Origin of the sequence: Flavobacterium piscinae (assembly GCF_004122145.1) — a bacterium.
Lineage (GTDB): Bacteria > Bacteroidota > Bacteroidia > Flavobacteriales > Flavobacteriaceae > Flavobacterium > Flavobacterium piscinae.
In genome coordinates this window covers 1-57671 of sequence record NZ_SBKQ01000014.1, presented here as the reverse complement: position 1 = coordinate 57671, position 57671 = coordinate 1, and the positions used below count along the sequence as shown (strand labels likewise).

The following is a 57671-nucleotide window of genomic DNA, read 5'->3' as shown; positions in this document are numbered from 1 at the left end:
GGAAACATAGCACGTAATATCGGTTAACGAACCGTCTGGAACCGGAACACGTATACCGCTTCCTCCTAATTTGCCCTCTAATTTCGGGAATATTTTAGTCAACGCTTTGGCAGCTCCGGTAGTGGTTGGCACAATGGACTGTGCCGCACCACGTGCTCTTCGTAAGTCTTTGTGAGGTTGATCGTGTAAACTTTGGTCGGTAGTGTAGGAGTGAACAGTAGTGATATAGGCTTGTTCAATGCCACACAGTTCATCTATGATTTTAATCATTGGAGCTGCATTGTTAGTGGTGCAACTCGCATTGGAAATGATTTTTTCTGAGCCATCTAAAATGGATTCATTTACCCCTAAAACGACTGTTTTTATTTTGTCCTCTTCGGGTGGAGCAGAGAGGATTACTTTTTTTGCTCCGCTAGCAATATGTTGATAGGCTTCTTCATAGGTTTTGAATTTTCCGGTACTTTCTATCACAACATCAACAGGTTGCCAATTCAACTCGGAGATATTTTTTTTTCTGAAAAAGGAATATGATTTTCCATCCACAAAAATATGTTCCTCATCAAAAGTAACTTCGTTTGGCAAAACACCATGAATGCTATCGTATTTTAGTAAATGAGCCATTGTTCTCGTGTCAGCAATGTCGTTAATGGCAACTACTTCAATGCTGGGATGATTGAGTAATAATCGGAATAAATTTCGTCCGATTCGACCAAAACCGTTGATAGCTATTTTTGTTTTCAAGATTGAAGTTTCAGGTTTCAGGTTTCAGGTTTCAGGTTTCAGGTTTCAGGTTTCAGGTTTTCGGGAATTAACTTGAAACCTGAAACCTGAAACAAATTTATTAAAGTATATGTTTCTGAGCATGATAAGAAGATCTTACCAAAGCTCCACTTTCCACATGGCGGAAACCTAATTCTTTCCCGATTTCTTCGTATTTTTTGAATTGTTCCGGTGTGATGAATTCTTTTACGGGTAGATGTTTTTTACTGGGTTGAAGGTATTGTCCAATTGTCACAATATCAACATTGACAGAACGAAGGTCTTTCATGGTTTCAATCACTTCTTCCTCTGTTTCGCCTAAACCTAACATAATTCCTGATTTGGTTCTTCGGATTCCTTTTTCTTTTAAGTAGCGTAAAACTTCTAAACTTCGGTCATATTTTGCTTGAATTCGTACTTCACGTGTCAATCTGCGAACGGTTTCCATATTGTGTGAAACCACTTCCGGGTTGGCTTCTATAATTCGGTCAATATTTCTTTCTACTCCTTGAAAATCAGGTATCAATGTTTCTAGGGTAGTATTTGGATTCATTCTTCGGATGGCTAGAATGGTTTCATACCAAATGATTGACCCCATATCTTTTAAGTCATCACGATCCACACTAGTCACAACCGCATGTTTGATGTTCATGATTTTAATGGAGCGAGCCACTTTTTCAGGTTCGTCCCAATCTACTGTTTCCGGACGACCTGTTTTTACTCCACAAAATCCACACGAACGCGTACAAATGTTTCCGAGAATCATAAAGGTTGCCGTGCCTTCTCCCCAACATTCTCCCATATTCGGACAACTTCCGGAGGTGCAAATGGTGTTCAATTTATATTTATCCACCAATCCTCTGAGTTCGGTATATTTTTGTCCCGTTGGCAATTTTACTCTCAGCCATTTTGGTTTTCCAACCGGTGGTTGTACATGGTCTAAAACAGTATTCATATCCTTTTTATTGAAGTACAAAGATAACAAAAAACGAAATGGAAACCCAAGAACTCAAAAATTAGGATTTCTTTATTATTTGTTGAATCAAGTGACCTTAATCAATAAAATCTAAATCGGAATTGTGCGTTTCAGCAATGGTTAATGTGGCATAAATTCCCAGTCCAAAAACAACTGTTCCAACGATTGCAGCGGACCAAATCACTCCGTAATCCACTTTAAAAAAATCAAATCCAATGAGCATTACCGGTAATAATCCTCTCACCATATTGGGAACAGTAGTGGTAGCTGTACTTCGAATATTTGTACCAAATTGTTCTGCTGCAACCGTTACAAACATGGCCCAATATCCTGTACCTAATCCGAGCCAGCGGCAATAGAAATAATACATGTTTTCGGATTTTTGACCACTAAACAAAAGGAGTACTACACCAATAATGGTGAAAAGCATCATATATAGTATGGCTTTTTTTCGTGAATGCAAAGCATGAGAAATAAATCCACTGGCAAAATCTCCGGCAGAAATTCCAATGTAGGCCCACATGATAGCTTTTCCGGGTTGGATGGAATCAATTCCCATCACATCAGCAAATTGATTCGCCATAACAGCTAAAATTCCAATACAAAACCAAGTAGGTAAACCAATGGCAATGCATCGTAAGTATTTAATAAATCTATTTTTATTGGTGAAAAAAGAGATAAAATTCCCTTTGGAAACCTGGTTTTGATGTTGAATGTCTTTATAAATACCACTTTCCACTACACCAATCCGAAGAAGTAAAAGGGCTAAGCCCATGGCTCCACCTATAAAATAGGCAATGGTCCAACTTCCGGCTAGTTCAACTGTAAGTTGAGCGACTACCGCTCCTAACAGACCAAAACCTGCCACAATGGAAGTGCCAATTGCTCGAAGTTCTTTCGGTAAACTTTCGGCAACCAAGGTGATGCCTGCTCCTAATTCACCTGCTAAACCTACTCCGGCAATAAAGCGTAAAACAGCATACAGCATGACTTTGTCTTCTATTGGAAAATGAGGTAAAAATCCACACGCAATATTGGCTAGTGAATACACCAAAATGGAACCAAATAAAACAGAAAGTCTTCCTTTTTTGTCGCCTAGCACTCCCCAAAGAATACCGCCAACCAATAAACCGGTCATCTGAAAATTTAGTATTGTTGTTCCGTCTTGGTCAACATTCATGCCTAATTCAATAAGACTTGGTACTCGAACAATTCCGAAAAGCAATAAATCATAAATATCCACAAAATAGCCTAATGCAGCTACAATAACAGGAAGACTTAAAAGGTGTTTGAGTTTTTCAGTTCGGGTAAAAGTTGTCATTTTTTGTTTGTTGAGAAAAACAAAAATAACAAAATAGTCTTATCGTTGTTGAATGATTTCAGCAAGTAATTTTTTTGCCCGAAGTAGTTTTACTTTAACATTGCTGAGCGGTTCATCTAATTGTTCAGCAATTTCTTGGTAACTCATTTCTTGAAAGTAGCGAAGTTGAATAACTTCCTGATAATGCGGTTTTAATTCCTTGATGTATTCTAACAGGCGAGATAAGTTTTGTTCTGTAATCAATTTGTCTTCGGCAGATGGCGTGGTATCTGCTACATTATACGCTTGATGATCTTCCTCATCATTCATATCGACAAAAAGAGAAATTTTCTTTTTGCGAAGCATATCAATGTGGACGTTTTTTGCGATTGCAATCAGCCACGTATTAAATTGAAATTCAGGATTGTAATGGGCTATTTTATCAAAAGCTTTTGAAAAAGTTTCTATGGTAATATCTTCGGCATCCGTTTCATTTTCTGTTCTTTTGAGCATAAAACCATACACTTCGTTCCAATACATATCCAAAAGGGAAGTAAAGGCAACTTGGTCACCATTCGTGGCTTTTTCTATGATTTTTTTTATTTCCAATGTACCGGTTTTGAAAAAATATTGGTAAAAAATACATTCAAATGTGTAAAAATCAACGCCATTTCCATAATTGGAAACCAATAGATAACGTCTTTTTCGTTTAATTTATTGGCTGCATAACCTAAAGATGTCCAAGTAAATAAATAACGAAACAAAACAATTGGCAATACTATCATCCATTGGTATTGAAAAGCTAACAATATGATTGCCAGTATTAAAAAAGATAATTGTGAAAAGAAAAATAAAGCCAATTGGAATCGATCAAAAAACTTATAATAAGTAGCTGTTGAAACATGCCTTCTTTTTTGATCAAACCATTCTTTGAAGCTGGTTTTGGGCATGGAATAGGTGAAACTTTCTTTAGAAAAACAAACAGTTGTATTTTCGGCATTTGATGCTTGATTCACAAATAAATCATCATCACCGGAACGCAGTTTCATGTGATCAATAAATCCGTTTACACGAAAGAATTCGTCTCTTTTATAAGCCAAATTGCGTCCTACACCCATATACGGTTTACCAATTTTCGCCCATCCAAAAAATTGTGTAGCGGTTAATAACGTTTCAAAACGTATAAGTTTGTTTAAAAATGAACCGGGAATTTTTTCATAGGCACCATAGCCAAGCACAATTGTTTTTTTGAGTGTAAAGTTTGAACTCATTTCTTTGATCCATTCTTTCGAAGTAGGGTAACAATCGGCATCCGTAAACAATAAATAATCGTTTTTTGCGGCCTTAATTCCTAGAGTTAATGCAAATTTTTTGTTGCCCCAAAAAGCTTCGTTGTTTTGTACTTTCACCAATTTGATGTTGGAATACTGTTTTTCAAATTCTTCAAAAAGATCCAAAGTATTATCGGAAGACGAATCATCAATTAACACAATTTCAAATTCCGGATAATTTTGTTCAGCCAATAAGGGGACAAATTTTTTGACTTGTTCAGCTTCATTTTTGGCACAAACAATTACTGAAATAGGAATACGTTTTGGATTGCTTTTTTGAACTTTTGAAAACGAAAATTTTCCAAAAACAAGTACATAATACAGCAACTGAATGACCGTTACACCAATCAAAACATAAAACAATATGTCCAACATAATGTATCTTTAAATTTTAAGAATGAGAGGGTTCTGAACAATCTTTCATTTGTTCAGGTGTTTTGCCACAAAAACTGCAGTTTTCACCATCTTTATTTAAAAACGGACTTTGGCTCGCACACGTTCCGGCAAATTTCCCGTCTTTTTTTGCCCAAATTTTAATGGCTATTCCGGCGAAAGCAATGGCTAGTAATCCGATGCTAAGGAGAATCAATTTCATTGTACAATTGAATTTTTTTTCTACCGCAAAGGTACAAAAAAGAGTTTGTTTAACAGTTTGAATTTGGATAATTTTAAATAATATTCACCTCTGCTTCAATTGCAATTCCGTAGGTATCTAAAATCGTTTTTTGAATGGTTTTGGAAACTTCTAAAATTTCCTGACCGGTTGCATGACCATAATTTACTAAAACCAAGGCTTGATGTTTATGAATTCCGGCATCGCCAAATCGTTTTCCTTTAAATCCGGCTTGTTCAATGAGCCATCCGGCAGGGACTTTCACTTCGGTTTCCGACACAACATAATGAGGAATGTCGGGAAATTTTTGTTGAATTTTTTCAAAATCACTTTTCAAAATCACCGGATTTTTGAAGAAACTTCCACTGTTTCCTAGTTCTTTAGGATTTGGGAGTTTACTTTGTCTAATGGCGATGACAGCGTTACTTACGTCTTTCAAACTTGGGTTTTTGATGTGTTGTTTTTCCAATTCCGCTTCAATCGCTCCGTAGGAAGTGTTGAGTATATGGTTGCGTTTGGTTAGTTTAAAAACAACGGAAGTAATAACAAATTCGTCTTTTATTTCATTTTTAAAAATACTTTCTCGATAACCGAATTTGCATTTTTCATTGGTAAACACCAGCAATTCTTGCGTTTCAATATGAATGGCTTCACATAAAACGAAGGTATCTTTAATTTCTACACCATATGCACCGATATTTTGAATAGGCGTGGTGCCTACATTTCCGGGTATGAGCGAAAGGTTTTCTAAACCACCAAAATTTTGATCAATGGTCCACAATACAAATTCATGCCAGTTTTCGCCGGCTTGACTTTCAACCCAAACAAAATCGTCGTTTTCATCAATAATTTTTTTACCTTTTAAATCCAAATGAATAACCAAAGCATCAATGTCTTGTGTAAGTAACATGTTGCTACCGCCACCTAAAATAAATTTTTTAGAAGTTGGTTTTTGTTGCAGAATTTCAATTAATTCGTCGGAGGAATGAACAGAAACAAATTCTTTAGCTTTGGCTTCAATACCAAAAGTATTATAATTTTTTAACGAAAAATTGGTGTGGATTTGCATGACGGAAAGTTATTCAACTGTTTCTAAAGCTCTGTTTAAAAATTCATTTAAAGGTTTTAAGACAATGAGTTTTTGCGTGATTTTTTTAGCAAAATCTTTATCGGAAAACAACTCATCGTCGATTTTTTGAGTGGCGGTATAGCTTTTCAATTTTAAGAATTCGATGGCGGGATGATTAGGATCGTAATCTTTAGGTGCTTTTTTCAGCATATTGGTTTCATCACGGTCTAAAGCTCCAAATTCTTTTTTGAAAGTGGCATTGGATGTAGTTTTTTCCAAATCTTCGTAAAAAAAAGCAATTTCTTTCCGCACTTTTTTCAACTCTTCGGCTTCCGGACAATACAATCCACCGGCAATAAAACTGCTTCCTTTTTCGTAATGAATATAGTATCCGGGAGAATTTTTAATATTTTTATTGGTTGAAAGCCAGATGCCCATATTACTTTTATATGGCGATTTATCTTTAGAGAAACGAATGTCTCGATTGATTCTGAAGGTGCAGTTTTTTATCTCTAAATTGGCTAATGATGGGTCTAAAGGTTTCATTTCCTGTAGAATTTCAGCAATGATGTTTTGGTATTCTTTTTTAAAAAGTTCGTATCGCTTCTTATTTTCGTGAAACCATTCTTTGTTATTATTGTTTTTTAAATCTTCTATAAATTGGAGTGCTTCTTTTCGTGCCATTTTAGCTCTGTTTGGGTAAAGGTTTTTATCTTTTACAATAGTTTGGTAAAGATATTAATTTACAAATGAAAAAGTTTATAACTCTGATGGGTTGATTTTACAATTTTCTCAGTTCGTTCCGGATGTGTATCTGAAATAAATAATTGCCCGAATTCATCTTCGTTCACCATTTCTACAATTTTTCCGACCCTGGTTTCGTCTAGTTTGTCAAAAATATCATCCAATAATAGAATAGGTTTTTGACCGCTTTGTTTTTTTAGGAATTCAAACTGAGCCAATTTCAAGGCAATTAAAAATGATTTTTGCTGGCCTTGCGAACCAAATTTTTTAATTGGATGACCCGAAATTTCAAAGGACAAATCGTCTTTGTGTATGCCAACGCTCGTGTATTGCAACGCCCTGTCTTTTGCTAAATTTTCGTCTAAAAGTGTTTGTAGGTTTTTTTCGAAAAGATGACTTTCATAAACCAATTGAACTTCTTCAGCCGAATTGGTAATCGTTTGATGATGTTTGTTGAAAATGGGCAGAAATTCTATTATGAATTCTTTTCTTTTTTCAAATATCGACTGACCCAACTCGTTTAATTGTTCGTTGTAAATTTGCAAAGTATCTTTTTCAAAAACCTGATTTAAAGCGAAATATTTTAACAAAGCATTGCGTTGAACAATTATTTTTTGGTAGTGAATTAATTGGTTTAAATAAACCGAATTCAATTGTGAAATTACGCTATCCATGAATTTTCGGCGGGTTTCACTTCCTTCAATAATTAAATCCGTGTCGGCGGGAGAAATAATGACTAGCGGAATAAAACCGAGATGTTCCGAGAATTTGTCATATACTTTACCGTTTCTTTTTAATACTTTTTTTAGTCCTTTTTTTACGCTGCAAACAATTTGTTCGTTACGTTCGTTTTTTTCAAATTCTCCGTCAATTACAAAAAAATCTTCCCCATGCTTGATATTTTGTATTGCCGTGGGGTTAAAATAGCTTTTTCCATAAGCCAAATGGTAGATTGCATCCAATACATTGGTTTTTCCTACGCCGTTTTTTCCCACAAAGCAATTGATTTTGCTGTCGAACTCAAATTGAGTTTCAGAAAAATTTTTATAATTAAAAAGTGAAATGTGTTTTAAAAACAAGGTGAATAGGTTTATACGTTAACGTAAATCATAATTTTAGCACTGCAAAAATAAACTGTTTTAAAGGAATTAATGCGGTTTAAATGTGAAGTGACAAAAATTATTCAAAAATATCCAAAAAAATGACTTTTAAATATGAATAAAAATTTTATTTTTGCGGCTCATTAAATTAAATATAAATGGCAACATACAATAAAAGAGGCTTTAAAGCACCTAAACCAAAAGAAGTAGTAGATGATATTGAAGAGAATGTAGATATTGATGTTCAAGACAGTACTACGGCAGAAGTTTTCAATACGTTAGACGTTGGAGCTTCTAAAGCAGAGGAGTGGGTAGTGAGAAATCAAAAGTATATTTTTGGTATCGTTGGAGCTATCGCTTTGGTTACAGTTGGTTTCCTTTTGTATCAAAAATTTGTTGTTGAACCAAAACAATTAGAAGCAGCAGATGAAATGTTTGTGGCTCAACAAAATTTTCAAAAAGCAATTGACGCCACAACCGGTCAAGATAGTTTATTTAATTTGGCATTAAACGGAGCAGAAGGAAAATACGGTTTTATTAAAATCGCAGAGGAATATTCTGGAACTGATGCCGGAAATCTAGCGAATTACTATGCCGGAATTGCTTATTTAAATACCGGAAAAAATACGGAAGCAATTACTTATTTAGACAAATTTTCTTCGAATGATATGATTTTAAGCACTTTGGCCAAAGGAGCTATAGGTGATGCTTTTGCTCAAAAAAATCAATTGAAAGAAGCGTTGGATTATTACGTAAAAGCAGCTGAAATGAATGAAAACGATCTAACGACTCCTCGATTTTTATTGAAAGCCGGTCAAACGGCCTATACTTTAGGACAAAAAGCGGATGCATTGAACTATTTTACAGAAATTAAAGAAAAATATCAATCGGCTCCAGAAGCCAGAAACATCGATGGTTTAATCGGAATGGCTCAATAAATATGGCAACCGAAAATAAAAATTTATCACAATACGATAAAAATACACTCCCAAACGTTAGTCAACTTTCGTTTGGGATTGTTGTTTCAGAGTGGAATGAAACCATAACAGAAGGTCTTTTTCAAGGAGCATTAGATACACTTTTGGATTGCAAGGTGAGTCCTGAAAACATCATTCGATGGAATGTGCCCGGTAGTTTCGAATTGATTTACGGTTGTAAAAAAATGATGGATAAATTTCCAAATTTAGCCGGAATTATTGCCATAGGAAGTGTGATTCAAGGTGAAACCAAACATTTTGATTTTGTATGTGAAGGCGTCACACACGGCATCAAAGATTTGAATATATTAGGAAAAATACCTGTTATTTTTTGTGTACTCACCGATAATAATATGCAACAATCTCTTGACAGAAGTGGCGGAAAGCATGGTAATAAAGGCGTAGAAGCTGCTGTAGCGGCGATTAAAATGACCGCTTATTAAATCCGGTATACCATTATAATTTGTAACTAACTTCGTTTTATTTTGTTTTTTAGCTAAAAACTAACAAAACTTTCACACGGTTATATTTTCTAGTCTTTTTAGAATTCATTAACTTTGAATGATAATACTGAAACATGCTCAAAAGATCGTTATTCAAGTTGCCTAAAAACAAAAGTTTTAATTATACTCCTCGCTATTATGAAGGAAAGGAGCAGGGTAATCTGTATGATTTTGATTCAAAGTTTCATAAAAATCGCGATACGGTCAATTACAACGACTATCGTTCACATTGGAATGAGGCACGAAGTGAAAGCCGTCATCGCGGAAACAGAGAGATAAATTTCCGACTTATCGCCATCGTTTTAGTATTAGTGTTATTATTTTTATTTGTTATCGATTTCGATTTATCCATATTTAGAAGATAATGTCGAGTGTCATTCAATTACTTCCCGATCACGTAGCTAACCAAATTGCCGCCGGAGAGGTCGTTCAGCGACCTGCTTCTGTGGTCAAAGAATTATTGGAAAATGCCGTGGATGCTAAGGCAACCGATATTAAATTGATTGTGAAAGATGCCGGTCGCTCACTCATTCAAGTAATTGATAACGGTTTGGGTATGAATGTAATTGATGCCCGAATGTGTTTTGAACGGCATGCTACCTCCAAAATTCGACATGCTGAAGATTTATTTTCGCTATACACAAAAGGGTTTAGGGGAGAAGCTTTGGCTTCTATTGCCGCGATTGCTCACGTTGAGTTAAAAACAAAACAAGAGCAAGACGAGTTAGGGACTCACATTATTATTGAAGGAAGTAAGTTTATTTCGCAAGATCCTTCGGTTTTGCCAAAAGGAACTTCTTTTGCGGTTAAGAATTTGTTTTTCAATATTCCTGCCCGACGAAATTTTCTTAAATCGGAAACGGTTGAACATCGACACATTGTTGACGAATTTCAGCGAGTTGCATTAGCACATCCTACTATTCATTTTACGTTTATTCACAATGGTGGCGAATTGTTTAATCTGCCTTCTTCCAATTTACGCCAGCGAATTGTTAATCTTTTTGCAGGTAAAACCAATGAAAAATTAGTCCCTATTTCAGAGGAAACCGAAATCGTGAAAGTGCAAGGATTTGTTTCTAAACCTGAGTTTTCAAAAAAAAATCGCAACGAACAATTCTTTTTTGTCAATAACCGGTATATCAAAAGTGGTTATTTGCATCATGCGGTCATGGCGGCTTATGAAGGTTTACTGAAAGACGGTATGCAACCCGGCTATTTTATCTATTTGGATGTACCACCCAATACCATCGATATCAATATTCATCCTACCAAAACCGAGATTAAATTTGACGATGAGCATTCACTTTATGCGATTTTACGTTCCACTGTGAAACACAGTTTAGGTCAATTTAATGTGGCTCCGGTCTTGGATTTTGAGCGTGATCCAAATTTGGATACTCCGTATCATTATCAAGAAAAAGATGCTTCGGTACCATTGATTCAAGTGGATTCAAATTTTAATCCTTTTGCACAAGATAAACCAACAAAATCTTTTTCAGGTTCAGGTTTTCGAGAGAGAAAAACGGAAACTACTAATTGGGAAAGTTTATATATAGGTTTAAAAAATGACACGCAAGAGATTGAACAAATCACGTTTGAACATGACGCTGTGACGAGTTCGCTATTTAATGACAATGAGATTGAAGATAGCAAAAACAGAACGTATCAAATACACAAAAAATATATTGTCAGTTCAATTAAATCGGGTATGATGGTCATCGATCAGCAGCGGGCTCATCAGCGGATTTTGTATGAACAGTATTTAAAAAATATTACGATTCAACAAGCGTCGAGTCAGCATTTGTTGTTTCCTCTTGAGTTATTTTTTTCGGTGAACGAAATAGAATTAATAAGAGATTTAAAAATGTCTTTGGAAAGCACCGGATTCGTTTTTGATACAATTGAAAATGATAAAATAACTATTTCCGGAATTCCAGTTTCTGTTACAGAAAGTGAAGTCGCTATTGTGTTGGAGGAATTGATGAACGATTTACAAAACGGCATACCGGACAGTAGTTTTAGCTTAAACGACAGTATTGCCAAGTCGATGGGCAGAAGTTTAGCGGTGCGAACCGGAACTTTTTTAACTGAAAAAGAACAGGAAAATATTGTAAATGGTTTATTTGCCTGCAAAGAGCCGGATATTTCGCCTTTTAATAAACCCACTTTCATCACGATTAGCGTGGATGATTTAGATAAAAAATTTGCGATATGATGCGAATGACCGAAACAGTAAAGCAATTAGTGATCATCAATGTACTTTTTTACATTGGTGCAAACACGATTGCACCTGCGGCAAATGATTTGCTATCAATTCATTTTCCTTTAAGTAATGAATTTGGATGGTGGCAACCTATCACGCATATGTTTATGCATGCTGAACTACCCAATTTAATGCATATTTTCTTTAATATGTTTGGTTTGGTTATGTTCGGTTCGGCCTTAGAGCATTTTTGGGGATGGAAAAAGTTTCTTTTCTTTTACATTTCCTGTGGTTTAGGTGCTGCTTTAATTCATATGGGAATGGAGTATTATCAATTTCAAAAAGTTTTAGAATCAGCGGCTGATTTACAGCTTTCTTCCGAAACTATTAATCAAATAATTAATGTTCCGTTTCGAGAAGGAAGTGTATATAAAGGTGAATTATTAGCTGAAAATATTAAACCAATTTTAGATCCACTCGGAAAGTATCAACTGTTGAATGATGTAAACTTTAAAGCACTATTTGATGCTGCTATCATTGCAGATGGGAGAGCGGTAGGAGCTTCCGGTGCATTATATGGAATTTTAGTTGCCTTTGCATTTATGTTTCCTAACGCAGAATTAATGATGATTTTTATTCCAATTCCAATCAAAGCTAAGTATTTTGTACCGGTATTGGTTTTAGGAGATTTGTTTATGGGAATTAGCGGTAACTCTATTTTTGGCGGTGGCGGAATAGCTCATTTTGCTCACGTAGGCGGTGCTGTAACTGGATTTTTGATGATGTGGTTTTGGAAGAAAAATCAGTTTAATCATAAACGGTGGGATTAGTGAAGTAATTGATAAAAGGTGGTAGTATGAGTATCTTAAAAGATTTAAAACAGCAGTATTTGATGGGTGGCGTAACTGAAAAGTTAATCTACTGGAACATTGGTTTATTTGCAATTCCAATGATTTTCAGTGGAATTTTGTTTTTGTTTGGGATAAATTTTAATTATATTCACTATGTTAGTTTATCATCGAATCCAATGGATTTATTGTGGAAGCCATGGTCAATTCTTTTCTATGCTTTTTTTCATGCCGGCATTTTTCATATTTTATTTAATTTAATCATTCTCCATTTTGTCGGGCGTTTGTTTATGACATTTTTTACTCAAAAGCAATTGTTGAGTTTGTATATGACGGGAGCTATATTTGCCGGTTTGATTTACCTGCTAAGTTATTTAATTTTTCCGGCTTTAATAAATCAAAATGCCCAGATGGTAGGTGCATCCGGTGCAATTATGGCTGTTTTATTTGCTGTTGCGGCTTATGCACCTTATATGGAAGTAAGATTATTATTGATTGGAAATGTAAAAATTTGGCATATCGCCTTTTTTTATTTGGTAGTGGATTTAATTAGCCTTCCTTTTTCCAATGTCGGCGGACATATTGCTCATTTGGGTGGTGCTTTGTTTGGCTATTTGTATAGTACACAACTTAAAAATGGAAGCGATATCACAAAACCGTTTACTTCTTTTGTAGATGGTTTAGTAAATATTTTTAGAGGAAGTAAATCTACTCCCTTTAAAAAAGTACATAAAAATGAATCCTATTCCAAACCGAAACCTGCTCCTAAAGATAAAACACAACAACAAATTGATGAGATTTTAGACAAAATCAGTAAATCAGGTTATGATAGTTTGACGAAGGAAGAGAAAGAGTTTTTGTTTAAGGCAGGGAAGCGTTAGAGGGTTGAAAGTTTCAGGTTTCAGGTTTCAGGTTTCAGGTTTCAGGTTTGTTAGTTCTTGAAAGTTTGTTTGAATTCTGCCCCCGATTGCAGCGGAAAGCATTTTGAAGGATTGGTGGACATTTTTCTTGCCAGAAAATTGCGACCTTGGGAGCACATTTTTTGGTTTAGAAAATGCCAACAAGACAAAAAATCTTGGAGTGGAAAGCGGGATAAGGCACATATTTAGTATTGATTTAAGATTGATGATTTTCGATTTTTGAATGGTTAACAGAAGTAAATGAAAAAACTGGGTTGGTTTAATAAAGTCATATTTTTTTTGAATATAGTGCTTACTGTATTGACTTTCGTTGCTTATATTTTACCTTTTTTGGCTCCTAAACTGTTCCCGATACTTTCAGTTTTAACGCTTTTTTTACCATTAATGTTGATTTTAAATTTAATATTTTTTGGTTATTGGGTCATTCAGTTTAAGCGACAAATGTTATTGTCAGGGATTGTTTTGTTGCTCGGAATTACGTTTATTACTAAGTTTTATAAATTATCTGAAACGAATACACCCATTGAAGAAGACGATTTTATTGTAATGAGTTACAATGTTCGGTTGTTTAACTTGTATGATTGGATTGACCGAGACGTGAGTTTGTCTATTTCAGATTTTATAAAGGAACAAACTCCGGATGTTTTGTGTGTTCAGGAATTTTCTAATCAAAATAATGTTGATTTTAGAGTTTACAAACATAAATACGTTTTTATAGAAGGAAAGAACACAAAACTTGGTCAGGCAATATTTTCTAAATATCCGATAGTAAATCAGGGTGTTATTCCGTTTCCAAATTCTACCAACAATGCCATTTATGCGGATATTAAACGCGGAAAAGACACCATTCGAGTGTATAGTATCCACTTACAGTCGATTAAAATCACACCGGATGTTCATGAAATTGATGAAAATATTCAAGGTGTTTCGCAAGATAAATCCAAACGTATGTTTCGTAGAATGAGTAGTTCGTTTACTTCGCAACAGAAGCAAGCAGAAATAATTAAAAAGCACAAATCAGATTGTTCCTATCCACTTATTATTTGTGGAGATTTAAACAATAGTCCGTTTTCCTTTGTTTACCGAAGTGTAAAGGGCGATTTGAATGATGCATTTGAAGAGGCCGGTTCCGGATTTGGATCAACGTATAACTTTAAATATTTTCCTGCACGGATTGATTATATTTTTACCGATAAAAAGTTTGAAGTCAAACAGTTTAGTTCGTTTCCGAATTTTAAAAATTCAGACCATTTTCCGATTGTTGCCCGATTGGCTTTTGAAAAAGAAAAATAGATTATAGTTGTTGATTTCTCAAATAGTCAAGGGCATATCTACCTTCGTTAAAAAGAAGATCTAAAACACTTAAATTATTGATAAAACCGTGTTTTTCTCCGAATACTTGTGTATAGGGTTCACATAGTGTAGTGTCTTTTTTTCCATTGGCAAACAAACGAAAATCCTTGCAATCACTCACTTCGTGAAAATATTCAATTGTTTTTTCAGGTGTTATGGAAATGCCAAGACAATGATTGAGTAGTTCAAAAATTTCTAAATTCAAATCCATTAGAAAAGTATGTTTTTTTTGAAATAGAGGAGCTAAATCGTCTTCAAAATATTCAAAAAAAGGGGAAGTGCGGTAGGCCGCTTCTAACGATTTGAAATGTTGTTTTTGCCAATTGAATTCCGGTTCAATTTTAACGTCTTTGTATTTTTGATGTGCTATTTTATTGTGTTTGATAGGAATGTTAAGGAGTTGAATTCCGTTAGGACTGTAAATATACATCCTATTGCGATTGGTTTGTTTTTGGAAATTGTCCTCCCATTCAAACACAACTTGTTCGGCTTGCACCATCGCAGCATAATGACTAATAGACGGAAAATAGGTTGGATGAATAAGAACTTTCATTTCTAAGAATCAGCATTTTTTTTCTTTCTTTTTCGATAGAAATCAAATCCAAACCATCCGGCAAGAAGAATAGCAAAATAAATGAAATAAGAAACCGGTTCGCCACTTCCACCCACAGTTGTAAACAATCTATTCCAACGTATTTTATCAATTGCTTTGCTCCAAGGAATATTTTGATCTAAACTCATCCAAATAAATACCGGTTTTCCCACGATGTGATCGGCAGGAACATAACCCCAATAACGGCTGTCTTCTGAGTTATGGCGGTTATCACCCATCATCCAGTAATAATCCATTTTGAAGGTATAGTTTTTAACAACTTTTCCATTGATACGAATTTCATCCCCGTTTACTTGTAAATCATTTTTTTCATAATCGGTGATGATCATTTTGTAAAAGGGTAATGTTTCGCTATTTAAAACAACAGTTTTTCCGGCTTGAGGGATGTAAATTGGCCCAAAATTGTCGGTATTCCAATTTGGTTTTGTATGAGGAAACATCAATAAATCACCTTCTTTTTCTTCAATTTTAGTAACTTTTTTAACAATGGGGTTGTTTTTTAATCGTTTAGCATTTTCATCGGTTAATGCTTTAAAATAGTATTCATTTTGAGCAATTTGACCAAAAGGATCCGTGATTTGAAGCTCATGAATTAAATAGTCATTGTTAAAAGTAGAGCCATTCGTTTCAACCGTATAGGAGTATTGTAATTTTTGACGATCATGTAATAAAAGCAATTTTCCATTCACATAAACGTCACCATTTTTAATCTGTAAACTATCCCCCGGAGTTCCTAAGCAGCGTTTTACGTAGTTAGATTTTTTATCTATTGGCTTGTCAACTCTTTTGCCGGATTTATCTCTAAATTTATAAACCGTATCAATGGGCCAGTTAAACACGACAATATCATTTTTTTCAATTGATTCAATACCGGGAAAACGGAAGGAAGGTAGCTGAGGCCAACTTAAATAAGATTTTGTACCAACCAAAGGAATAGAATCATGCACCATTGGTAAACCAACTGCAGTTGTAGGAGTTCTGGCTCCGTAATGAAATTTACTAACAAAAAGAAAATCACCAACTAATAATGATTTTTCTAAGGAAGAGGTTGGAATCACAAACGGTTGCATGACATAAGTGTGAACCGTTGTTGCCACTACAATTGCAAATAGAATTGAACTTATAAAGTCAGCTGTGGCATTTTTTGGGTGTAACGAACGTTCTTTTATGTGCGTTACATCTTGTGTATAATTGACATAATAGATATACAACCCAAAAGTTACAACTCCCAAAATGGTGTCCATTTGCGAATTTTTACCGAAACTTCTCAAGGTTTCAACCCAAATAACAGGAAACATAATTAAGTTGACGATTGGAATAAATAACAAAAAAGTGTACCACCAGGGGCGGTTTATTATTTTCATTAAAACAAAGGCATTATAAACAGGAACAGCAGCTTCCCACGATTTTCTACCTGCTTTTTGATATAATTTCCAAGTTCCTAAATAGTGTACAATTTGTAACACTAAAAAGAATATAAACCACTGATATAATGTCATTTTTATGTTGTATTAATTTCGTTTTTGTTAATATATTAAAGACAGATTCTAAATTAGTTGTCAAAAATATAAAACGTTACCAATTTAACGTTTATTTATGTTGTTTTATCATGCTTATTTTAAATCTAAAACATCTTTCATCGTAAAGACTCCTTTTTTATCTATAATCCATTCGGCGGCAATCACAGCACCAAAAGCAAATCCATCTCGGTTGTGAGCGGTATGTTTAATTTCTATAGTATCAACTTCTGATTGATAGAAAATGCTGTGCGTTCCGGGTACAGCATCAATTCGTTTCACGTCAATAAACACATCATCTGCATTAGGATTTTCGATACTCCAATTGTTTTTGTCGGTATGATTGATGATTGAATTGGCTAAAGAAATTGCTGTTCCACTGGGTTTATCTAATTTTTGTGTATGATGAATTTCTTCCATCGAAACGTTATATTGATTGAATTTTGCCATCATTTTGGCCAAATAATCATTCAATTCAAAAAATATATTTACGCCTAAACTAAAGTTTGAACCATAAATAAAAGCAGCGTTTTTTTCTTTGCAAAGATTCACCATTTTATGATAATCTTGAAGCCATCCGGTTGTTCCTGAAACTACCGGTATTCCGTTTTCCAAACAAGTGGAGATATTGTTTACAGCAGAATCAGGCACACTGAAATCAATTGCAACATCAGCTTTTTCTAAGCCTTCATAGGAATCCGAACTTGTTTTTCGCAACACGATTTCATGATCACGTTGCATAGCAATTTGTTCGATTACCTTACCCATTTTTCCGTATCCTAACAGTGCAATTTTCATTAAAATCTGTAATTCAAGGTTATTCCGATGTTGTATTTGTAATCAATTTCATTTCGACTGAAGTCTGGAGCAAGCGATAAATTATCGTTGACATTAAACTGCATTAGATGGGCATCTACATTGGCATCTATTATATTCAGGACATAAAATCCAATCATGACCGCAGTAGAAATATCCCGATTACGTTCAAAAGTTCGTTGGGCATTTATTAAAACCGCATCAGAATAAACTCCGAAATAACGATCATCTGTATAACCTTCTAAACGTCTTTTGTAGATGTTTCTGAATTCCTTATATTTTTTGTTGTTATCATTATAAAAATAATAACCGATGGCTAAACCGCCATAAACTATAGGCACTTTCCAGTATTTTTTATTGTATACTTGTCCTAAACCCGGAATGACCGCTGAATAAAAAGCCGCTTTAGCTGGAGTTAGCGGGTCAATGGGTTTGTAAGAGGTAGAGTCATTAGCAATTGTAACATCTTCAAACTGAACTTGGGCTAAGGCAGTATTTATTCCTAAAAGGAAAAAAGAAAAAAGTATGATTCTAGCAACCACCACTATCCTTTGATTAAAGCAATAATCCGTTGAAAATCAGCTTCAGATTTAAATGGAATGGTTATTTTCCCCTTTCCTTTGGCATCAATTTTCACGTCAATTTTTGTCCCTAAGGCAGTTCCGATTTCTTTTTTATCTGCATCAGAAATGACAAAAGCAGAAGCCGTTTTTGCCGCTTTTCCGGATTTTGGTTTTAAACCTTCCTGATAATTTTTCACCAAGGTTTCAGTATCCCTAACAGAAAGATTCTGACTAATGATTTTGTGGTAAATGTCTGATTGAGCATCTTCGTCTTCAATATTAATCAACGCACGACCGTGACCCATCGAAATAAATCCATCCCGAATTCCGGTTTGAATAATAGGGTCTAATTTTAATAAACGAAGGTAATTGGCTATAGTCGAACGTTTTTTACCCACTTTTTCGCTCATTTGTTCTTGTGTTAACTGAATTTCATCAATTAAGCGTTGATACGAAAGTGCAATTTCAATTGGGTCTAAATCATGACGTTGAATGTTTTCCACCAACGCCATCACGAGCGACTCGTTATCGTTGGCAATTCTGATATATGAAGGAATAACAGTTAAACCGGCCATTTTAGAAGCACGAAGTCTTCGTTCACCCGAAATTAACTGGTATTTGTTGAATTCTAATTTTCTAACAGTAATCGGTTGAATGACACCCAATTCTTTGATAGACGAAGCTAATTCCTGAAGTGTTTCCTCATTGAAATTACTTCTCGGTTGAAACGGATTTATTTCAATGGCCTCAATGTCAAGCTCAATAATATTCCCAACCACTTTGTCGGCATTTTTATCATTAACCGATTTAATGTCGTTTTCGGGGTCTTTCAATAAAGCCGATAATCCTCTTCCTAAGGCTTGTTTTTTTGTGGCTTGTGTCATAAAATCCTAACTATTTTTTTTGATAATTTCTTCTGCTAAACTCAAATAATTGTTGGCACCTTTGCTGGTTGCATCAAAATTAATGATGCTTTCGCCAAAACTTGGAGCTTCACTCAATTTTACATTTCGTTGAATGATGGTTTTAAAAACCATATCGTTGAAATGTTTTTGTACTTCTTCCACCACTTGGTTCGATAAACGTAAACGGGAATCGTACATGGTTAATAATAAACCTTCAATATCCAAATCCGGATTATGTAATTTTTGAACACTTTTGATGGTGTTCAATAATTTACCTAATCCTTCTAAAGCAAAATATTCGCATTGAATCGGAATGACCACACTGTCAGCGGCGGTTAACGCATTTAACGTCAACAAACCTAATGAAGGAGCACAGTCAATTAAAATATAATCATATTGATCTTTGATAGAAGCCAACGCCTCTTTCAACATGTATTCCCGATTTTCTTTATCTACCAATTCAATTTCAATGGCCACCAAATCAATATGTGCCGGAATAACATCTACGTTAGGTGCAGAACATTTCACAACGGCCTCTTTTGGCGTATTACTGTGTTCCAATACTTGATAGGAGCCAATAGAAACGGTATCCACATCAATGCCTAACCCAGAGCTGGCATTCGCCTGAGGGTCAGCATCAATTAGTAATACTTTTTTTTCTAACACACCTAATGAGGCGGCTAAATTCACTGTAGTAGTGGTTTTTCCAACGCCTCCTTTTTGATTCGCAATTGCAATAATTTTGCCCATTGATTCGATTAAATTTGAGCCGTAAAATTACGATTATTTATGGGTTTTTCAAGTTCAAGTTGTTAACAAATGTTAATAGTTTTAAGCACAATTATTTAGCTTTCAACAAACGATTTACTTACTTTTTTTCGCTTTAATCATGGCTTCCAACATGTCCCACATTTGTTCCGGAATTTCTTCTAACAAATTGAATTGTCCCGCTCCTTTTAGCCATTCACCTCCATCAATGGTAATCACATCTCCATTAATGTAGGCTGAAAAATCAGAAACTAAATAAGCGGCCAAGTTGGCTAATTCCTGATGGTCGCCTACGCGTTTAAGAGGAACTTTTTTTGCCATATCAAATTTTTCGGCTAGATCTCCCGGTAACAACCTATCCCACGCACCTTTGGTTGGGAATGGTCCGGGAGCAATGGCATTACTTCGGATGCCATATTTCGCCCATTCTACAGCTAAACTTCTTGTCATAGCCAAAACGCCTGCTTTTGCGGTGGCACTCGGTACTACATAACCGGAGCCAGTCCAAGCATAAGTCGTCACAATATTTAAAATCACTGAACTTTCTTGTTTGGAATCAATCCAATGTTTTCCGAAAGCTAAAGTGCAGTTTTTGGTTCCTTTTAGTACAATATCAATGATCGTATCGAACGCATTGGCTGATAATCGTTCAGTAGGAGAGATGAAATTTCCGGCTGCATTGTTTAGTAAAACATCTACTTTTCCGAAGGTTTTTATCACTTCATCATGCATGGCTTCTACTTGCTCGTAGTGACGAACATCGCATTGCAATGGTAAACATTTTCCTCCCGTTTCTTTTTCTAATTCGGCTGCGGTGGTTTTTAATTTGTCTAAATCTCTCGAGGTAATGGCGACTTTTGCACCTAACTCTAAAAAGTATTTAGTCATCGCTTTTCCAAGTCCGCTACCGCCACCAGTTACCACAATTACTTTGCCTTCTAAGGCATTATCGCGAAGCATTTTTGCTGAAAAATTCATATTCTTTTGTTATAAGTGTTGTTAATCCAAATTTTAAAAATGGGGTCAATAAATTCTGTTTTTTTTTCAAAAACGTCTATAATTTCTTTTTGAACGAGTGCTTCTTTTGAACGGTTTACGCTTGCGGAAGAACTTAAATTATATTTTTTTATTGTTTTTTTACTACTCAATTCTTTTTCATCTGCCGCCAAGGCTTTCAAAAGATTGAGTTGTAGATTGGAGAGTCCATCAACTTCTCTGCTGAAAAACAGTTCATATTGAAGCAGAAGCTTTGCTAATCCGTTTTCAATATCCTCTTTTGTACAGGTTTTGTTAACTTCTAACCAAACCGCATTTGCTAATTGTTGCACAAAATACGAATGATTTTCCACTTTTTCAGTCAAAAATTCTGCTAATTCTTTTGAAATTTTTTTTTTGGTAGATTTGAATTTTTCAATGATGTATTCTTGCCAGTGGTTCGTCTCTATTTTTGAAAGTAAAATTACCTCACCAAATTTGTAAAATGGCATGGATTTATTTTCAAAAAGTTCAGTCATCATGTGCCGTTTACTACCATACAAAATATAACTGCAATTTTGATGTTTTTGCCAACTTGCTCTTGCTTTTTTCTGAAAACTTAATGGATCATCAAAAAAAGAAAGGTTTTGAAACTCATCTAAACAAATAACCAATTGAATGTTTTTTGTTTTAGAAATAACTTCCGGTAAATCTAAAATTTCTTGTTGATTTTTTGAAATGTTTTCCCAGTCAAATGACAGTGAGAACTCTTGATTTGGGTCTAAACCAAAACTAAATTTAGGGATTATTTGCTTGAAAAATAATTTTGCGTTTTCAACACGCTCATCCCATTTTGAATAACTTGCTTTTAAAATTTCAGTTGCAAAATAGTTGTAAAATTCTTCCTCATTTCTAACGTTGTATAAATCGATAAAGCAAAATTTGATTTTTTTTTCGTCTTTTGCCATGCTTCGGGCAATTTTTGAAACCAACGACGACTTACCCCAACGTCTGGGTGAGATAAGTGTAAGATTAATTTTTGATGTAATGTTTCTCTTTAAAAATTCTATTTCACGGGTTCTGTTGACAAAAAAATCATCATCAATTATTTTTCCGTATTTGAATGGTAAGTTCATTTTTAATGAATTGTATAACAAAAGTACAATTTTTTAATTAACTAACAAAATTGTAACTAACAAAATTGTAACTAACAAAATTGTTATATATTTTGTTGCTTTATTTTTATTAATCTTTCCGCTGCTTGCATTAATAGTTCATCCTCTTTGGCAAAGCAAAAACGAATTCTTTTTAAGTCTGTTTTGTCTTTGTAAAATACGGAAAGTGGAATGGTTGCCACACCGAATTCAGTCACTAATCGTTTCGTGAAATCCAAATCTTTTTCATCTGAAATGTTTTGATAAGAAGCTGTTTGAAAATAGGTTCCCTCACACGGCAACAAATCAAAAGCGGTTTCTTTTAAAAGGTTTTGAAAGAAATTCCTTTTATGAAGGTAAAGTTGAGCTACTTCATGCACATCGAAAATAGTCAAGTATTCATTGATGGAAGCCTGTGCCAAACTATTTACACTGAATACTAAGTATTGATGCACTTTTTTGACTTCTTTCAGCAGATGTTCAGGAGCAATTAAATAACCGATTTTCCAACCGGTAAGGTGTAATGTTTTTCCAAAAGAAGACACAATCAAGCTTCTCTCTTTTAATTTTTCTCGGGTGTTGATGGAAATATGTTTGTTTTCAAATGTAATAAATTCATATACTTCATCTGATAAAATCAATAAATTAGGAAAGTTTTCGATGATTTTTTCCAATTGAATAAAATCATGTTCTGTCCAAATTTTTCCCGAAGGATTGTGTGGATTGTTCAAAATCAGCATTCGAGTTTTTGACGATAAATGCTTCTTAATTAAATCAAAATCGGGTGAATAATCATCTTTCAACGCAATCCGAATGGGTTTGGCATTACTCAAAATGATTGGCATTTCATAGCAATCATAACTTGGGTCGAGAATGATGACTTCATCTTGCGGTTGCACAAATGCCTGAATGGTGGCAAAAATTGCTTCGGTAGCTCCGGCAGTGATTAAAATTTCAGTGGATGGATTGACTTTTCGTTGATAATGTTCCAAAGTCAACTGAGCAATTTTTTCCAACAAAGGTGGATAACCGGCCATCGGAGCATATTGGTGAATATCGGTTTTGGCTAGACGAGTTACAATATCTGTCATTCGAACATCTATTGGGAAATTCGGAAAACCTTGAGAAAGATTAATGGCATGATATTCGTTTGCCATTTTAGACATCACCGTGAAAATACTAATGGATGTATTGGGAAGTTTTAACATGAATTTTATTTTTTTACCATAAAAGCCATATAAGTTTTAAAGTGACTTAACTTATATGACTTGTATGGTTAAATTTAGTAATTTTTCTTTACAAAATTCCGTTTCAAAAGCGAATACACCACAGAATCCCAAAATTTTCCATCCCAATATTCATTTTCCAAAAAGTGAGCTTCTTTGACAAAACCGTTTTTCTCTAACACTTTACAAGAAACATAATTTTCGGGGTCAACTACCGCTTCCACCGAGTGAAAATTCAACACATTGAAACCATAATCCAAAACGATATTAATGGCTTCACTTGTAATTCCTTGGTTTTGATATTCCGGTAACAACATATACCCAATTTCTGAACGGTAATTTTCAGGTTGAATGCGATAATGACCAATGATACCCAATAATTTTGGATTCCCTTTTATTGTAATCGCCCAATTGATTCCGATGTTGTTTTCTATTTTTTCGGAAATCATGGCAATGTGTTCCAATGCCATTTCGGGTGAAGTCACCAACGGTCGTGGAATAAATTTCATCGTTTCCGGGTTGCCTCGAAGCTCCATTACTTCGTTGACATCATCAACAGTTACCGCACGCAATAGCAAACGATTGGATTCGAGGATAGGGAAAGGGGTGAAGGAGAGGGTGAGCATTTTGTTTTTTTGTAAAGGTAAAAAAAACACCAACCTCTCAGCCAGTGTTTTATAAAATTCTATATTTCTGTCAACTGCGACTGAAAACTAATCCTCCAAAAGCACCTCCAAAATACTAATCGCCGCTTCACTAATCTTCGTTCCGGGTCCAAAAACAGCAACCGCTCCGGCATCAAACAAAAATAGGTAGTCTTGAGCTGGAATTACACCACCCACAATCACCATAATGTCCTCGCGACCATATTTTTTAAGTTCTTCAATCACTTGGGGTACCAAGGTTTTGTGTCCGGCAGCCAAGGAAGAAACACCTAAAATATGTACGTCGTTTTCTACGGCTTGTTTGGCGGCTTCGGCAGGTGTTTGAAAAAGTGGGCCAATGTCCACATCAAAACCTACATCGGCATAACCGGTAGCGACAACTTTTGCTCCGCGATCATGACCGTCTTGTCCCATTTTCGCAATCATAATACGAGGGCGACGACCTTCTTTTTTAGCAAAAGCATCGGCTAATTGTTTCGCTTTTTCAAAGCTTTCGTCATTTTTGATTTCTTTACTATACACGCCGCTAAATGTTCTGATTTGTGCTTTATAACGTCCGAAAACGGCTTCTAAGGCATCACTGATTTCACCTAAAGTGGCTCGATTTCGGGCAGCTTCTACGGCTAAAGATAGTAAATTTTCATTTCCAGATTTTGCTGCTTCGGTTAATTTTGCTAAACATTCATTCACTTTAGCATTATCGCGAGTCGATTTAATTTGTTCCAATCGAGCAATTTGTTGTTTACGAACGGTTTGATTATCCACTTCTAAAATCATAAGTGGATCTTCTTTCTCCAAACGGAATTGGTTCACGCCTACAATGATATCCTGTCCACTATCAATTCGGGCTTGCTTTCTTGCGGCCGCTTCTTCAATTCGCAATTTCGGAATGCCGGCTTCAATGGCTTTTGTCATGCCACCTAATTCTTCTACTTCCTCAATTAAAGCCCATGCTTTTTGAGCTATTTCATTTGTCAAACTTTCTACATAATAACTTCCTGCCCACGGGTCAACTGTTTTACAAATTTTAGTTTCTTCCTGTAAAAAGATTTGTGTATTTCGAGCAATTCGAGCAGAGAAATCGGTCGGCAAGGCAATCGCTTCATCCAACGCATTGGTGTGTAATGATTGCGTTCCGCCAAAAGCAGCTGCTGCGGCTTCAATGCATGTTCGAGCCACATTATTAAACGGATCTTGTTCCGTTAAACTCCAACCTGAAGTCTGACAATGGGTACGCAACGCCAATGATTTTTCGTCTTTCGGATTGAATTGTTTGAGCAATTTTGCCCACAACATTCGACCGGCACGCATTTTGGCGATTTCCATAAAATGATTCATCCCAATGGCCCAGAAAAATGAAAGGCGAGGGGCAAAAGTGTCAATATCCATTCCGGCTGCTAATCCGGTTCGGATGTATTCTAAACCATCGGCTAAGGTATAAGCCAATTCAATATCGGCGGTTGCTCCGGCTTCTTGCATGTGGTAACCCGAAATCGAAATCGAATTGAATTTTGGCATATTCTTGCTCGTATATTCAAAAATATCGGCAATAATTTTCATGGAAGGAGTAGGTGGGTAGATGTAGGTATTTCGTACCATAAATTCTTTCAAAATATCATTCTGAATCGTTCCCGAAAGTAAATGAGGAGCTACACCTTGTTCTTCGGCAGCGACAATATAAAACGCCATAATGGGTAAAACCGCTCCGTTCATTGTCATGGAAACCGACATTTCGTCTAACGGAATTTGGTCAAACAAAATCTTCATATCTTCCACCGAATCAATGGCAACACCTGCTTTTCCCACATCACCTACTACACGTTCGTGATCGGAATCGTAACCACGGTGTGTAGCCAAATCAAATGCAACAGAAAGTCCTTTTTGTCCGGCAGCTAAATTTCTTCGGTAAAAGGCATTACTTTCTTCGGCAGTAGAAAATCCGGCATATTGACGAATGGTCCACGGTCGGCGAACATACATCGTTGCATATGGACCACGAAGATTAGGAGCAAATCCGGCAGCAAAACCAAGGTGTTTTAAATCCTTCACATCTTCTTTTGTAAAGAACGATTTGAGTTCGATGTTTTCAGCGGTTTGAAAGTTATCTGTTTGAAGATTTTCGAAACTCTGATTTCTACCTTCTAATTTTATATGTTGGATGTTTTTTCTCATGATAGTTTTTCTGAAGATAAACGTTCCTGTTCCAATTTCTCCGCCAACCTTCTTTCAATAATCGGTGTAATCAATGTTTTTCTCGGATTGGTTTTCACAAAAGGAAACAATTCCAATTCATTCGCCATTTTGTCATTTTTGTTGGGATATTTGTTCGTTCCCAACAAAACCTCTTTTCCGGAATCAAAAAGTTCTTGCTCTTTTTGAGCACTTTCATTAATCTTCCGTTGAATTGTTCCTTCAATTAATTGTGTAATGAAACCGCCATTGGCTTCAATATCTTTGAATAATGCCAATGATTTTTCGGCTAATTGTTCCGTTAAACTTTCAATATAATAGGCACCATCAGCCGGATTATGAACTTGATTAAAATAACTTTCGTGTTTTAAAACCAACAATTGATTGCGAGCAATTCGGTCACCAAATTCATTGTCTTTGTGATAAATGGCATCATAAGCTAAATTAGAAACGGCATCAGCTCCACCCAAAATGGCACTCATGCATTCGGTTGTGGTACGAAGCATATTCACATTATAATCGTATAAGGTTTTATTGCGTTTGGTAGGCGTTGCGATTATATAACAATCAAAATCATGATTGTATTCTTTTGCTAAAGTATTGAAAAGTAAACGTAAAGCTCTCAATTTAGCCATTTCAAAAAAGTAATTCGTGCCAACAGTAATTTCAAAAGTAATTGGTGAAGAAATGTTTTCAATCCGATTGAAATATTCATTTACATGAGCTAAAGAATAAGCCAATTGTTGCACGATATTCGCTCCGGCATTTTGATACAAATCAATTTTGCAACTTAAATACGGGATGTTTAAACCTGAAATTAAATTCAGTTCGCTAAAATCTTTTTCTAATGAGGTAAACCAATTTCCGTCTTTAGCCAATTGTCCCACAGCATCTTGTAAAATGATAATTTTGTATTGATTTTGAATTGAATAAGCAGCAACTTTTTTTGCAAAGTCAATAGAAAGAAATAACAAATTAAAATAATATGTGACATTTTCTTTTGGAAGATTTTCCATCAAATCATTTAAAAAAACAACCTCATTTTCAATAGTAAACCGAACAGATTCCGCTCCTCTATGTAATGAATCAATCGCTCTTTCATTCGATTTTTTTACATCATAAACATAAATATTTTGAACAATTTTAAATCCATTTGAAAGAGGTGTAAGTAATTTGACTTCACTTTCGTCGTTGTGATAAAAAGGTTTCACTTTAATACTTTCCGGACTTTCCCAAACTAGCGTTTCGTTGTAATCTGCCCCTTTCAGTTCAAATTGAATTTGTTGCTTCCATTGTTTCGAAGAAACCGGATCAAACTTGTTGAATAATTCTTTTGCCATAATTTATAGCGATTTATTGTTTTCTTCCTCTAACATTTCCTCTTCAAATTCAATGATATAAATATCTTCGCTGTCGCGTTTCATAAAATATTTTTCGCGTGCGTATTTTTCAATTTGATCAGGATTGTTGAGACGTTTAATATCCAGACAGTCTTTTTTAATTTCGTCTTGGTAGTATTTTTTATTGGTTTCCAATTCATCGAGTTCTTTGTTCAAAACCCGATGCTCTATGTAGGAATAATTATCTAAAAAAAGCATCCAAACCGCAAAAAAAAGAAACACCAGAACGTATCGGTTACCGATATATTTAAACCAAGGATATTTTTCTTTTAAGCGTTGAATAAAGTTCATTTTTATAAAATTCTTTGGTTGATAACAGCTCGAACAACATCAATGGCTACTGTATTGTATTTATCATTCGGAATAATAATATCGGCAAAAGCTTTAGTAGGTTCAATAAATTGTTGATGCATGGGTTTTAACGTGTTTTGATAACGATTTAACACTTCTTCCATGTCTCTTCCACGCTCTGCAATATCGCGTTTTAATCGGCGAATCAATCGTTCATCGGAATCGGCATGGACAAAGATTTTTATGTCAAACATATCGCGAAGTTCAGGATTAGCTAAAATTAGAATTCCTTCTATAATCATAACTTTCCTGGGATGGGTCATAATCGTATCTTCTGTTCGGTTGTGAGTAACAAAAGAATAAACGGGCTGTTCAATGATTTTTCCTGCTTTAAGCTCTTTTAAATGTTGAACTAATAAATCAAAATCAATTGCTCTCGGGTGATCAAAATTTATTTTGGTTCGCTCTTCATAACTTAAATTGTGCGTTTCTTTATAATACGAATCTTGAGAAATGATGCCCACTTCTGTTTCAGGAAGTTCATTCATAATTTGGTGTACAACGGTTGTTTTTCCACTTCCGGTTCCACCTGCGATACCAATAATCAACATGTTTCTTTATCGTTTGTTTAAGAATAACAAAGTTAAAAATTATAAGTGCAGAAAAGTTGTTTTTTTTGGATTAATTTTTAATAAAATTTTAAGGTATAAGCCATGCACCTGAATTGGTGAAATGTTGTTAATCAAAATCCTTTGAGCTTCGCTCGGAGTTATTTTTTGTTTCAAACCTTACAAGCAAGCTTGACGGTTATGAAAACAAAAAATCCCTCCCACAATGTGGAAAGGATTTTGTTGGTCGGGGTGGCAGGATTATTCCATGAACCTGACTATTGGAAATGTTGCTCACCAAAATCCTTTGAGCTTCGCTCTGAGTTATTTTTTTTCAAACCTTACAAGCAAGCTTGACGGATCTGAAAACAAAAAATCCCTCCCACAATGTGGAAAGGATTTTGTTGGTCGGGGTGGCAGGATTCGAACCTGCGGCCTCCTGCTCCCAAAGCAGGCGCGATAACCGGGCTACGCTACACCCCGAATTCATAATTTGAATGAGGGTGCAAATATAGAACTAAAATTAGTTTTACCAAACCAAATAATAAATAAAATTAGGCTATTCAAAAATTATTAAAACTAATCAACAATTAAGTTTTAGTTTTTATTTAAAACTTACATTTGCAATGAAATTTAGAAAACAAAATTATGTCTGATACAATAGAAAAAGTAAAGTGCTTAATTATAGGTTCCGGACCGGCAGGTTATACCGCTGCCATCTATGCGGCTAGAGCCAATATGTTTCCTGTTTTGTACCAAGGAACACAACCCGGTGGACAATTGACTACAACCAATGAAGTGGAAAATTTTCCCGGTTACCCAGATGGTGTTACTGGTCCTGAAATGATGATTCAATTGCAGGAACAGGCCAAGCGTTTTGGAACAGATGTCCGTGATGGTTGGGTAACTAAAGTTGATTTTTCTGGACCAATTCATAAAGTTTGGGTGAATGATACAAAAGAGATTCACTGTGAAACCGTAATTATTTCAACGGGTGCTTCAGCAAAATATTTAGGATTGCCTTCTGAACAGCATTATTTGCAAATGGGTGGCGGAGTTTCGGCATGTGCGGTTTGTGATGGATTTTTCTATAGAGGTCAAGAAGTAGTAATTGTTGGTGCCGGAGATTCTGCTTGTGAAGAGGCTCATTACTTATCAAAATTATGTAAAAAAGTGACGATGTTGGTGCGAAGCGAAAAATTCCGTGCCTCTAAGATTATGGAAGCCAGGGTTCGCAAAACCGAAAACATCGAAATTTTATTAAATACCGAAACCGTTGAGGTAAAAGGTGACGGTCAAGTAGTCAGTTCAATCTTGGTAAAAGAAAGAACATCAGGCAATGAAACCGAAATTCCGGCTACCGGATTTTTCGTAGCCATTGGTCACAAACCAAACACGGACATTTTTGCGGATTATTTGAACCTAGACGAAACCGGCTATATCATCAATGTTCCGGGAAGAGCATTGACTAATGTAGAGGGTGTTTTTGTTGCCGGTGATGCTGCTGATCATGTGTACAGACAGGCGATTACTGCTGCCGGAACCGGTTGTATGGCTGCTTTGGACGCTGAACGTTATTTAGCAAGTAAAGAATAACAAAATACAGTAATGAAAAAAATCCAACTGAAGAAGTTGGATTTTTTTATGCTCTTATTTCAGTAGTTTTTTATTGAGTGATGATTCATCTGCAAATCGTTTGATTTCGATAGTTGCGTTACCATATAAATTTGTTTCGGCTTTTCCCGAAGATTCTAAAACGAGATTGCTGGCTACTTGAATGCTGTTTTTTGCACTTGATTCGGCAATAACAGTAGCCGTTTGAGCAACTAAATTTTTTCCAATAAAATCGGAGTTGTTATCCATTCTTAGTTGTAGATCGTTGATGTCACCTTCAATGTTTGCTGAAGCTTTCTGATACATATCACATTTAAATTTGGAAGAACGAATGAGTGCCTTTAAATTTGAATTTTTACTTAATTCAAAAATGACATCATCCGATTTTAAATTCAGTTCAATTTTAGCTTTATCGTTAGCAATTAAAGTAAAATTGGCACAATCTGCATTTAAAAATAAACGTGAATTGTCATAGCATTTGAAAGTAACTTGACTAAGTTTTACATCGGCTAAGGCGGTTACATTAGCATCACCTTTGGCAATGAGCATTTTAAATTCGTCAGTATAAGTTACACGTACACTTGTTTTTTTTGCTCCGGAAATATTGTGCACTAATCCAATACGAAGCGTTGTTCCGTTTAGTTTGATGTCGAATGACTCGTGTGTGTTGTCATCGGCTTCAATTTCTATGGAAGGTTGGTCTCCTTTTACAATAAAAACATCAATTTCATCTTCTACCTCGAGACTATCGAAATTTCCAATTTCTTTTTGTGAAATGGTTACAATTTTAGAGGCTTTGAGTTTTTCTTTTTTTTGACTCCAGGTTACTGTGGAAATAAGTAGGACTACAAATAGGATAAGATTTTTTTTCATTTCGATCGGGTTTATATAGCAAATATAAAAAAACATCCCGATTTTTAAACGGGATGTTGTAAAGATATGATTTTTGCACACTTTTAGTAACCTACAGTTCACTTTGTAGTCCTGACCGACCGGCATCCTTCGCTTTGGCGTGGATAATACGGAGGGTTGGAACATGGATGGCATAGAAGCCCATGCCATTGCTTCGCCTATTCGCTATCGCTCGGGTAGCTCCGAATTAATTTGAACGCACTGATCCGCCTGACGAAGTAACTTTGGACACCGTTTTGGGCGTGTTGTGGTATTTGATGTCGCTCCCACTTGTAGCTTTAGCGTCTAGACTCAAGATGGGATATACATCGATGGAACTTCCACTGGATGATTTGGCAACGACATCGTTGGTTTGCAATTCATCGGCTTCAATGTCGCTTCCGCTCGAGGATTCCGCTTCTAGTTTTAAGGCTTTTCCTTTGACTTCGATGTCGCTTCCGCTACTCGAATCACAAGTGATTTTTTCGGCTTCTACGGTAAGTTTTATTTCGCTTCCGCTAGATGCTTTTGTTTCAAGGGAACTCACAATAAGTGTGTTTTTACTTTTTAGAGAGGCTCCGCTTGAAGTTCTGAGGGATTCGATGTTGGGCAATGTCACAAAAACGGATTTTGATTTGGTGTTTTTGACACTTTTTTCCAAAGCTATTTTCAGGGTTCCGTCAACAATATCAGTTGTTATTAAGTCAATAATGTTATCATCGGCTTTTACTTCAATTGATTTTGCATCACTTTGGGTTACTTCTACATCAATTCCGTGTGATACTTCGATGTTAGTGAATTCCCCGGAAACAGGTCGGTTTACTGTTGTAACGTTTCCACTGCCTTTGACTGCATTTGTCAAATCAATGGAATATTGACAGGATGCAAATAACAAAGCAGTGATTAATGCAACTAGGGTTTTGGTAAGGTAAACGATAAACTTGATCATGATTAATTTGTTTTTATAATTACACCTTCTTCATTAATTTCTAAACCTTTAAATTTCCTTTTTTCTTCCGATTTGTTAGTCTCTTTGATATGTATTCCATCTTTGTTGATTGTTACAATAGAAGTAACAGAATCTTCAGAGGAATTAATTTGAACGTCGTTGTATTCGTTTTCATCAATTGGGCAGTTTAGGCATTTAATTTGTTCTTTAGTAACATTATAAATGTATTGGTCTGAACTGTAATGGAGATTAAAAAAACCATTGTTTGATGAATCAAAACGTTGAACAGAGCTATCAGGTCTAATGATGGTTCCTTGAGGGAGATATAAATACAATTCTACTTCCTGATTTCTGTATTTGTTTTTTAAATCGGTAATAAAATAATTGTCTAAAATTAATTTATTTCCTTCAAATTTAAAAGCATAATTTATTTTTTCTGCTCTTTTTTTGGCTTCTGTGATTGATTTTCCTTCTGCTCTTTTTTCAATTTGTAAATAAGGCTGAGCTTCTTCGGTATAAATTAATTCAATGCTGATTTGATTAGAATAGATAATATCATTACCGTTTTCGTCTTGTGTAACTTCAAATTCTTCAAAATGATAATCTTTGGTATAATAATCGTTGAATTTAAATTGAATATCCAACGTGTCATTTGGCATCAAATTTAAGGTCTCTTTTTGCACAGTTTTTCCATCATAAGCAATTTCAGTGGCTTGTTTTATTCCAAAAGAAATTAAAACTCCAACTGCAATTAACCATAATGCTAATAAAGTATATTTTGCTACATTTCCGATTGATTTCATATTGGTAATCAGTAGTTTTAGTCCTAAAATAAGTAGGAAGAAAAATGGAATTCCAATTGCCAAAACACTTAAAATTACGACCAACCAAATTGGAAACTCACTAACGATTACGGCATCATAGTAGCTTTGCCATGGCATATTTACAAAAGTTGTTGATCCGAATGTAAACCCACCAATCAATACTCCACCAAGTACAAATATGGAAAACATTAAAATGATGGCTCCAATAAATTTAGCAAAAATATTGAAGATAGTCATGAATACTTCACCGATAGCAGAACCTACTTTTTCAGCTCCTGATTTTGCTGCGTTTCCCATTTTCTCATAGTCAGCATTTTCGACTTTATCTGAAAAGGAAGCAAATTCTTCACGAACTTTTTTTTCGATATTACTCAGGTTTACCGGTTCTCCGGTCATTTGAAGTTTCTCTGTAGTGGTTTGTGCTTTTGGGATTAAAATCCATAATAAAATGTATAGAAAGATTGGAAATCCAACTCCTGCAATTACAATTAACACTAAAGCCAAACGAATCCATAATGCGTCAATGCCAAAATAATGCCCTAATCCGGCAGAAACACCACCTAAAATGTTTTTATCAATATCGCGATAAAGTTTTTTAGACGATTTTGTCGAGTTATTGAAGTTTGATTGAGTGGTATCTCCTTCTTCTTCAATCCGGTAATCTTCGGGTTGACCCATTACAGCAATCATAGCATCCACATCTTTCAAGTTGATTACTTGTTTGTCTGCTTCTTTCTTTTCGGTAAAAATTTCCGAAATTCTCATTTCAATGTCTTTCATAATTTCATCTTGACCGGATGAGTTAGAAAGCGAACGTTTTATTGCATCGAAATAACGATTTAATTTTTGAAAGGCATCTTCGTCGATATGAAAGAATAAACCTCCTAAATTTATATTTACTGTTTTGTTCATGACGATTAGTTTTGATTGGTTATGGTGTTCACGGCGTTGGATAATTCTCCCCAAGTGCCATTAAGTTCAGTTAAAAATTGTTTTCCTATTTCGGTGAGTGCGTAGTATTTTCTTGGCGGTCCCGAAGTTGATTCCTCCCAACGATAGTTGAGTAATCCGTCATTTTTTAATCTGGTTAGCAGTGGATAAACAGTTCCCTCTACCACCAACAATTTTGCGTTTTTCAGGGTGTCTAAAATTTCAGAGGTATAGGCTTCTTTTTCTTTTAAGACAGAAAGTATACAGAACTCTAAAACACCTTTTCGCATCTGGGCTTTTGTGTTTTCAATATTCATAATTCATGATTAGATTTTTAGTTTAACTGATTCGTTTTTGATTTGATTGATTTGCCTTTCGGCGATGATTGATTTGATGATTGAAACTCTTATTTAATAAAATTAATAGTAAACGGATATTTGTATACAGTTCCTTCGTTGGCACGAACGGTTCCTAAAATCACCAAAACGAATTCTGCAATGGTCCAAATCCCTAAAACGGATGCTGCGATAATACCAACGGTGATTAAATCAATCGGAATCACTTCACCACCTGCGTTTTCAATTTCGATGTATTTTACTATTGAGCCAATAAAAAAGATACCTAATACAATGGCAATCACAATACTGTAAGCCAAAATACTTAAATGAAAATTGACAACCGATTTTCCATTCTCATCAACATATTCTGATTGATGTTTTTTGGTTTGCCAAATAATCAAGGGAACTACTATTCCTGCAAAGGGAATAAGATACTTTGCAAATGCACTCAAATGCAATAATGCTGCTGTTGTTTTTTCGTTTTGTGTAGTCATAATTAAAAGTATATAATAATATCCTATGCAAATATATGTCTAAAAGAAGGTATTATGTTACGCATAGTACTAATATTTAACAAAATATTAACAAATGATATGTAATAAAATAAAGCTTATATTTACCAAAAAAATCAATGTTTATGGAGTTTACAGCCGGAAAGATTAATACATTTTTGTTTTTTAAATTACCTTCTGCCTTTTGGTGCGGTGTGCGAGCCAAAACATTAGATAACAATCAATGTACAGTATCAGTTAAACACCGATGGTTTAATCAAAATCCGTTTAATTCGATGTATTTTGCAGTTCAAGCTATGGCAGCAGAACTTTCAACAGGTGCGTTAGTGATGTATCAGATTAAAAAAAGCGGAAGGAAAATTTCAATGTTGGTCGCTAACAATAAAGGAAATTTCACCAAAAAAGCTACCGGAAGAATCACTTTTGTTTGTCAAGACGGACATTTAATTGAGCAAGCCATTCAAAGAACAATAGCGACCGGAGAAGGTCAAACTTTTTGGATGAAATCGATCGGTAAAGATGAAAAAGGTGATCAAGTTTCTGAAATGGATTTTGAATGGAGTGTACGTTTGAAACATTAAAACTCTTGAAAATCACCTACAACAACCCTTAAACTAATCCTAATTAACTTTACTTTTTGACCCTTTAACGGTAACTTTGTACAAAAATATGTTATGAAAATATTAATCACAGGAGCTACCGGACTGGTTGGAAAAGAATTGATTGCCCTGTTATTAGAAAACGGAAATGAAATTCATTACCTTACCACATCTCAATCAAAAATAGAAAGTAAACCGCATTTTCAGGGGTTCTATTGGAATCCGGATCAAAGTATCATAGATGAAAATTGTTTAATGGGCGTGGATGCCATCATTCATTTAGCAGGGGCAACCGTTTCAAAACGATGGACACCTAATTATAAACAGGAAATTATTGAGAGTAGAACACTTTCCTCCAATTTATTATACACGTGTTTAAAAAATCATCCCAATCAAGTGAAACAAGTAATTTCTGCTTCAGCTATTGGAATTTATCCCGACAGTTTAACTGCAGTTTATACCGAAGAAAATAAATCCGTTGACGATAGATTTTTAGGACAAGTTGTGGTTAAATGGGAGGAAAGCATTGATGTTTTCAGTCGATTGAATCTAAAAGTTTGTAAGCTTCGAATTGGTTTGGTACTCTCAAACAAATGGGGAGCTTTATGCGAAATGATAAAACCAATCAAATTAGGTATTGGTTCTCCGTTTGGTTCGGGAAAACAAGTGCAGTCATGGATTCACATTCACGATTTAGCAGCAATGTTTTATTTTGCTCTTCAAAATCAATGGGAGGGGACTTTTAATGCCGTGGCACCTAATCCGGTGACCAATACTGAACTTACCAAAGCCATTGCCAAAACACTCGGAAAACCGGTTTTTATGCCAAATGTCCCGAAATTTGCCATGAAATTGATTTTAGGTGAAATGCATCAGCTCTTATTTTCCAGTCAGAATGTGAGTGCTGCCAAAGCTGAGAAAAACGGTTTCAAATTTCGTTACCGCGATATAAGTAAAACATTAGATAATTTGTTAACATAAAAAAAGCTCCTCGAATTGAGGAGCTTCTTGTTATAAGTAAGATGAAGTAATAATTATTTTGCAGCAGTAACACTCACTTTTAATTCAATTTCATCATCAACAAATTTATCTTTCAAATCATCAAAAACAGATTTTGAAGCATAATTTACACCCCATTGTGTTCTGTCGATTTTAAATGATTCACTGTTTAACATTACCATATCACCATCAACTGAAATGGTTGCAGGAAAAGAAACCGGTTTAGTAATTCCTTTTAAAGTTAAGTTTCCGGAAACTGTAGTTACCGCATCAACTGTTTCAACAGCAGTAATTTCAAAAGTTCCTTCAGGGAATTTTTTAGTATTGAAGAAATGATCGGCATCCTCTTCTTTTCCTAATCCTTTCAAGTGACCTTCTAAATCTTCTTTCCCGTCGCCTGCTGCTAAATCTAAAACAGTAATACTATTCATGTCAATCGTGAATTTACCGCTTTCTACTTTTCCATTGTTTAAGGATAATTCGCCGCTTGAAAGGGCAATAGTTCCATTGTGTTTTCCGGCTGGTTTTGAACCAATCCATTCGATAGTAGATTTAGTTGCATCTACTTTGTACGTTGTCGCTGTTTCAGCAGCAACTGCAGCATCTTCTACCGGTTCTGTTGTTTCAGCTTTGTCATTTTTACAAGAAGTTAAAGAAAGTGTAGTCAAGATTACTAAGCTTAAAATGATTTTTTTCATAGTTTTAATATTTAAGTTTCAACAAAAGTAGAAAACCAACTAGGAGATTGTTCTTAAAGAAATATTAAATTTTATTTGTTTACTGTTGAAGAAAAAAGGGTAAATGAAAATAATTACGCTGACAATTTGACATTTTTAAACAAATGGCAGTACTTTTGCAATCCAAAATTAATCGAGGAAATGTTTAAAAAAATGTTTAAAAAAATGAATCAGGAAAATACCGAAAATATAGAAAAAGAAGTCGTGGATAATGAAATTGCAGCTGAGCAAAACCAAGAGCATGCTGAGATTCCTGCAATAGAAATGACCAATGAAGAAAAGTTAGAAGAAGAATTAGCCAAAGAAAAAGATAAGTTTTTACGCCTTTTTGCCGAATTTGAAAATTTCAAAAAACGAACTGCCAAAGAGCGAATCGATTTATTTAAAACTGCCAATCAAGAAGTTTTACAAGCCATGTTGCCGGTGATGGACGATTTTGACAGAGCAATGATTCAAATTTCGAAAACAGAAGATGAAACGTTGTTGAAAGGAGTAGAATTAATCCACGAAAAATTAAAATCAACGCTTGTTTCAAAAGGATTAGAGCAAGTAGAAATAAAAGCAGGCGACGATTTTAACGCTGATTTTGCGGAAGCCATTACACAAATTCCTGCACCATCGGAAGATTTGAAAGGCAAAATTGTGGATGTGGTTGAAAAAGGATATAAATTAGGTGATAAAATAATTCGTTTTCCTAAAGTTGTCATTGGTCAGTAATATTTTATTACGACCTTACTTTGTGGAAAAGGAATTGAAAATTTGGATTTTAAATTATGAAAAAAGATTATTACGAAATACTAGGCATCTCCAAAAGTGCTTCTGCAGACGAAATTAAAAAAGCGTACCGCAAGAAAGCAATCGAGTATCACCCTGATAAAAACCCCGGAAACAAAGAAGCGGAAGAAAATTTTAAAAAAGCAGCCGAGGCTTATGAAGTGTTAAGCGATCCTAATAAAAAAGCAAAATATGATCAATATGGTCACGCTGCTTTTGATGGCAATGGCGGATTTGGTGGCGGTGGCGGAATGAATATGGATGACATTTTCAGTCAGTTTGGCGATATTTTTGGTGGTGGTTTTGGTGGTTTCGGCGGTTTTGGCGGTGGCGGAGGTCAACGTCGTATGAAAGGAAGTAATCTCCGCATCAAAGTGAAATTGACGTTGGAAGAAATTGCCAATGGTGTTGAAAAGAAAGTTAAAGTTAAACGTAAAATTCAAGCTCCGGGGGTATCGTATAAAACATGTGGAACGTGTAACGGTTCCGGTCAGGTGTTGCGTGTGACAAACACTATTTTAGGTAGAATGCAAACGGCAACTACGTGTCCAACCTGTGGGGGAGCAGGACAATCCATTAGCTCTAAACCAGCGAATGCCGATGCACAAGGAATGATTTTGGAGGATGAAACCGTTTCGATTAAAATTCCGGCAGGCGTAGTAAACGACATGCAATTAAAAGTTTCCGGAAAAGGAAATGATGCACCGGGCAACGGAGTTCCGGGTGATTTGATAGTAGCGATTGAAGAAATTGAACACGAATTTTTAAAACGAGAAGGGGAAAACCTTCATTATGACTTATATATCAGTGTAGCGGAAGCCGCTTTAGGTGTTTCCAAAGAAATTGAAGCCGTGGGTGGAAAAGTTCGCATTAAATTGGAAGAAGGAATCCAATCCGGAAAGATTTTACGCTTGAAAGGAAAAGGAATTCCGAGTATTAATTCCTATGGAAATGGTGATTTATTAGTCCACATAAATGTATGGACACCCAAGACATTAAACAAAGAACAACGTCAGTTTTTTGAGAAAATGCTGACGGATGATAACTTCATTCCCCATCCTGAAAAAACAGATAAATCTTTTTTTGAAAAAGTTAAGGATATGTTTTCGTAATTTGAAAAATATTTTTACATTTGAACTTTACTAGGAAACTAGTAGATTCTTTTTCATAGCAATTTTTCCCATCCTTGTGCAAATAAGGGTGGGTTTTTTTTTGTTTACCATGAAGGAAGGAAAACACAAAGTTTTATGTTGTAAAAGCTTAATACTATTATTTTTTCACAATTTTAACCGTAGTATTTGAGCTGTCATTAACGTTTAAAAAGTAAATACCATCCGTTAAATTGGAAAGATCATACCATGATTTGAGCGAGTTGAGGTTCGCTTTCAGAACTATTCTTCCCATCATATCAGTTAAATAGAAGGATTTTCCAATGTATTCATCTGAAGTTTCAATCGTTATGAAATCAGGCGTCGGATTCGGGTAAATTTGTATTTCTTTTTTGGGATGATTTACTTCTCCCAAAGACAAAGTACTGACTGTAACAGTTTGTGAATAAGTCGCCGTTCTTCCACATGATTCTACTGTTAATTCAATCGTAAATGTTCCAGTTGAAGTATAATTATGAATGGGATTTATCTCTGTTGAGGTCGTTCCATCCCCAAAATCCCAGAGATAAGAAGTCGCATTTTCTGAGGTGTTGGTCAACGAAAATTGACTGCTACTCAATTCTTCAACCACAAAATTAGCCATCGGGTCATATTCGCCAATGTGCCATTCTAACAATTGGTTAAAAACAATCACTTTAGAAGCCGTTCGAATAGCAGTGGCTACTTCAGTTGAAAGTCCGGCAGTAAAGGTAATTTGTTCAGGATTTTTTCGGAATAAAGTGGCATAAAAACTACACGCAGCGGCATAGGTTCCGGCCACGGAAGGGTGACTTCCATCGGCGGAATACAATTCGATGGTGGGATAATTATCTCTGATGTATCGCCAAACGGCTCCTACAGGAGAAAGTATCGCTTCATTTTCTTCCGCCATGAAACGGTAGCGTTCATTTAATAAATCATCCATGCCGGTGTAGGTGCAAACCGGTGGCCAATTGGCACAATTGGAAGCATCGCCGTTTTTTCTTCCCCAGGTCATGTAAAAAACGGTTTCCGCACAGGGGTTTTGTTGGTTGATAAGATTATTCAACTGTTGAGCGTACGGATATACTTGGTTTTGAACTTGCGAATCGGGAAAAGAAGGGAGTTGACTTTGTTCTTGCAGCACCACAAAATCCCAATTGCCTTGTGCTATTTTATTAAGCGAAGTAGTATTGGTGCTGTGCCCCATCAACGTGTAACCCCCCGGTGTGTAGCTGTCATAAATCAAATCATCGCCGGTGGAGTTGGCAACATTGTCAATCATTAGCGGTAAATTATTGGTAGCGGTATAACTGTTGCCCAAAAACAGGGTGCGTTTCGTACTGTTTTGTCCGTATAGGATGGAAAAACAACTTAAAAAAAACAATCCAACTAAGCGTAATTTTATCTTCATGTTTAATGAATAAGTATTTGCAAGGCGGAAGGTACAAAAAAATGGGGTGAAATAAATTGTTGAGTGAGCGGTTTTTGCGATACTCAGAAGTCGGGAGAATTCGGAGAGAGGAGATTTACTTCCGTAGACCTGTGTTCACCGTGTCATTTCGACCAGAGGGAGAAATCACATAAAGTTGTTGACGAATTTTGCTTAGTGTTATGTGATTTCTCCTGCGTACCCGCTAGTGCGAGCGTCACGCTCGTACACTATTTAATTATCTATTTTTTAAAGATTGATTTTGATTGCGGGAACGAGCGTGACGCTCGCACTAGCGGGGGTTTAAATTTTATAATTTACACTAACCTTGATGAATCTTTCTTCAATTAAATTTTTATAAAATTCAACAATACAATATTTACTTTTTCTAAAATTCAAAGTTAATCTAGTTGAATCATCAAAATTATTTTCACAATAAAAATTTATCTCATTTTTAAAATCAATGATTATTTTTGATAACGAAGAGTTTTTATTAATAATTTTTTTGTAATTATCGTAATGATATTGTGCAGTTAATTGAATTTTTCTATGATTCAAGTATTCATTACTTTCTTTTAATAAGCTATTTACCATTTTTTTAATTTTTAATATATTCAGTTTCTATTTCTATGTTCTGAAAGATGTCTCTAACAGCAATACCAATATTTTGTATATCAGAGATTGTAAGTTTTTTTAGAGGATTAATTACCACAGAATCAATGAGTTCACTTTTTATGATTGGGATCGAGTTATTGTCACTTTTTTCTAATGTAGTTTTATATATTTTATTTTTTAAAAATATTCTGTAAATTAGTATTTTATCTTCATCATTATTGAAAATCACTTCTTTTATATTAATTACATCATCTATTCCAAAAGTAAAATCTATTTCTATTGTTGTATTTGATGAATTATTCATTTTTGTATATGATTTGTATGTTAAAGTTCTTGAATAGTCATTATACTCTAATTTATTATCTATTATGGGACCCCATGTTTTCAAACTCAAATATTCACTTATGTAATTTACAGCTTCTTTTATGTTTTTTTTTGAAGTGTTTTCTATAATTTCCCCTTTTTTTTCTTCATTTTCAATAATCAACAAGTTATCATGAATTGAGTATTTGCCTAGTTTCTTTATTGCAGATTGACCTAAAAGTAGAGGTGAATTGTTTTTATTAATTACACTAGCTTTAACATTTTGTAATATTTTACCATCAATATCAATTGATTTAATATAGATTTGCGACCCTTCAACTATATCACCATTTGCAAGAATGTAGCTAGAATTTCCGATGAAATCATCTTTTGTTAATAATCCTTGTTTCAATAGAAAATTAGCTTCAGTAATTGAGATTGTAACATCTGTTGCACCAGTATCAAAAATGAAATTCATTGGAATGCCATTTACTTTACAAGGTATTTGATAAACTCCACCAATTTGTATCATTTCAATTATTTTTTGAGGAAAACTTTGAATTGAAATTATAAAAACTAAAAGAGTGGTAAATATTTTTTTCATAACATGCATTTCATAAACATTCATTAGATAAAAAAGATAAAAATGTAATATTGTATTAAGATAATCAGACTAATTGATAACAAAAATGAAAAATAATAAGTAATTCCACTTTAATCTAAATTAAGCTAAAATAATTAAATTATTATAAATAAACTTTTTTCTTAAACTCTATTTTAATTATTTTTTCTTTTCTTCAAACCGAACCAAACTAGGGATTGCTGTTGAAAGCCAAAAGTCACGATAAAACTTGAAGAGTTAAGGCAAGGACTTAAAGTAATTATTATGCTAATTAGTTAATTGTTTGATTTATACTGATGTCCTTTGAATAATAAAGGAATTTCAGAAAAATCTTCTTTAATTTTTTGGGCTAAACCATCCAAATCTGGATAAATAGAAAAGCAATTAATATTTAGTTTATGCAAATCTTTTTTTATTGATTCTTTAAATTTGTATGGAATAATGATTTTTCTAAGTCCATAGCTATTTGTGCTTTCAGAAATTAGAACATCTAATGGTTTGATTTCCAGTTTTTTTAATAATGGATGAAGAGTGAAATATCCGCCTTGTGCCTTTACACGTTCATTAATATGTCTAGGAGAAATGAAACTATAATGACAATCATTTTTAAAGCATTTTTCTTTCGCAACTCCATCGTATGAACCAAAAGTTGAGGGTAAATATTCAAAAACACATGCATCTGATTTATTATTTAAATCTTCTACTGCAAAAAATAAAGCATAAAGAGGTGATTCAGTCCAATCAAGTAAACGTGTTGGAAGACCGTGATGTTGTGCAATAACCATTAAATCCAATCTATTTTTTATTTTATACCTTTTTAATAGTGATATTCCTTTTTGATAAAACATATCTAACATTGTCTCCTCTACTAGATCATAGTTTGGAATAATATTATAATTTGAATTGTCATAAACTTCTAATTTTTGTCTGTAAAATGATGGAATAAGTTTCCAATCTTTATCTCCTTGTCCACGATAGACTGGTTGAAAAAGTATAGAAGTTCTATTAGGTATACACTCTAGAAATTGATTTACAGATGTAATTTTTGTTTGAATCATTTTTTTAATTTTTTATAAAAAATTATTTCTTAGTTAGAAAATAAACCATCAATGATTATTTATTTTAATAAATTGTTCAAAATTTCCCTGAATTCTAAAAGATCACTTTCTTTGCCGGATAAAACTTTTGCATTGTATAATTTATCTAAGTTAAGTTCTTTGATTTCAAACTTACGTCTTTTATCAGTAAAAAATATATCTGACGTAATTAGACCATTTGTTATTCTCATAATGTCTATATGATCACTAATGTTTTCTTGTTTACCTTTTATTGTTAAATATGCTCCAATTGAAAATCTGATATTTAATGTTGGAATTCTTTCGAATCCATTTCTCTTTAGTTCATCTAGTAATATTTTAAATTGATTTTCTTTAAAAGAATGCTTGTATGTTAATTGATATAATATTTGATCAATCCAATTAGGGAAATCATGTTTACCATAGTTGTCAGGTCTTATGAAAATTCTTTTTAGTTTTATGTATTCCTCAAGTCTATCAATAAATAAATTAACTTCATTTTTTTTAATTATATTAAATAATTTTTCTTCAATTTTTGGTTCAATATTTTTATTGTTAAGAACTCTTCTAATTTCATTTTGTCGCGAAATTCTAAAATTTATACTTTCATTGAATACTTGATTTACTTGATTAATATGCGAATAAAAATCTTCAAATTTTTTCAAATCATGATTATGTAAAAAAGTTTTTACAGTAAATTTATTATGTCGAATTAACGATGAAATTAATTGTGTAGTAAGAAATAGTTCGTCTTTAAAAAAATAATTATCAGATAATTTTCTAAAATATTCATCATGAATAACAGCATTATTTAATTCTTTTTTTGCTGTTTCAAAAAAATGTTGATGTGAAAGAGGACAGTATATAAAATTATTAATGTGACAAATCTCAAGTAATTTTCTTATTTCTTTCCACAAATCATTGTTTTCTTCTACAAGATTACTAACAATAAATTGGTCAAGATAAATACATATTTTATTTTTTTTATCAATTTTTTTCATTCATTAAATAAAACCTGTCTAAAAATCAATTATTGACTATACAATAGAAATTTAAATATTAACTATTCCACTAAAATACAATAAATTTTATCTTTTAAACTTAAAATGTCATATTTAAATCACTTGTTTGTATAGAACCCGCGTGAGGGATTGCAGCGGAAAGCCCGGAATGTAGCCGAAGCTTGCGGAGGCGAAATGAGGACTTGTAGCGGAAAGCCCGACCCCGTTGCTCTCCACTACTTTTTCTGTACTTGGATTTCTTGCAACGGGGGCACGCCCAAACAAAAAAAATGTACTTTATTTACGGGGTTTTATTTCGGTTTTGGCTGTTATTTCCTATATTTACCCAAACGCAAAAAAGAGTATGAGCAACATCTTAGAAGTTAGGAATGTAGTGAAAACATATGGCGATTATACGGCCTTAAACAATGTTTCGCTTTCGGTTCCAAAGGGAAGTATTTATGGACTTTTGGGTCCGAATGGTGCCGGGAAAACGTCGTTAATTAGAATTATTAATCAAATTACCATGCCGGACAGTGGCGAGGTGTTTTTGGATGGTGAAAAACTAAACCCGAAACATATTCAACACATTGGTTACTTGCCCGAAGAACGCGGTTTGTATAAATCGATGAAAGTAGGCGAGCAGTGTTTGTATCTCGCTCAGTTGAAAGGTTTATCGAAACAAGAAGCCAAAAAACAATTGGATTTTTGGTTTGAAAAACTCGGCATCGAAGGCTGGTGGAACAAAAAAATTGAAGAACTTTCCAAAGGAATGGCTCAAAAAGTACAGTTTGTGGTCACCGTTTTACACAAACCCAAATTACTGATTTTTGATGAGCCGTTTTCAGGGTTTGACCCGGTGAATGCGAACATCATTAAAGACGAAATTTTGGAGTTGAAAAAACAAGGTTCAACCATTATTTTTTCGACGCATCGCATGGAAAGTGTGGAGGAATTGTGTGATGATATTGCCTTGATTCACAAGTCGAATAAGCTGATTGAAGGCAAACTAACCGATGTCAAACGCGAGTATAGAACGCACCATTTTGAAGTGGGAATTTTGACTTCCAACGTGGAAGGATTAATGTATGATTTGACGCAAAAATTCACGGTGAATCCGGCTGAATTTAAATCGCTCAACGACGATTTGAAGTTAGAAATCGGTTTAGGAAACGCCAACCCGAATGAGCTGTTGAGTCTATTAACACAACGCGGACAAGTAACGCATTTTGTGGAGAAAATTCCAACCGCCAATGAAATTTTTATTAAAACCGTAAGTCAAAACTAATGAGTATTTTAAGTTTAATAATCAAAAGAGAATTTATTGCCAAGGTTCGCAATAAATCGTTTATAGTGATGACTTTTTTGAGTCCGCTATTGTTTGTGGGAATTGCTGTTTTTGTTGGGTTTTTGGCTTCGATGAAAGCCGATTTAAAACGCATTGCCATTCATGATGAAGGCGGTAATTTTGTCAAAGAATTTGTGAACGATGAAGAATATGCCTACTATGATTTGTCGAAAATTGATTTGCAATTGGTGAAAGACAGTGTGCTGGGTGAAAGTTACGAAGGGTTGATTTATATTCCGAAAACAGATAGTTTGTCTACGGTGCAAAACCAAGTGCAGTTTATTTCGAATGATAGTCCGTCGATGGATTATATTTTGGATGTGGAAGATATCATTGCTAAGAAAATAACCGACTACAATTATGAAAAATTAGCCATTGATACGGCACGAATCAACTTGGCTAAAGCCGATGTAAATATTGTGTTGAAAAAAGCTTCCGGTGAAGAAACGGTAAAAGGGTTGAATGAAATCAAATTGTTTTTAGGAGGAATTTTTGGTTATTTAATCATGATGTTTATTGTGATTTACGGCAATTTTGTGATGCGAAGTGTGATTGAAGAAAAGACGAATCGCATTATTGAGATTATTATTTCGTCCGTCAAACCTTTTCAGTTGATGATGGGAAAAATCATCGGGAATTCGATGGCGGGCATTTTACAATTTTTGATTTGGACGATTTTGGGATTGATTTTGTTTTTCATTTTTTCTACTGTTTTTGGCATGCAAATGGGAGCCGGTTCTGCGGTTTCTCCGGAAGCGGTTGCACAAGTTAATCCTAGTGGTTTTGCTGAAAAATTACCGTTGTATATCAATGAGTTTAAACAATTACCTTTAGTAACGTTATTGGTTTCCTTTGTGATTTATTTTGTGGGCGGATTCTTTTTATATAGTTCGTTTTATGCTGCCATTGGTGCGGCAGTAGACAATGAAACGGATTCACAACAGTTTTTGTTGCCGATTATTTTGCCTTTGATTTTAGGTGTTTACATTGGATTTTTCACCGTGTTGAATGATCCGCATGGAACGGTGGCAACGGTTTTTTCGATTGTTCCACTCACTTCGCCGATTGTGATGCTGATGCGGATTCCGTTTGGTGTGCCAATATGGCAATTGTTGCTATCAATGGTTTTACTTTTTGCGACTTTTTTAGCCGTTGTTTGGTTTGCAGCCAAAATTTACCGTGTTGGTATTTTGATGTATGGCAAAAAACCATCTTGGAAAGAATTGTATAAATGGATGAAGTATTAGTATGGAAATGATTCAAGATATTATTGATTTTTTTAATTTAAGTTTAATTAAAACCAAAGACATTAATTTAACCGTAGGTGCGGTTGTAGCTCTTGTTGTTGCATTTGTGCTAACGAGTATTGTGCTCAAAATGATTCGAAGAATTGTTACCCGAAAGTTACCATCTGAAGACAAAAATAAATTCATCAGTATTTTTCAGTTTATTCAATACTTGGTGTATTTATTTGTGATTATGTTTACGTTGAACGCTTCCGGCGTTAATATTAGTGTGTTACTTACCGCATCTGCTGCAATCTTTTTAGGCTTAGGATTTGCTTTGCAACAATTGTTTCAAGATTTAATTTCGGGGATTTTAATTATTTTAGACCAGTCATTGCACGTAGGCGATATCATTGAAATTGAAGACAAAGTATGTAGAGTTGAAAAAATAAGCCTGCGTTCTACCAAGGCAATTACTCGAAATCAACGGGTAATGGTGATACCGAATCATAAGTTTTTGAGTGATATTTTATTCAACTGGACTCAGAACAGTACGGTAATCCGCGAAAGCGTCTCGGTTGGAGTTGCTTATGGTTCTGATACAGCTTTAGTAAAACAGGTTTTAATTGATTGTGCAAAAAACAATCCAAGTGTTTTAAAAACGCATGAACCGCTCGTTATTTTTGATAATTTTGGGGATTCTTCATTAGACTTTGAACTTTTCTTTTATGTAGATGATGCTTTTGCATCGCCTAATGTTAAAAGTGATTTGCGATTTGAAATTGATAAACAATTTAGAGCGAACAAAATTTCGATTCCTTTCCCACAAAGAGATTTACACCTGATAAGTAAAACAATTATTGAATAAAATAAGATGCCTAAAATATTAATTATAGAAGACGAAGCAGCCATCCGCAGAGTATTAACCAAAATTCTTTCGGAAGAAAGTGATACGTACCAAGTAGAAGAAGCCGAAGACGGATTATCCGGAGTAGAAAAGATTAAAAACGAAGACTACGATTTGGTACTTTGCGACATCAAAATGCCTAAAATGGATGGGGTAGAAGTGTTGGAAGCGGTAAAAAAAATAAAACCCGAAATTCCGATGGTGATGATTTCCGGTCATGGTGATTTGGAAACGGCTGTCAACACCATGCGATTAGGTGCGTTTGATTACATCTCAAAACCACCCGATTTGAATCGATTGTTGAATACGGTTCGCAATGCGTTAGACCGAAAACAATTGGTTGTAGAAAATAAAATTCTCAAAAAGAAAGTCAGCAAAAATTATGAAATGATTGGTCAATCAGAACCGATTAACCATATCAAAGAAATGATTGAAAAAGTGGCTCCCACTGAAGCTCGAGTGTTGATTACCGGTCCAAACGGAACCGGAAAAGAATTGGTGGCTCATCAACTACATGAAAAAAGTGAGCGTTCTGCTTTTCCGATTATTGAGGTGAATTGTGCTGCCATTCCTTCCGAATTGATTGAAAGTGAATTGTTTGGTCATGTGAAAGGAGCGTTTACGTCTGCGGTTAAAGACCGTGCCGGAAAATTTGAAGCAGCCGATGGCGGAACGATTTTTTTGGATGAAATTGGCGATATGAGTTTAGCTGCTCAAGCGAAAGTTTTGAGAGCATTGCAGGAAAATTTAGTGCAACGAGTGGGGGCGGATAAGGATATCAAAGTGAATGTTCGCGTAATAGCCGCTACCAATAAAGATTTGAAAAAGGAAATTGCTGAAGGTCGTTTTCGCGAAGATTTATACCATCGTTTAGCGGTGATTTTGATTAAAGTCCCGGCTTTGAACGACAGAAGGGATGATATTCCGTTGTTAATAGCACATTTTGCTCATAAAATTGCAGATGAGCAAGGCAATGTAGCTAAGAAATTTTCGGCTAGTGCGATTAAATTGCTCCAAGAATACGATTGGACCGGAAATATTCGCGAACTTCGCAACGTGGTAGAACGCTTGATTATTCTTGGCGGAAGTGAAATTTCGGAGAATGATGTGAAGCTTTTTGCGAGTAAGTGATGAAAACATAAGAATTAAAAAAATCAAAAGAATCAAAAAAATCTAAAAAAAGGATGAAAAAATTTTAGATTTTTTAGATTTTTCATTTTTTTAGATAATCAATATGCAACTAAAAAAAATAAATCCAAAACTTCAACAAGCCCTCATTGAAACTGGTTTGATTGAAGCGAATGAAATACAACAGGATACCTTTTCTACCTTAAAAAGTGGAGTAGATGCGGTCATTCAATCTCCAAACGGAAGCGGAAAATCAACAACTATAGTTTTGAATGTGATTCAGCGATTAGAAAAACCGGTAGGTGAAAGCACACGAGCTTTGGTCATTGTAGAAAACAAAGAAAAGGTCTCAGAAATGGTTGATTTATTCCAAAAATTTGGAAATTATATTGATTTACGTGTGATTGGGGTGCACGAAAAAGGCGATATCGATTACGATAAAAATCAAATATCATTAGGAATGGATGTGTTAATTGGCACACCAACCAAAATTAACGATATGTTTTCTTCTGCCGGATTCAACATGAATACCATTAAAATGTTTGTGGTGGATGATGCCGATGTTTTATTCCGAAATCGTATGGATGCCATCATTTTGCGGCTATCTTTGAGTGTAGAAAAAACCCAACGTCTTTTCTTTTGTTCTACAATTACGGAACGAGTAGAAGTTTTGGCCGATAAAATAATGATAGAACCAGTTTTCTTTGAGGCAGAATAGATTCTGTTGTCGATTGTCATGGATGTACAACGTTAATTTACGAATTACTATTTACTAATCACTAAATACTATAAAGATGGGGATGATGAAAGTATTCTCCGGAAGTGAAATTTTAGCTTCCGCTTTGAGAAAAAAAATAGAGGAAGTAGGAGTAGAAGTGCTTCAAAAAGACAATATCCAATCTGCACGATTGGGAGGTTTTGGCAACTTGGATTTGGCAGTAGAATTGTTTGTTGATGAACGTTATTATGCCAAAGTTGCTCCGGTGATAGAACAATTTAGGATGAGTATTTAAGATGAATTTATCTGAAAATCTTCAAATAATAAGCCAAAACCGAAATAAACACCCCAAAAATTCCAATAAAACCAAACGAATGCCGCAAACTTGTTAGTTCTGCAATTTGTCCAATTACGGGCGGACCCAACAAAAATCCAATAAAACTAATACCGGTAACAATTGTTAAAGCTTCTCCTGTTGGGATGGTTGAACTTCTTCCGGTTGTACTGTAGATGATTGGGATAACATTCGAAACCCCAAAACCAACCAGCATAAAGGCCAACATACAAGGAACTAAAAAGGGGAATACAACGGCTGTATATAATCCCGTTGAGATAGTAATTCCGCTGACAATCAATATATTTTTGGCTCCAAATTTTCGAACCAAAATATCACTTAAAAATCGTCCGAAAGCCATTGTAATCATAAAGGAGGTATAACCCAAAATAACAAGTGCTCCCGGTGCTTTGACGATATCTTTAAAGTAAACACCGCTCCAATCAAACATAATTCCTTCGCTAGCCATACAGCAAAAACCAATTATGCCTAACCAAATTAAATTTTTATCAGGTAGTTGAAACTTGAATTTGGGTCCAGAAACTTCTTTAGCATTTGATTTAACTTTTACTAAATGACGATAGTTTGCCCATATTAAAAAGCCTACTAAAAGTAGAACGATGATAAAATGTTGATGCGGAGTTAGTTTAAGAGCCATCATACCTAGCCCAACAAGAGCACCGCAAAATCCTGCTAAGCTCCACGAACCATGAAAAGAGCCCATGATCGGTTTTTTGAAAATTTGTTCGGTGAAAAAGCCTTGCGTATTCATTGAAATATTACAAAATTGACTACCTATTCCAAATAAAAACAAAGCTAGAGCCAATTGCCAAGCTTGTGAAACCAGACCAATATTGGTTAGACTAAAGGCATAAAATGGTAAGGATAGGAGTAATACTTTACGACTTCCGAATCGCGTAACCACTTTTCCGGAAAATGGCATAGCAGAAAGTTGTCCAATGGGAAGTGCAAAAAGAAGTGTTCCCAGTTCGCCTTCGCTTAGTTGTAATGTAGTTTTAATATCCGGAATTCTGCTGGCCCATGAAGCAAAACAAAATCCCATTCCAAAATAAAAGAAACTCATCGCCAAACGAATTCTATTTAAATATGACTGCTTGGCTTTACGATAGGTTTTTTTATGCTTTTGTTGCGGAATAATCTTTCTTAAAAAACTATAATCAAATAGAGGCATAAAATGAATTCGCTTTTTGAGTGAGCAAAATTAACCAAAAAATAGTGTTTTGACTCCCTTTTGATTAGATTGACGAACGATTTGTTTGTTTTTCAACAATTGTAAATGCATTTTATCAAATTCAAAAATAATCGTTTTATTTATTATCATTTTCAAACTTCAAGATTCCACAAATCGATTATCTTTGCACCTTGAAAAAATCGAATATTCCTTAAATCGAACAATCGAATAATCCAAAAACCCAACAATCTAAAAATGATTACAGTAAACGATATCTCCGTTCACTTTGGCGGAACCACTTTGTTCAGCGATGTTTCTTTTGCCATCAATGAAAACGACAAAATTGCCTTGATGGGAAAAAATGGAGCCGGAAAATCTACATTATTAAAGATTATTGCCGGTGTTTCTAAACCTTCTTCGGGAACAATTTCTGCTCCAAAGGAAGCGGTTATTGCCTATTTACCTCAGCATTTGTTAACCAAAGATGAAGCAACCGTAATGGAAGAAGCCTCAAAAGCTTTTGCTGAGGTTTTTGACATGAAAGCTGAAATCGATGCATTGAATGATCAATTAACCATTCGAACCGATTATGAAAGCGACGATTACATGAAGTTAATCGAACGGGTTTCGGAATTGAGTGAGAAATACTATTCGATAGAAGAAGTAAATTATGAAGCTGAGGTTGAAAAAGTATTAAAAGGATTAGGTTTTGAAAGAGAAGATTTTACCCGACCCACTTCAGAATTTTCCGGAGGTTGGCGAATGAGAATTGAATTGGCAAAAATATTATTGAAAAAACCCGATTTGATTTTGTTGGATGAGCCCACAAACCATATGGATATTGAGAGTATTCAATGGTTAGAAGATTTTTTAATTAATTCGGCCAAGGCGGTGATTGTGATTTCGCACGATAGAGCTTTTGTGGATAACATTACCAATAGAACTATCGAGGTAACGATGGGTCGTATTTATGACTACAAAGCTAAATATTCACATTATTTAGAGCTTCGCAAAGACAGAAGAGTTCATCAACAAAAAGCTTACGATGAACAACAAAAAATGATTGCGGAAAACATGGAGTTTATTGAGCGTTTTAAAGGAACCTATTCCAAAACACTCCAAGTGCAATCACGCGTAAAAATGCTCGAAAAATTAGTTCCCGTTGAAATTGATGAAATTGATAATTCCGCTTTGAGGTTGAAATTTCCGCCTTCGGTTCGTTCCGGTCAATATCCGGTAGTGGTGAAAGATTTACACAAAAGTTATGATGACAAAGTTATTTTCAAAGATGCCAATATTGTGATAGAAAGAGGGCAGAAGGTTGCTTTTGTGGGGAAAAATGGAGAAGGAAAATCGACCATGATTAAAGCCATTATGAAAGAAATTGAAATCAACGGCGGAAGTGTTGAGATCGGACACAATGCTCAAATTGGCTATTTTGCACAAAATCAAGCTTCGTTGTTAGATGAGAATTTGACTATTTTTGAAACGATAGATACCATTGCGGTAGGCGAAATTCGCACACAAATTAAAAACATACTTGGAGCGTTCATGTTCCAAGGGGATGACATTACTAAAAAGGTAAAAGTACTTTCCGGTGGTGAAAAAACACGTTTAGCAATGATAAAATTGTTGCTTGAACCGGTTAATTTACTCATTCTCGATGAACCTTCGAACCACTTAGATATGAAAACCAAAGACATCATCAAAGAGGCGTTGCGGGATTTTGACGGTACGTTGATACTCGTTTCCCACGACCGTGATTTCCTCGACGGTTTGGCAACCAAAGTATTCGAATTTGGTAATAAACGTGTGAAAGAGCATTTTGAAGACATCAAAGGATTCTTGGCCATGAAAAAAATGGAAAACCTTCGCGAAATCGAAAAATAAGCTGTAAAAATAATTTGGGCGTGACCACAAGGGTCGGGCTTTTCGTTACAAGTCCTCGTCCAAAGGTTGAGTTTTTGTCGGGTTGTGCTTGGCTTCCGTTGGTCGCCATCACAACCCGCAAAAACTCAACCTTTGTCCTGTGGGCTTTCCACTTCAATCCCTCACGCAATTTCATTTACATCAGAGATATAAAAAAACATCCCGCTAAAATCAACGGGATGTTTTCGAAAGGTAATCTAATTAACAAGTATTTATAAAGCAGTAATAATGAATTGGCTTCTTCTGTTCAATTGGTGCTCGGCTTCGGTACATTCTACGCCATCAGCACATTTGTTTACCAATTGTGTTTCTCCGTAACCTTTTGCAGTTAAGCGTTCCGGTGCAATACCGTTTTTGATTAACCAATCACGGGTAGATTTTGCTCTTCTGTCAGACAACACTTCGTTGTAACGGTGTGTTTGACGGCTATCTGTATGTGAACGAATATCAATTTTCATGTTTGGATATTCATTTAAAACATCTAATATTTTGGCAATATCAACCGCTGCATCAGGACGAATGTTCCATTTATCTAAATCAAAATAAATCAAGTTGATTCCAAATACATCGGCTAAATCTCCACCAATAGGAATGCTTTTCACCGCTTTTTCCAATTCAATCGGCAATTCAGTTGAGCCGCTTTCTTTAGCTATAATTACAGGTACTTCTTTGGTGGTGTATTCCGGTTGTTCAGCACGAACGTAGTATTTCTTCTCACATTCAACTTCACCAAAGTCATAACGACCATCCGGACCTGAAACTGTTTCTTTTAACTTGTTGAAATTTTCATCAAACAAAGTCAATTTTGTGTTTGGTAAAATGGCTCCCGTTTCTTCGTCGGTAACAATTCCGGCTAACAATTGTTCGCAATCAAATTGTAATTCTTTTGTTTCAAGGAATTTATAGATATCATCGTTTCCTACACCATTTGGTCGGTTAGAAGATAAAAATCCTCTTTTATTGGCTTTATTGATAATCAAGGCAAAATCATCAAATGGACTGTTGGCTGGTTCTCCAATATTGTGTACTTGTTGAAAAGAACCGTCTTTTTCTAATTTAGTAACAAAAATATCTAAACCACCTAAACCGGGATGACCGTCTGAAGCAAAATACAATTCATTGTCTGAAGTAATGAAAGGAAATGTTTCACGACCTTCGGTATTAATGTCACCTAAATTAACCGGAGTTCCATAAGAATCTTCAGCTAATATATCCACTTTGTATATGTCAGACAATCCTTTTGTACCAGGCATGTCAGACGCAAAGTACAATGTTTTTTCATCTGCACTCAATGTAGGGTGAGCCACTTGATAACTATCGCTATTAAAAGGGAGTTCTTTAATGTTTGTCCATTTTTCATCCACTAAAGTAGCTTTGTAAATTTTCAATAAAGTTACTTTATTGGCATCTTTTCCTTTTTTACCATCCAAGTAATTGTTTCTGGTAAAGTAGACTGTTTTACCATCTTTAGTAAATGCCGGTGTTGATTCATGGAATTTTGAGTTCAATTTTTTTCCATAACGGTCAGTGTTCGAAAGAGCACCCTCTGCACTCAAATCGGCACCATACAAATTAGAGAAATACTGATCTGTCCAAGTGTGTTTTCTTTTGGAGAAATTTCCGGTATCACGCGTGGAAGTAAAAACCACTTTATCCATGTAAAAAGCCGGTCCATAATCGGAATACTCTGAATTAATTCCCGCATCCTCAATGTTATAACGACCTGAATTTCTTTTGATAGCTTCGCGGTAATCTTTTTGTTCCTTGGCTAAAAGCCCACGTTTATCATTTCCGCTTTTGACATTAAATGCAGCCATCATTTCATCCGCTTTAGTATAATTGCCAACAGCTTTTAATGATTGGGCATAACGGAAATAATTTTCTGCTTCCACATCTTGCGTCATAGCAAACAATTCGCCATACCATTTTTCTGCATTAACTAAATCGGCATTGAAATAATAGGCATTTGCAATCTTTTGCAACATATCAGGATTTTTATATCCTTTTTCTGCAATTCGCTCATAGGTTTTTATGGCATCTATGTACGCGAATTTGTCGTAGTTTTTATCAGCTTTGCGTTCACCTGCTTTTTGCGAGTAAACATTTACAGCAATTAAACTAAACAAGGCGATGTATATAAATTTAATTTTCATGACTGTTGCTTTATTAGAAGAATCTAGGTGATACAATTTTACTGTGTTTTTTGAATAATTCAAAGCGTAAGAAAATCTCATGCGAACCTGAATTAAAACGTCTTAATCGAGTTGTTTCATGGTCATAACCATAACCAATAAAAAGCCCGTCTGTAATTTGGAAACCAGCCATGGCACTCACGGCAGCATCCCAACGCCAAGCAGCTCCAAGCATAAACTTATCATTGTATAAAAAGTTTGCTGAAACATCTACTTGCAGTGGTGCACCTTCTACCGCTTTGGTCAATAAAGCAGGTTTGAATTTCAGATTATAAGTTAAATCAAAAACATAACCGGCGATAAGGTAGAAGTTCATTCGTTCAGCATTTAATGCAACATCGTTATCATTGTATCTTTTAGTCTCAAAAAAATTAGGTACAGAAAGTCCAACATACATTTTGTCTGAATGAAAATACACACCAGCTCCAATGTTAGGAGTAAACTGATTATCGATATTAGTGAGTAATAATTCATCACTCCCATCGGCAGGAGTAAGTTTAGAGACGTCTAGATTAAATAAATTCGCAGTTCCTTTTACTCCAAAAGAGAGTTTAAAAGTTTCCGAAGTTTTAACAGTATATGATACGTCAGCAGAAATTGCATTTTCGCTAGTAGGTCCAATTTTGTCATTTACAAATGACAATCCTATTCCAAGATTACTATTGTTAATAGGAGTGTTAACAGAGAATGCGTTTGTTGTAGGTGCTCCGTCTAAACCAACCCATTGGGTGCGGTGTAAACCGAAAATACTCATTGCTCCTCTAGATCCCGCGTAGGCCGGATTCACATTGATTGTGTTATACATGTATTGTGTATATTGAGCGTCTTGTTGGGCAAGTGCTACAAAACCTGTAAACATCAAAGCGATTAATAAAAATTTTGTTCTCATTTTGTTTCTTTTTTTAGAAACCTGAGGGTGGGGTAACCCTCAGGAGTTTTTAATTTTATCTTGTTAGGTATAAATAACCGGATTTGTTTACAACATTTCCATCTACAGTAGTATAATTAATGATGTAGAAATAAGTTCCAGTTGGTAGTTCTGCATTTTTGTTTAAGGTTGCTCTACCTTCTGAGATTCCTTCAAATCTTCTATCATTGTTATTATAGTTTTCTACTTCATATACTAACACGCCCCAACGGTTATAGATTTCTACAGTGTTACTTGTATAACACTCAGTGTTTTCAATGTTTTTAATAGAAAAATATTCATTAAGTGCATCACCATTTGGTGTAAATGCATTGTTTATTTCAATCGCATCACATGGGAACACCAGACAGTCGTCGTTTACATTCATTGTAACTTCATAAACTCTTGGACAATCCCCTTGAGTAATTTCATACTGCAAGATATAATTTCCAATTGAAGAAACTTCACTAGGGCTGAAAATATTTCCATTCAATGCTCCAGTGTTGTTTACATCTACCCAAACACCTCCGGTAGTTCCCACAGGAAGTAAATTGTCTAAATTAACTGTCGTTATATCACCGATACATGATTCTGCATCAATTCTAATTAAACTGTCTTGAATGTTTACAGTGATTGTTTGTGTAAATTCTGAATTATTTCCACAGTTGTCACCTACAATCCATGTTCTAACTATCGTGTAAGAGGCACTTGACTCATTTGTAATTTGTTCATCAAATAGGATGTTTACATCATCAATACCTGAACAAGCATCAGTGAATAATAATTGCGGTACCTCAGGAATTGCATCACAATTAACAGTTATTTCACTATCAAATTCAGATGCCACCGGACCGGTTGTATCAATAACAGTGATCATTTGTTGATGTGTTGCAGTATTTCCGCATTCATCAGTTGCTTCCCATGTTCTAACAATCATATAACTACCCGGACAATCACCTGGTTCTGTAATTACATTTTCGACAACAGAAGCAGTACCACAGTTGTCAATAGCTGTAAGGGTAGCCATTGCAGGGATAGCATCACATTCTACAGTTAATTCTGTAGCAGGGAGCTCTTCTACGAAAGCAGGAACAACTATATCATTTACTGTAATCGTTTGAGAAATTGCAGTTTCATTACCACATTCATCTACAAAAGCCCAAGTTCTAGTGATTACGAACGAGTTCGGACAATCACCGGCTACAGTTGTATCAACACCTTCCACAGTGATTTCACCGGCACAATTATCCGTAGCGGTTAATGAAATGGTTGCCGGTACCTCAGAAGCACAAGCCACAGTAACAGCAGCAGGAGCTTCCGGAGCCACAGGAGCAGTATTGTCTTGTACAGCAAAAGTAGCTGAAGTGGTAGCAGTATTTCCACACGCATCAGTAGCAGTGAAAATCACAGTTATTGCTGTAGAACAGTCATTTGATAATTCACTGAAATTATTCGACCAAGTTACTTCAGAACAGTTGTCAGTAGCAGTAGCTCCACCGTTAGAATTTATCCAAGCTGTAATAGCCTCTTGGTTACCAGAACCGTCACACTCCACAACAAGACTAGTTGCTTCGGTAGTTATTTCGGGTTGAATAGTATCGTTTACAGTAATTGTTTGCGAAATTACAGTTTCATTACCACATTCATCCACAAATGTCCAAGTTCTAGTGATTACGAATGAATTCGGGCAATCACCTGCCACAGTTGTATCAACCCCTTCTGCCGAGATTTCACCGGCACAATTATCCGTAGCGGTTAATGAAATGGTTGCCGGTACTTCAGAAGCACAAGCTACAGTTACATCTGCAGGAGTTTCAGGAGCCACAGGAGCAGTACTATCTTGTACAGCAAAAGTAGCTGAAGTGGTAGCGGTATTTCCACATGCATCAGTTGCAGTGAAAATTACAGTTATAGACGTTGAACAATCGTTCGTTAAAGTATTGAAATCGTTTGTCCAAGTAACATCAGAACAGTTGTCAGTAGCAGTAGCACCACCATTGGAAGCTAACCAAGCTTCAATATCACTTTCATTACCTGTACCGTCACATTCTACAACAATA

Annotated in this window: 57 protein-coding genes and 1 tRNA gene (1 of these 58 running past the window's edge); 19 read left to right on the top strand and 39 right to left on the bottom strand. The window is 35.0% G+C overall.

The annotated features are described in order from the left end of the window. From gap to recF, 9 genes are all read right to left on the bottom strand, one after another. Window positions 1–741, bottom strand: partial view of a type I glyceraldehyde-3-phosphate dehydrogenase gene (gap, locus tag EQG68_RS13030; RefSeq protein ID WP_129465329.1) — the 5' portion only. 252 nt of this gene lie to the left of the window's left edge; 741 of the gene's 993 nt are visible here — the first part of the coding sequence; its start codon is at window positions 739–741; its stop codon lies beyond the left edge, outside the window. A 100-nt stretch (window positions 742–841) separates the two neighbouring features. Continuing rightward, window positions 842–1714 (bottom strand): lipoyl synthase, encoded by an 873-nt coding sequence (lipA, locus tag EQG68_RS13025; protein ID WP_129465328.1) that lies wholly within the window; start codon window positions 1712–1714, stop codon window positions 842–844. Between the two features lie 97 nt (window positions 1715–1811). After that, window positions 1812–3056 (bottom strand): MFS transporter, encoded by a 1245-nt coding sequence (locus EQG68_RS13020; RefSeq protein WP_129465327.1) that lies wholly within the window; start codon window positions 3054–3056, stop codon window positions 1812–1814. Window positions 3057–3095: 39 nt separating this feature from the next. After that, a complete protein-coding gene (locus tag EQG68_RS13015) occupies window positions 3096–3644 on the bottom strand; it encodes an RNA polymerase sigma factor (protein ID WP_129465326.1) in 549 nt (182 codons plus the stop codon). Continuing rightward, complete coding sequence (locus tag EQG68_RS13010) at window positions 3635–4741, bottom strand: glycosyltransferase (RefSeq protein ID WP_129465325.1); 1107 nt, start codon at window positions 4739–4741, stop codon at window positions 3635–3637. Before EQG68_RS13010 ends, EQG68_RS13015 begins: the two co-directional genes overlap by 10 nt. Window positions 4742–4757: 16 nt before the next feature. After that, complete coding sequence (locus EQG68_RS13005; RefSeq protein ID WP_129465324.1) at window positions 4758–4961, bottom strand: membrane or secreted protein; 204 nt, start codon at window positions 4959–4961, stop codon at window positions 4758–4760. A gap of 73 nt (window positions 4962–5034) precedes the next feature. After that, the gene (murB, locus tag EQG68_RS13000; protein ID WP_129465323.1) at window positions 5035–6048 is read right to left on the bottom strand and encodes a UDP-N-acetylmuramate dehydrogenase; all 1014 of its coding nucleotides are present in this window, start codon (window positions 6046–6048) and stop codon (window positions 5035–5037) included. A gap of 9 nt (window positions 6049–6057) precedes the next feature. After that, window positions 6058–6732, bottom strand: a complete 675-nt coding sequence (locus EQG68_RS12995) for a DUF2461 domain-containing protein (RefSeq protein ID WP_129465322.1) — start codon at window positions 6730–6732, stop codon at window positions 6058–6060. Between the two features lie 59 nt (window positions 6733–6791). Next, a complete protein-coding gene (gene recF, locus EQG68_RS12990) occupies window positions 6792–7871 on the bottom strand; it encodes a DNA replication/repair protein RecF (protein ID WP_129465321.1) in 1080 nt (359 codons plus the stop codon). Between the two features lie 179 nt (window positions 7872–8050). Here recF and EQG68_RS12985 point away from each other — a divergent pair, with 179 nt between their 5' ends. From EQG68_RS12985 to EQG68_RS12955, 7 genes are all read left to right on the top strand, one after another. Continuing rightward, the gene (locus EQG68_RS12985; RefSeq protein ID WP_129465320.1) at window positions 8051–8830 is read left to right on the top strand and encodes a tetratricopeptide repeat protein; all 780 of its coding nucleotides are present in this window, start codon (window positions 8051–8053) and stop codon (window positions 8828–8830) included. Window positions 8831–8832: 2 nt separating this feature from the next. Then, entirely contained in the window at window positions 8833–9312 is a 480-nt protein-coding gene (gene ribH, locus EQG68_RS12980; RefSeq protein ID WP_129465319.1) for a 6,7-dimethyl-8-ribityllumazine synthase, read from the top strand. A gap of 134 nt (window positions 9313–9446) precedes the next feature. Further along, window positions 9447–9737, top strand: a complete 291-nt coding sequence (locus tag EQG68_RS12975) for a hypothetical protein (RefSeq protein WP_129465318.1) — start codon at window positions 9447–9449, stop codon at window positions 9735–9737. Continuing rightward, the gene (gene mutL / locus EQG68_RS12970) at window positions 9737–11587 is read left to right on the top strand and encodes a DNA mismatch repair endonuclease MutL (RefSeq protein ID WP_129465317.1); all 1851 of its coding nucleotides are present in this window, start codon (window positions 9737–9739) and stop codon (window positions 11585–11587) included. The genes EQG68_RS12975 and mutL overlap by 1 nt, the downstream gene beginning before the upstream one ends. Further along, on the top strand, window positions 11584–12405 hold the full coding sequence (locus EQG68_RS12965; RefSeq protein ID WP_129465316.1) for a rhomboid family intramembrane serine protease: 822 nt from the start codon (window positions 11584–11586) through the stop codon (window positions 12403–12405). The genes mutL and EQG68_RS12965 overlap by 4 nt, the downstream gene beginning before the upstream one ends. 26 nt (window positions 12406–12431) lie before the next feature. Then, window positions 12432–13304 carry a rhomboid family protein gene (locus EQG68_RS12960; RefSeq protein ID WP_129465315.1) on the top strand — a complete coding sequence of 291 codons (873 nt, stop codon included), beginning with the start codon at window positions 12432–12434 and terminating at the stop codon, window positions 13302–13304. Window positions 13305–13583: 279 nt separating this feature from the next. Then, window positions 13584–14636, top strand: a complete 1053-nt coding sequence (locus EQG68_RS12955) for an endonuclease/exonuclease/phosphatase family protein (RefSeq protein ID WP_129465314.1) — start codon at window positions 13584–13586, stop codon at window positions 14634–14636. Window position 14637: 1 nt separating this feature from the next. On the opposite strand, the gene EQG68_RS12950 is transcribed toward EQG68_RS12955, so the two are convergent. The 15 genes from EQG68_RS12950 to EQG68_RS12880 form a co-directional block, all read right to left on the bottom strand. Further along, window positions 14638–15249, bottom strand: coding sequence for a WbqC family protein (locus EQG68_RS12950; protein WP_129465313.1), 612 nt, complete (start codon window positions 15247–15249; stop codon window positions 14638–14640). Between the two features lie 2 nt (window positions 15250–15251). Beyond that, complete coding sequence (gene lepB / locus EQG68_RS12945; RefSeq protein WP_129465312.1) at window positions 15252–16808, bottom strand: signal peptidase I; 1557 nt, start codon at window positions 16806–16808, stop codon at window positions 15252–15254. Window positions 16809–16922: 114 nt separating this feature from the next. Then, a complete protein-coding gene (gene dapB / locus EQG68_RS12940; protein ID WP_129465311.1) occupies window positions 16923–17624 on the bottom strand; it encodes a 4-hydroxy-tetrahydrodipicolinate reductase in 702 nt (233 codons plus the stop codon). Beyond that, complete coding sequence (locus tag EQG68_RS12935) at window positions 17624–18187, bottom strand: DUF5683 domain-containing protein (RefSeq protein WP_317125525.1); 564 nt, start codon at window positions 18185–18187, stop codon at window positions 17624–17626. The genes dapB and EQG68_RS12935 overlap by 1 nt, the downstream gene beginning before the upstream one ends. After that, entirely contained in the window at window positions 18187–19089 is a 903-nt protein-coding gene (locus EQG68_RS12930) for a ParB/RepB/Spo0J family partition protein (protein ID WP_129465309.1), read from the bottom strand. Before EQG68_RS12930 ends, EQG68_RS12935 begins: the two co-directional genes overlap by 1 nt. Window positions 19090–19095: 6 nt before the next feature. Beyond that, the gene (locus tag EQG68_RS12925; RefSeq protein ID WP_129465308.1) at window positions 19096–19860 is read right to left on the bottom strand and encodes a ParA family protein; all 765 of its coding nucleotides are present in this window, start codon (window positions 19858–19860) and stop codon (window positions 19096–19098) included. 114 nt (window positions 19861–19974) lie between these two features. Continuing rightward, complete coding sequence (locus EQG68_RS12920; RefSeq protein ID WP_129465307.1) at window positions 19975–20856, bottom strand: SDR family oxidoreductase; 882 nt, start codon at window positions 20854–20856, stop codon at window positions 19975–19977. Continuing rightward, the gene (locus EQG68_RS12915; RefSeq protein ID WP_129465306.1) at window positions 20853–21989 is read right to left on the bottom strand and encodes an AAA family ATPase; all 1137 of its coding nucleotides are present in this window, start codon (window positions 21987–21989) and stop codon (window positions 20853–20855) included. The genes EQG68_RS12920 and EQG68_RS12915 overlap by 4 nt, the downstream gene beginning before the upstream one ends. Before the next feature lie 83 nt (window positions 21990–22072). Continuing rightward, on the bottom strand, window positions 22073–23215 hold the full coding sequence (locus tag EQG68_RS12910) for a methionine aminotransferase (protein WP_129465305.1): 1143 nt from the start codon (window positions 23213–23215) through the stop codon (window positions 22073–22075). 74 nt (window positions 23216–23289) lie between these two features. Next, a complete protein-coding gene (locus tag EQG68_RS12905; RefSeq protein ID WP_129465304.1) occupies window positions 23290–23859 on the bottom strand; it encodes a GNAT family N-acetyltransferase in 570 nt (189 codons plus the stop codon). A gap of 87 nt (window positions 23860–23946) precedes the next feature. Further along, window positions 23947–26070, bottom strand: coding sequence for a methylmalonyl-CoA mutase (gene scpA / locus EQG68_RS12900; protein WP_129465303.1), 2124 nt, complete (start codon window positions 26068–26070; stop codon window positions 23947–23949). Then, complete coding sequence (locus EQG68_RS12895; RefSeq protein ID WP_129465302.1) at window positions 26067–27428, bottom strand: methylmalonyl-CoA mutase subunit beta; 1362 nt, start codon at window positions 27426–27428, stop codon at window positions 26067–26069. The genes scpA and EQG68_RS12895 overlap by 4 nt, the downstream gene beginning before the upstream one ends. A gap of 3 nt (window positions 27429–27431) precedes the next feature. Beyond that, window positions 27432–27779 carry an FtsB family cell division protein gene (locus tag EQG68_RS12890; RefSeq protein ID WP_129465301.1) on the bottom strand — a complete coding sequence of 116 codons (348 nt, stop codon included), beginning with the start codon at window positions 27777–27779 and terminating at the stop codon, window positions 27432–27434. Window positions 27780–27781: 2 nt separating this feature from the next. Further along, window positions 27782–28390 carry a uridine kinase gene (gene udk / locus EQG68_RS12885; RefSeq protein ID WP_129465300.1) on the bottom strand — a complete coding sequence of 203 codons (609 nt, stop codon included), beginning with the start codon at window positions 28388–28390 and terminating at the stop codon, window positions 27782–27784. Window positions 28391–28792: 402 nt separating this feature from the next. Beyond that, a tRNA-Pro gene (locus EQG68_RS12880) sits at window positions 28793–28870 on the bottom strand. A 165-nt stretch (window positions 28871–29035) separates the two neighbouring features. Between EQG68_RS12880 and trxB the strand changes: the two genes are divergently transcribed. Continuing rightward, window positions 29036–29983: a thioredoxin-disulfide reductase gene (trxB, locus tag EQG68_RS12875; protein WP_129465299.1), complete on the top strand. Its 948-nt coding sequence runs from the start codon at window positions 29036–29038 to the stop codon at window positions 29981–29983. 54 nt (window positions 29984–30037) lie between these two features. On the opposite strand, the gene EQG68_RS12870 is transcribed toward trxB, so the two are convergent. From EQG68_RS12870 to EQG68_RS12850, 5 genes are all read right to left on the bottom strand, one after another. After that, on the bottom strand, window positions 30038–30874 hold the full coding sequence (locus tag EQG68_RS12870; RefSeq protein WP_164975460.1) for a GIN domain-containing protein: 837 nt from the start codon (window positions 30872–30874) through the stop codon (window positions 30038–30040). A 226-nt stretch (window positions 30875–31100) separates the two neighbouring features. After that, complete coding sequence (locus EQG68_RS12865) at window positions 31101–31841, bottom strand: head GIN domain-containing protein (protein ID WP_129465297.1); 741 nt, start codon at window positions 31839–31841, stop codon at window positions 31101–31103. Window positions 31842–31843: 2 nt separating this feature from the next. Next, window positions 31844–33577 carry a PspC domain-containing protein gene (locus tag EQG68_RS12860; RefSeq protein ID WP_129465296.1) on the bottom strand — a complete coding sequence of 578 codons (1734 nt, stop codon included), beginning with the start codon at window positions 33575–33577 and terminating at the stop codon, window positions 31844–31846. A gap of 5 nt (window positions 33578–33582) precedes the next feature. Next, window positions 33583–33912, bottom strand: a complete 330-nt coding sequence (locus EQG68_RS12855) for a PadR family transcriptional regulator (protein ID WP_129465295.1) — start codon at window positions 33910–33912, stop codon at window positions 33583–33585. Between the two features lie 89 nt (window positions 33913–34001). Next, on the bottom strand, window positions 34002–34427 hold the full coding sequence (locus EQG68_RS12850) for a DUF4870 domain-containing protein (protein WP_129465294.1): 426 nt from the start codon (window positions 34425–34427) through the stop codon (window positions 34002–34004). 143 nt (window positions 34428–34570) lie between these two features. Between EQG68_RS12850 and EQG68_RS12845 the strand changes: the two genes are divergently transcribed. Next, a complete protein-coding gene (locus EQG68_RS12845; RefSeq protein WP_129465293.1) occupies window positions 34571–35026 on the top strand; it encodes a DUF4442 domain-containing protein in 456 nt (151 codons plus the stop codon). Between the two features lie 93 nt (window positions 35027–35119). After that, window positions 35120–36025 carry a TIGR01777 family oxidoreductase gene (locus EQG68_RS12840; protein ID WP_129465292.1) on the top strand — a complete coding sequence of 302 codons (906 nt, stop codon included), beginning with the start codon at window positions 35120–35122 and terminating at the stop codon, window positions 36023–36025. 53 nt (window positions 36026–36078) lie between these two features. Here the strand turns inward: EQG68_RS12840 and EQG68_RS12835 are convergent, their stop codons facing one another. Beyond that, window positions 36079–36741 carry a YceI family protein gene (locus EQG68_RS12835; RefSeq protein ID WP_129465291.1) on the bottom strand — a complete coding sequence of 221 codons (663 nt, stop codon included), beginning with the start codon at window positions 36739–36741 and terminating at the stop codon, window positions 36079–36081. Between the two features lie 180 nt (window positions 36742–36921). Between EQG68_RS12835 and EQG68_RS12830 the strand changes: the two genes are divergently transcribed. Both EQG68_RS12830 and dnaJ read left to right on the top strand, forming a co-directional pair. Then, window positions 36922–37497, top strand: a complete 576-nt coding sequence (locus EQG68_RS12830; RefSeq protein WP_129465290.1) for a nucleotide exchange factor GrpE — start codon at window positions 36922–36924, stop codon at window positions 37495–37497. A gap of 56 nt (window positions 37498–37553) precedes the next feature. Continuing rightward, the gene (dnaJ, locus tag EQG68_RS12825) at window positions 37554–38666 is read left to right on the top strand and encodes a molecular chaperone DnaJ (protein WP_129465289.1); all 1113 of its coding nucleotides are present in this window, start codon (window positions 37554–37556) and stop codon (window positions 38664–38666) included. A gap of 157 nt (window positions 38667–38823) precedes the next feature. Here dnaJ and EQG68_RS15340 read toward each other — a convergent pair whose 3' ends face one another. The 5 genes from EQG68_RS15340 to EQG68_RS12800 form a co-directional block, all read right to left on the bottom strand. After that, window positions 38824–40095: a PKD domain-containing protein gene (locus tag EQG68_RS15340; protein WP_129465288.1), complete on the bottom strand. Its 1272-nt coding sequence runs from the start codon at window positions 40093–40095 to the stop codon at window positions 38824–38826. Window positions 40096–40416: 321 nt separating this feature from the next. Continuing rightward, on the bottom strand, window positions 40417–40707 hold the full coding sequence (locus tag EQG68_RS12815) for a hypothetical protein (protein ID WP_129465287.1): 291 nt from the start codon (window positions 40705–40707) through the stop codon (window positions 40417–40419). A gap of 4 nt (window positions 40708–40711) precedes the next feature. Beyond that, the gene (locus EQG68_RS12810) at window positions 40712–41635 is read right to left on the bottom strand and encodes a retropepsin-like aspartic protease family protein (protein WP_164975459.1); all 924 of its coding nucleotides are present in this window, start codon (window positions 41633–41635) and stop codon (window positions 40712–40714) included. A 293-nt stretch (window positions 41636–41928) separates the two neighbouring features. Next, entirely contained in the window at window positions 41929–42711 is a 783-nt protein-coding gene (locus tag EQG68_RS12805) for an FRG domain-containing protein (RefSeq protein ID WP_129465285.1), read from the bottom strand. Between the two features lie 59 nt (window positions 42712–42770). After that, window positions 42771–43730: a hypothetical protein gene (locus EQG68_RS12800; RefSeq protein ID WP_129465284.1), complete on the bottom strand. Its 960-nt coding sequence runs from the start codon at window positions 43728–43730 to the stop codon at window positions 42771–42773. Window positions 43731–44094: 364 nt separating this feature from the next. Here EQG68_RS12800 and EQG68_RS12795 point away from each other — a divergent pair, with 364 nt between their 5' ends. The 6 genes from EQG68_RS12795 to EQG68_RS12770 all read left to right on the top strand — a co-directional run bounded on the left by EQG68_RS12795 (window position 44095) and on the right by EQG68_RS12770 (window position 49352). Continuing rightward, window positions 44095–45018, top strand: a complete 924-nt coding sequence (locus EQG68_RS12795) for an ABC transporter ATP-binding protein (RefSeq protein ID WP_129465283.1) — start codon at window positions 44095–44097, stop codon at window positions 45016–45018. Further along, the gene (locus EQG68_RS12790; protein ID WP_129465282.1) at window positions 45018–46325 is read left to right on the top strand and encodes an ABC transporter permease; all 1308 of its coding nucleotides are present in this window, start codon (window positions 45018–45020) and stop codon (window positions 46323–46325) included. Before EQG68_RS12795 ends, EQG68_RS12790 begins: the two co-directional genes overlap by 1 nt. A 1-nt stretch (window position 46326) precedes the next feature. Then, the gene (locus EQG68_RS12785) at window positions 46327–47172 is read left to right on the top strand and encodes a mechanosensitive ion channel family protein (RefSeq protein ID WP_246011751.1); all 846 of its coding nucleotides are present in this window, start codon (window positions 46327–46329) and stop codon (window positions 47170–47172) included. A 6-nt stretch (window positions 47173–47178) separates the two neighbouring features. Next, a complete protein-coding gene (locus EQG68_RS12780; protein ID WP_129465281.1) occupies window positions 47179–48342 on the top strand; it encodes a sigma-54-dependent transcriptional regulator in 1164 nt (387 codons plus the stop codon). Window positions 48343–48445: 103 nt separating this feature from the next. After that, complete coding sequence (locus EQG68_RS12775) at window positions 48446–49057, top strand: DEAD/DEAH box helicase (protein ID WP_129465280.1); 612 nt, start codon at window positions 48446–48448, stop codon at window positions 49055–49057. Window positions 49058–49133: 76 nt separating this feature from the next. Further along, on the top strand, window positions 49134–49352 hold the full coding sequence (locus EQG68_RS12770) for a putative signal transducing protein (protein ID WP_129465279.1): 219 nt from the start codon (window positions 49134–49136) through the stop codon (window positions 49350–49352). Between the two features lie 7 nt (window positions 49353–49359). On the opposite strand, the gene EQG68_RS12765 is transcribed toward EQG68_RS12770, so the two are convergent. Then, window positions 49360–50583 carry an MFS transporter gene (locus tag EQG68_RS12765; protein WP_129465278.1) on the bottom strand — a complete coding sequence of 408 codons (1224 nt, stop codon included), beginning with the start codon at window positions 50581–50583 and terminating at the stop codon, window positions 49360–49362. A gap of 255 nt (window positions 50584–50838) precedes the next feature. On the opposite strand from EQG68_RS12765, the gene EQG68_RS12760 reads away from it, so the two are divergent. Next, a complete protein-coding gene (locus tag EQG68_RS12760; protein ID WP_129465277.1) occupies window positions 50839–52473 on the top strand; it encodes an ABC-F family ATP-binding cassette domain-containing protein in 1635 nt (544 codons plus the stop codon). A gap of 251 nt (window positions 52474–52724) precedes the next feature. Here EQG68_RS12760 and EQG68_RS12755 read toward each other — a convergent pair whose 3' ends face one another. The 3 genes from EQG68_RS12755 to EQG68_RS12745 form a co-directional block, all read right to left on the bottom strand. After that, window positions 52725–54665 carry an OmpA family protein gene (locus EQG68_RS12755; protein WP_129465276.1) on the bottom strand — a complete coding sequence of 647 codons (1941 nt, stop codon included), beginning with the start codon at window positions 54663–54665 and terminating at the stop codon, window positions 52725–52727. 13 nt (window positions 54666–54678) lie between these two features. Further along, window positions 54679–55593: a PorP/SprF family type IX secretion system membrane protein gene (locus EQG68_RS12750; RefSeq protein ID WP_129465275.1), complete on the bottom strand. Its 915-nt coding sequence runs from the start codon at window positions 55591–55593 to the stop codon at window positions 54679–54681. A gap of 55 nt (window positions 55594–55648) precedes the next feature. Continuing rightward, on the bottom strand, window positions 55649–57671 hold a 2023-nt coding region (locus EQG68_RS12745; protein ID WP_164975458.1), incomplete at its 5' end, for a gliding motility-associated C-terminal domain-containing protein.

What these genes read in the sequence shown, in the direction of transcription:
- EQG68_RS12955 (WP_129465314.1), top strand. Translation starts at nt 13,584, where the DNA reads ATGAAAAAACTGGGTTGGTTTAATAAAGTCATATTTTTTTTGAATATA.
- EQG68_RS12865 (WP_129465297.1), bottom strand. Translation starts at nt 31,841, where the DNA reads ATGATCAAGTTTATCGTTTACCTTACCAAAACCCTAGTTGCATTAATC.
- EQG68_RS12815 (WP_129465287.1), bottom strand. Translation starts at nt 40,707, where the DNA reads ATGGTAAATAGCTTATTAAAAGAAAGTAATGAATACTTGAATCATAGA.
- EQG68_RS12895 (WP_129465302.1), bottom strand. Translation starts at nt 27,428, where the DNA reads ATGGCAAAAGAATTATTCAACAAGTTTGATCCGGTTTCTTCGAAACAA.
- scpA (WP_129465303.1), bottom strand. Translation starts at nt 26,070, where the DNA reads ATGAGAAAAAACATCCAACATATAAAATTAGAAGGTAGAAATCAGAGT.
- EQG68_RS12810 (WP_164975459.1), bottom strand. Translation starts at nt 41,635, where the DNA reads ATGAAAAAAATATTTACCACTCTTTTAGTTTTTATAATTTCAATTCAA.
- EQG68_RS12915 (WP_129465306.1), bottom strand. Translation starts at nt 21,989, where the DNA reads ATGAACTTACCATTCAAATACGGAAAAATAATTGATGATGATTTTTTT.
- EQG68_RS12800 (WP_129465284.1), bottom strand. Translation starts at nt 43,730, where the DNA reads ATGAAAAAAATTGATAAAAAAAATAAAATATGTATTTATCTTGACCAA.
- EQG68_RS12960 (WP_129465315.1), top strand. Translation starts at nt 12,432, where the DNA reads ATGAGTATCTTAAAAGATTTAAAACAGCAGTATTTGATGGGTGGCGTA.
- EQG68_RS12775 (WP_129465280.1), top strand. Translation starts at nt 48,446, where the DNA reads ATGCAACTAAAAAAAATAAATCCAAAACTTCAACAAGCCCTCATTGAA.
- EQG68_RS12855 (WP_129465295.1), bottom strand. Translation starts at nt 33,912, where the DNA reads ATGAATATTGAAAACACAAAAGCCCAGATGCGAAAAGGTGTTTTAGAG.
- EQG68_RS12925 (WP_129465308.1), bottom strand. Translation starts at nt 19,860, where the DNA reads ATGGGCAAAATTATTGCAATTGCGAATCAAAAAGGAGGCGTTGGAAAA.
- udk (WP_129465300.1), bottom strand. Translation starts at nt 28,390, where the DNA reads ATGTTGATTATTGGTATCGCAGGTGGAACCGGAAGTGGAAAAACAACC.
- EQG68_RS12755 (WP_129465276.1), bottom strand. Translation starts at nt 54,665, where the DNA reads ATGAAAATTAAATTTATATACATCGCCTTGTTTAGTTTAATTGCTGTA.
- EQG68_RS12785 (WP_246011751.1), top strand. Translation starts at nt 46,327, where the DNA reads ATGGAAATGATTCAAGATATTATTGATTTTTTTAATTTAAGTTTAATT.
- EQG68_RS12760 (WP_129465277.1), top strand. Translation starts at nt 50,839, where the DNA reads ATGATTACAGTAAACGATATCTCCGTTCACTTTGGCGGAACCACTTTG.
- EQG68_RS12860 (WP_129465296.1), bottom strand. Translation starts at nt 33,577, where the DNA reads ATGAACAAAACAGTAAATATAAATTTAGGAGGTTTATTCTTTCATATC.
- EQG68_RS12765 (WP_129465278.1), bottom strand. Translation starts at nt 50,583, where the DNA reads ATGCCTCTATTTGATTATAGTTTTTTAAGAAAGATTATTCCGCAACAA.
- EQG68_RS12750 (WP_129465275.1), bottom strand. Translation starts at nt 55,593, where the DNA reads ATGAGAACAAAATTTTTATTAATCGCTTTGATGTTTACAGGTTTTGTA.
- dnaJ (WP_129465289.1), top strand. Translation starts at nt 37,554, where the DNA reads ATGAAAAAAGATTATTACGAAATACTAGGCATCTCCAAAAGTGCTTCT.
- EQG68_RS12905 (WP_129465304.1), bottom strand. Translation starts at nt 23,859, where the DNA reads ATGCTCACCCTCTCCTTCACCCCTTTCCCTATCCTCGAATCCAATCGT.
- EQG68_RS12770 (WP_129465279.1), top strand. Translation starts at nt 49,134, where the DNA reads ATGGGGATGATGAAAGTATTCTCCGGAAGTGAAATTTTAGCTTCCGCT.
- EQG68_RS12910 (WP_129465305.1), bottom strand. Translation starts at nt 23,215, where the DNA reads ATGTTAAAACTTCCCAATACATCCATTAGTATTTTCACGGTGATGTCT.
- EQG68_RS12845 (WP_129465293.1), top strand. Translation starts at nt 34,571, where the DNA reads ATGGAGTTTACAGCCGGAAAGATTAATACATTTTTGTTTTTTAAATTA.
- EQG68_RS15340 (WP_129465288.1), bottom strand. Translation starts at nt 40,095, where the DNA reads ATGAAGATAAAATTACGCTTAGTTGGATTGTTTTTTTTAAGTTGTTTT.
- EQG68_RS12985 (WP_129465320.1), top strand. Translation starts at nt 8,051, where the DNA reads ATGGCAACATACAATAAAAGAGGCTTTAAAGCACCTAAACCAAAAGAA.
- murB (WP_129465323.1), bottom strand. Translation starts at nt 6,048, where the DNA reads ATGCAAATCCACACCAATTTTTCGTTAAAAAATTATAATACTTTTGGT.
- mutL (WP_129465317.1), top strand. Translation starts at nt 9,737, where the DNA reads ATGTCGAGTGTCATTCAATTACTTCCCGATCACGTAGCTAACCAAATT.
- EQG68_RS12805 (WP_129465285.1), bottom strand. Translation starts at nt 42,711, where the DNA reads ATGATTCAAACAAAAATTACATCTGTAAATCAATTTCTAGAGTGTATA.
- EQG68_RS12790 (WP_129465282.1), top strand. Translation starts at nt 45,018, where the DNA reads ATGAGTATTTTAAGTTTAATAATCAAAAGAGAATTTATTGCCAAGGTT.
- lipA (WP_129465328.1), bottom strand. Translation starts at nt 1,714, where the DNA reads ATGAATACTGTTTTAGACCATGTACAACCACCGGTTGGAAAACCAAAA.
- EQG68_RS12995 (WP_129465322.1), bottom strand. Translation starts at nt 6,732, where the DNA reads ATGGCACGAAAAGAAGCACTCCAATTTATAGAAGATTTAAAAAACAAT.
- EQG68_RS12850 (WP_129465294.1), bottom strand. Translation starts at nt 34,427, where the DNA reads ATGACTACACAAAACGAAAAAACAACAGCAGCATTATTGCATTTGAGT.
- EQG68_RS12930 (WP_129465309.1), bottom strand. Translation starts at nt 19,089, where the DNA reads ATGACACAAGCCACAAAAAAACAAGCCTTAGGAAGAGGATTATCGGCT.
- EQG68_RS12795 (WP_129465283.1), top strand. Translation starts at nt 44,095, where the DNA reads ATGAGCAACATCTTAGAAGTTAGGAATGTAGTGAAAACATATGGCGAT.
- lepB (WP_129465312.1), bottom strand. Translation starts at nt 16,808, where the DNA reads ATGACATTATATCAGTGGTTTATATTCTTTTTAGTGTTACAAATTGTA.
- EQG68_RS12870 (WP_164975460.1), bottom strand. Translation starts at nt 30,874, where the DNA reads ATGAAAAAAAATCTTATCCTATTTGTAGTCCTACTTATTTCCACAGTA.
- EQG68_RS13010 (WP_129465325.1), bottom strand. Translation starts at nt 4,741, where the DNA reads ATGTTGGACATATTGTTTTATGTTTTGATTGGTGTAACGGTCATTCAG.
- trxB (WP_129465299.1), top strand. Translation starts at nt 29,036, where the DNA reads ATGTCTGATACAATAGAAAAAGTAAAGTGCTTAATTATAGGTTCCGGA.
- EQG68_RS12975 (WP_129465318.1), top strand. Translation starts at nt 9,447, where the DNA reads ATGCTCAAAAGATCGTTATTCAAGTTGCCTAAAAACAAAAGTTTTAAT.
- EQG68_RS12835 (WP_129465291.1), bottom strand. Translation starts at nt 36,741, where the DNA reads ATGAAAAAAATCATTTTAAGCTTAGTAATCTTGACTACACTTTCTTTA.
- EQG68_RS12780 (WP_129465281.1), top strand. Translation starts at nt 47,179, where the DNA reads ATGCCTAAAATATTAATTATAGAAGACGAAGCAGCCATCCGCAGAGTA.
- EQG68_RS13020 (WP_129465327.1), bottom strand. Translation starts at nt 3,056, where the DNA reads ATGACAACTTTTACCCGAACTGAAAAACTCAAACACCTTTTAAGTCTT.
- EQG68_RS12920 (WP_129465307.1), bottom strand. Translation starts at nt 20,856, where the DNA reads ATGAATTTTTCAGCAAAAATGCTTCGCGATAATGCCTTAGAAGGCAAA.
- EQG68_RS12965 (WP_129465316.1), top strand. Translation starts at nt 11,584, where the DNA reads ATGATGCGAATGACCGAAACAGTAAAGCAATTAGTGATCATCAATGTA.
- dapB (WP_129465311.1), bottom strand. Translation starts at nt 17,624, where the DNA reads ATGAAAATTGCACTGTTAGGATACGGAAAAATGGGTAAGGTAATCGAA.
- EQG68_RS12890 (WP_129465301.1), bottom strand. Translation starts at nt 27,779, where the DNA reads ATGAACTTTATTCAACGCTTAAAAGAAAAATATCCTTGGTTTAAATAT.
- EQG68_RS12950 (WP_129465313.1), bottom strand. Translation starts at nt 15,249, where the DNA reads ATGAAAGTTCTTATTCATCCAACCTATTTTCCGTCTATTAGTCATTAT.
- EQG68_RS13005 (WP_129465324.1), bottom strand. Translation starts at nt 4,961, where the DNA reads ATGAAATTGATTCTCCTTAGCATCGGATTACTAGCCATTGCTTTCGCC.
- ribH (WP_129465319.1), top strand. Translation starts at nt 8,833, where the DNA reads ATGGCAACCGAAAATAAAAATTTATCACAATACGATAAAAATACACTC.
- EQG68_RS12830 (WP_129465290.1), top strand. Translation starts at nt 36,922, where the DNA reads ATGTTTAAAAAAATGTTTAAAAAAATGAATCAGGAAAATACCGAAAAT.
- EQG68_RS12840 (WP_129465292.1), top strand. Translation starts at nt 35,120, where the DNA reads ATGAAAATATTAATCACAGGAGCTACCGGACTGGTTGGAAAAGAATTG.